Source organism: Flavitalea antarctica (genome assembly GCF_054461535.1).
The window spans coordinates 1-42796 of record NZ_JBTLQG010000042.1 but is presented as its reverse complement, the minus strand read 5'-3'; the positions used below and the strand labels follow the sequence as shown (position 1 = coordinate 42796).

41 protein-coding genes are annotated in these 42796 nt (G+C 44.7%); 23 read left to right on the top strand and 18 right to left on the bottom strand.

Annotated elements, in window-relative coordinates:
- The first annotated feature begins 438 nt into the window (after positions 1–438).
- The 5 genes from ACX0G7_RS24205 (at position 439) to ACX0G7_RS24185 (ending at position 4806) form a co-directional block, all read left to right on the top strand.
- Positions 439–927 carry a GtrA family protein gene (locus ACX0G7_RS24205; protein WP_458926112.1) on the top strand — a complete coding sequence of 163 codons (489 nt, stop codon included), beginning with the start codon at positions 439–441 and terminating at the stop codon, positions 925–927.
- A gap of 129 nt (positions 928–1056) precedes the next feature.
- Positions 1057–2973: a molecular chaperone DnaK gene (dnaK, locus tag ACX0G7_RS24200; RefSeq protein WP_458926111.1), complete on the top strand. Its 1917-nt coding sequence runs from the start codon at positions 1057–1059 to the stop codon at positions 2971–2973.
- Positions 2974–3153: 180 nt separating this feature from the next.
- Positions 3154–3801 carry a hypothetical protein gene (locus tag ACX0G7_RS24195; protein ID WP_458926110.1) on the top strand — a complete coding sequence of 216 codons (648 nt, stop codon included), beginning with the start codon at positions 3154–3156 and terminating at the stop codon, positions 3799–3801.
- Positions 3802–3891: 90 nt separating this feature from the next.
- Entirely contained in the window at positions 3892–4284 is a 393-nt protein-coding gene (locus ACX0G7_RS24190) for a hypothetical protein (protein ID WP_458926109.1), read from the top strand.
- A gap of 72 nt (positions 4285–4356) precedes the next feature.
- Entirely contained in the window at positions 4357–4806 is a 450-nt protein-coding gene (locus tag ACX0G7_RS24185) for a hypothetical protein (RefSeq protein ID WP_458926108.1), read from the top strand.
- On the opposite strand, the gene ACX0G7_RS24180 is transcribed toward ACX0G7_RS24185, so the two are convergent.
- The 4 genes from ACX0G7_RS24180 to ACX0G7_RS24165 form a co-directional block, all read right to left on the bottom strand.
- Entirely contained in the window at positions 4803–5261 is a 459-nt protein-coding gene (locus tag ACX0G7_RS24180) for a YciI family protein (RefSeq protein ID WP_458926107.1), read from the bottom strand. The two genes, ACX0G7_RS24185 and ACX0G7_RS24180, sit on opposite strands and share 4 nt — an antisense overlap.
- A 48-nt stretch (positions 5262–5309) precedes the next feature.
- Entirely contained in the window at positions 5310–7259 is a 1950-nt protein-coding gene (locus tag ACX0G7_RS24175; protein WP_458926106.1) for a TlpA family protein disulfide reductase, read from the bottom strand.
- 103 nt (positions 7260–7362) lie between these two features.
- Positions 7363–9147 (bottom strand): MutS-related protein, encoded by a 1785-nt coding sequence (locus ACX0G7_RS24170; RefSeq protein ID WP_458926105.1) that lies wholly within the window; start codon positions 9145–9147, stop codon positions 7363–7365.
- 20 nt (positions 9148–9167) lie between these two features.
- Positions 9168–10433 (bottom strand): aspartate kinase, encoded by a 1266-nt coding sequence (locus ACX0G7_RS24165; RefSeq protein WP_458926104.1) that lies wholly within the window; start codon positions 10431–10433, stop codon positions 9168–9170.
- A gap of 213 nt (positions 10434–10646) precedes the next feature.
- Between ACX0G7_RS24165 and fbp the strand changes: the two genes are divergently transcribed.
- The 4 genes from fbp to ACX0G7_RS24145 all read left to right on the top strand — a co-directional run bounded on the left by fbp (position 10647) and on the right by ACX0G7_RS24145 (position 13714).
- Positions 10647–11660, top strand: a complete 1014-nt coding sequence (fbp, locus tag ACX0G7_RS24160) for a class 1 fructose-bisphosphatase (protein WP_458926103.1) — start codon at positions 10647–10649, stop codon at positions 11658–11660.
- Between the two features lie 63 nt (positions 11661–11723).
- Positions 11724–12482, top strand: coding sequence for an ABC transporter ATP-binding protein (locus ACX0G7_RS24155; protein WP_458926102.1), 759 nt, complete (start codon positions 11724–11726; stop codon positions 12480–12482).
- 23 nt (positions 12483–12505) lie between these two features.
- On the top strand, positions 12506–13042 hold the full coding sequence (locus ACX0G7_RS24150; protein WP_458926101.1) for a YfiT family bacillithiol transferase: 537 nt from the start codon (positions 12506–12508) through the stop codon (positions 13040–13042).
- A gap of 111 nt (positions 13043–13153) precedes the next feature.
- Entirely contained in the window at positions 13154–13714 is a 561-nt protein-coding gene (locus ACX0G7_RS24145) for an NUDIX hydrolase (RefSeq protein WP_458926100.1), read from the top strand.
- Here the strand turns inward: ACX0G7_RS24145 and ACX0G7_RS24140 are convergent.
- The 8 genes from ACX0G7_RS24140 to ACX0G7_RS24105 form a co-directional block, all read right to left on the bottom strand.
- Positions 13711–15000, bottom strand: coding sequence for a bifunctional folylpolyglutamate synthase/dihydrofolate synthase (locus ACX0G7_RS24140; protein ID WP_458926099.1), 1290 nt, complete (start codon positions 14998–15000; stop codon positions 13711–13713). The genes ACX0G7_RS24145 and ACX0G7_RS24140 overlap by 4 nt on opposite strands.
- A 55-nt stretch (positions 15001–15055) precedes the next feature.
- On the bottom strand, positions 15056–15949 hold the full coding sequence (locus ACX0G7_RS24135) for a hypothetical protein (protein WP_458926098.1): 894 nt from the start codon (positions 15947–15949) through the stop codon (positions 15056–15058).
- A gap of 108 nt (positions 15950–16057) precedes the next feature.
- Complete coding sequence (locus ACX0G7_RS24130) at positions 16058–16819, bottom strand: sulfite exporter TauE/SafE family protein (RefSeq protein ID WP_458926097.1); 762 nt, start codon at positions 16817–16819, stop codon at positions 16058–16060.
- The gene (locus ACX0G7_RS24125) at positions 16809–17792 is read right to left on the bottom strand and encodes a DMT family transporter (protein ID WP_458926096.1); all 984 of its coding nucleotides are present in this window, start codon (positions 17790–17792) and stop codon (positions 16809–16811) included. The genes ACX0G7_RS24130 and ACX0G7_RS24125 overlap by 11 nt, the downstream gene beginning before the upstream one ends.
- A gap of 32 nt (positions 17793–17824) precedes the next feature.
- The gene (locus ACX0G7_RS24120) at positions 17825–19123 is read right to left on the bottom strand and encodes a radical SAM protein (RefSeq protein WP_458926095.1); all 1299 of its coding nucleotides are present in this window, start codon (positions 19121–19123) and stop codon (positions 17825–17827) included.
- 104 nt (positions 19124–19227) lie between these two features.
- A complete protein-coding gene (locus ACX0G7_RS24115) occupies positions 19228–19830 on the bottom strand; it encodes a hypothetical protein (protein ID WP_458926094.1) in 603 nt (200 codons plus the stop codon).
- A 65-nt stretch (positions 19831–19895) separates the two neighbouring features.
- Positions 19896–20441 carry a hypothetical protein gene (locus tag ACX0G7_RS24110; RefSeq protein ID WP_458926093.1) on the bottom strand — a complete coding sequence of 182 codons (546 nt, stop codon included), beginning with the start codon at positions 20439–20441 and terminating at the stop codon, positions 19896–19898.
- Between the two features lie 3 nt (positions 20442–20444).
- Positions 20445–21488, bottom strand: a complete 1044-nt coding sequence (locus tag ACX0G7_RS24105; protein WP_458926092.1) for an agmatinase family protein — start codon at positions 21486–21488, stop codon at positions 20445–20447.
- A gap of 317 nt (positions 21489–21805) precedes the next feature.
- On the opposite strand from ACX0G7_RS24105, the gene ACX0G7_RS24100 reads away from it, so the two are divergent.
- The 3 genes from ACX0G7_RS24100 (at position 21806) to ACX0G7_RS24090 (ending at position 25477) form a co-directional block, all read left to right on the top strand.
- Complete coding sequence (locus ACX0G7_RS24100) at positions 21806–22225, top strand: cytochrome c maturation protein CcmE domain-containing protein (protein WP_458926091.1); 420 nt, start codon at positions 21806–21808, stop codon at positions 22223–22225.
- A 9-nt stretch (positions 22226–22234) separates the two neighbouring features.
- A complete protein-coding gene (gene ccsA / locus ACX0G7_RS24095) occupies positions 22235–24658 on the top strand; it encodes a cytochrome c biogenesis protein CcsA (protein ID WP_458926090.1) in 2424 nt (807 codons plus the stop codon).
- Positions 24659–24814: 156 nt separating this feature from the next.
- Complete coding sequence (locus tag ACX0G7_RS24090; protein ID WP_458926089.1) at positions 24815–25477, top strand: DUF4294 domain-containing protein; 663 nt, start codon at positions 24815–24817, stop codon at positions 25475–25477.
- 103 nt (positions 25478–25580) lie between these two features.
- Here the strand turns inward: ACX0G7_RS24090 and rfaE2 are convergent, their stop codons facing one another.
- The 4 genes from rfaE2 to panC all read right to left on the bottom strand — a co-directional run bounded on the left by rfaE2 (position 25581) and on the right by panC (position 28351).
- On the bottom strand, positions 25581–26072 hold the full coding sequence (gene rfaE2 / locus ACX0G7_RS24085) for a D-glycero-beta-D-manno-heptose 1-phosphate adenylyltransferase (protein WP_458926088.1): 492 nt from the start codon (positions 26070–26072) through the stop codon (positions 25581–25583).
- Positions 26059–27075, bottom strand: a complete 1017-nt coding sequence (locus ACX0G7_RS24080) for a lysylphosphatidylglycerol synthase transmembrane domain-containing protein (RefSeq protein WP_458926087.1) — start codon at positions 27073–27075, stop codon at positions 26059–26061. The genes rfaE2 and ACX0G7_RS24080 overlap by 14 nt, the downstream gene beginning before the upstream one ends.
- Positions 27075–27419 (bottom strand): aspartate 1-decarboxylase, encoded by a 345-nt coding sequence (panD, locus tag ACX0G7_RS24075; RefSeq protein ID WP_458926086.1) that lies wholly within the window; start codon positions 27417–27419, stop codon positions 27075–27077. The genes ACX0G7_RS24080 and panD overlap by 1 nt, the downstream gene beginning before the upstream one ends.
- A gap of 62 nt (positions 27420–27481) precedes the next feature.
- Entirely contained in the window at positions 27482–28351 is an 870-nt protein-coding gene (gene panC, locus ACX0G7_RS24070) for a pantoate--beta-alanine ligase (protein ID WP_458926085.1), read from the bottom strand.
- Positions 28352–28570: 219 nt separating this feature from the next.
- On the opposite strand from panC, the gene ACX0G7_RS24065 reads away from it, so the two are divergent.
- The 7 genes from ACX0G7_RS24065 (at position 28571) to ACX0G7_RS24035 (ending at position 35425) form a co-directional block, all read left to right on the top strand.
- Positions 28571–29383: a glycogen/starch synthase gene (locus tag ACX0G7_RS24065; protein ID WP_458926084.1), complete on the top strand. Its 813-nt coding sequence runs from the start codon at positions 28571–28573 to the stop codon at positions 29381–29383.
- Between the two features lie 37 nt (positions 29384–29420).
- Positions 29421–30878, top strand: a complete 1458-nt coding sequence (locus ACX0G7_RS24060) for a DUF4270 family protein (protein ID WP_458926083.1) — start codon at positions 29421–29423, stop codon at positions 30876–30878.
- A gap of 80 nt (positions 30879–30958) precedes the next feature.
- Positions 30959–32212: a methionine adenosyltransferase gene (gene metK, locus ACX0G7_RS24055; RefSeq protein WP_458926082.1), complete on the top strand. Its 1254-nt coding sequence runs from the start codon at positions 30959–30961 to the stop codon at positions 32210–32212.
- An 82-nt stretch (positions 32213–32294) separates the two neighbouring features.
- Entirely contained in the window at positions 32295–32864 is a 570-nt protein-coding gene (locus ACX0G7_RS24050) for an NUDIX domain-containing protein (RefSeq protein WP_458926081.1), read from the top strand.
- On the top strand, positions 32848–33609 hold the full coding sequence (gene rlmB / locus ACX0G7_RS24045; RefSeq protein ID WP_458926080.1) for a 23S rRNA (guanosine(2251)-2'-O)-methyltransferase RlmB: 762 nt from the start codon (positions 32848–32850) through the stop codon (positions 33607–33609). Before ACX0G7_RS24050 ends, rlmB begins: the two co-directional genes overlap by 17 nt.
- Positions 33606–34466 (top strand): hydroxymethylglutaryl-CoA lyase, encoded by an 861-nt coding sequence (locus ACX0G7_RS24040; RefSeq protein WP_458926079.1) that lies wholly within the window; start codon positions 33606–33608, stop codon positions 34464–34466. The genes rlmB and ACX0G7_RS24040 overlap by 4 nt, the downstream gene beginning before the upstream one ends.
- Positions 34463–35425: a GSCFA domain-containing protein gene (locus tag ACX0G7_RS24035; protein WP_458926078.1), complete on the top strand. Its 963-nt coding sequence runs from the start codon at positions 34463–34465 to the stop codon at positions 35423–35425. Before ACX0G7_RS24040 ends, ACX0G7_RS24035 begins: the two co-directional genes overlap by 4 nt.
- Before the next feature lie 10 nt (positions 35426–35435).
- On the opposite strand, the gene ACX0G7_RS24030 is transcribed toward ACX0G7_RS24035, so the two are convergent.
- Positions 35436–36485, bottom strand: coding sequence for a phosphotransferase enzyme family protein (locus ACX0G7_RS24030; RefSeq protein ID WP_458926077.1), 1050 nt, complete (start codon positions 36483–36485; stop codon positions 35436–35438).
- A 30-nt stretch (positions 36486–36515) separates the two neighbouring features.
- Entirely contained in the window at positions 36516–37127 is a 612-nt protein-coding gene (locus ACX0G7_RS24025) for a MiaE family protein (protein ID WP_458926076.1), read from the bottom strand.
- Positions 37128–37207: 80 nt separating this feature from the next.
- Between ACX0G7_RS24025 and ACX0G7_RS24020 the strand changes: the two genes are divergently transcribed.
- From ACX0G7_RS24020 to ACX0G7_RS24005, 4 genes are all read left to right on the top strand, one after another.
- Positions 37208–38299, top strand: coding sequence for an aminotransferase class I/II-fold pyridoxal phosphate-dependent enzyme (locus tag ACX0G7_RS24020; protein ID WP_458926075.1), 1092 nt, complete (start codon positions 37208–37210; stop codon positions 38297–38299).
- Between the two features lie 187 nt (positions 38300–38486).
- Entirely contained in the window at positions 38487–40928 is a 2442-nt protein-coding gene (locus ACX0G7_RS24015; protein ID WP_458926074.1) for a penicillin acylase family protein, read from the top strand.
- Positions 40929–41104: 176 nt separating this feature from the next.
- Positions 41105–41476: a hypothetical protein gene (locus ACX0G7_RS24010; protein ID WP_458926073.1), complete on the top strand. Its 372-nt coding sequence runs from the start codon at positions 41105–41107 to the stop codon at positions 41474–41476.
- Between the two features lie 88 nt (positions 41477–41564).
- Positions 41565–42796, top strand: a 1232-nt coding sequence (locus ACX0G7_RS24005; RefSeq protein ID WP_458926072.1) for a DUF5686 and carboxypeptidase regulatory-like domain-containing protein, incomplete at its 3' end; no start/stop codon positions are given.

The window sequence follows — 42796 nt, the reverse complement described above, 5'->3', positions numbered from 1 at the left end:
TTCAGGGGTTTTAACAGAGAAAAAAGTACCACCGTAAACTCTCCTTCAAACTCAGGTTTAGTTTCATTGACCTGGATAGCACTGCTTTCTATTGTTGTGTTGTATAACGATTCCAATTCCCGGCTGACCGCATCCTGAATTTGCGTTGCAATTCCCATATGATTCTATTAGGCGGCAAAAATAACACAATACGGGTGATTGGGATAGAAATCAAAAAGCTGCTCATATTCTGAGCAGCCTTCTGGTAGTTTGGGGGTTAAAACCACGTCAAATATGCAGGAATTTTGTGAACCCGCGTCAAAACAGCACATTTCTTGACTGTAGTCAAACGGGTTCTAAACTTTATTTTGTGAAGGTCGACGGGTTGGTTAAAACAGGCAAATGAATTGGCTGCTTGGTCTTTAACTTCTAACTTTGCGCCCTCGAAAAGGGAAGGTTATGAAGCACGGGATTATTGCGTTAATAGATTTTTTTTATCCTCCTTTCAGGCGCTTCATGCCCCTGCAGACCTTCCGGTACATAGCTTGTGGAGGAGGGAATACACTGCTTGATATCATTATCTATTTTGTGTGCTATAATTTTATCCTGGATAAACAGATAGTTCATACGCCTGTTGGGGCCGTTAGTCCCTATATCGCCGCTTTTATTATCGCATTTATCGTGACTTTTCCTACAGGCTTTTATTTAAACCGGAATGTTGTTTTTACCGGATCTACGCTTAGGGGCAGGGTCCAGCTGGGAAGATATTTTTTGCTGGTGATCGCGTGCATCGTGCTCAATTATGTCTTCATTAAATTGTTTGTTGAGCGGTTCGGCTTTTATCCAACAGTAGCAAAATTGCTCACCACAGTCATAGTAGTAGCATTCAGTTATTTAACCCAGAAGAAATTCACCTTTAAGGTGTCAAAACCCCACGGCACACCGTAAAAATTCTGCTATTTCTGCTTCATTTTCAATGTGTCATGCCGTCCTTGTCCTGATACTGCCATTTTTGCATTCTGAAGGCGGATGGCACAATCATTGACTGATTTAACCGAACATTAAATTTATTCAGTTATGGGAAAAATAATAGGTATTGACCTGGGAACAACCAACAGTTGCGTAGCGGTCATGGAAGGCAATGAGCCGGTTGTTATTGCAAACGAAGAGGGTCGCAGAACAACCCCGTCGGTGGTAGCATTCTTGAAAAATGGCGAACGTAAGGTAGGTGATCCTGCAAAACGTCAGGCTATTACAAATCCAACAAACACGATTACATCTGTTAAACGTTTCATGGGTCGTCGGTTCGACGAGGTCACCAATGAGATCAGCCACTGGAGCTATAAGGTGGTAAAAGGTGACAACAATACCGTACGTATTGACATAGATGGCAGAATGTACACTCCACAGGAGCTTTCAGCAATGATTCTTCAAAAAATGAAGAAAACCGCGGAGGACTATCTTGGCCAGGAGGTTACTGAAGCCGTCATTACTGTTCCGGCTTATTTTAACGATGCGCAGCGCCAGGCTACAAAAGAGGCAGGTGAAATTGCAGGTCTGAATGTACGTCGTATAGTGAACGAGCCTACAGCAGCAGCGCTTGCTTACGGACTTGACAAAGGTGGAAAAGATCATAAGATCGCCGTATTTGACCTTGGTGGTGGTACTTTCGATATTTCAATACTGGAATTAGGTGATGGTGTTTTCGAAGTTAAAGCTACTAACGGTGATACCCATCTTGGTGGTGATGATTTCGATAAAGTGGTGATGGACTGGCTGGCAGACGAATTCAAAAAAGAGGAAAATGTTGATCTGCGTAAAGATCCGATGGCTCTTCAGCGTTTGAAAGAAGCATCAGAAAAAGCAAAGGTTGAGTTATCGTCTTCAAGTGAAACAGAAATCAACTTACCATATATAACAGCGATCGACGGGGTGCCTAAACACCTTGTAAAAAAGCTGACCCGTGCTAAGTTTGAACAACTTTCAGACAATCTTTTTGAAAGATGTTTAAAACCCTGCGAACAGGCTTTAAAAGATGCTGGCTTGAGTGTTTCGCAAATTGATGAGGTTATTCTTGTAGGGGGTAGCACACGTATTCCTAAGGTTCAGGAGCTTGTTGAAAGTTTCTTCAAGCGCAAACCTAATAAGAGTGTTAACCCGGATGAGGTTGTTGCCGTTGGTGCAGCTATCCAGGGTGCGGTGTTAACCGGTGAGGTAAAGGATGTTCTTTTGCTGGATGTTACTCCACTGAGTCTTGGTATTGAAACTTATGGTGGTGTGATGACCCGCCTGATCGATTCAAATACTACGATCCCTACCAAAAAATCTGAAACATTCTCAACTGCGAGTGATAACCAGCCAGGTGTGGAAATTCATGTGTTGCAGGGAGAAAGACCAATGTCTAACCAGAATAAGAGTCTTGGTAAATTTAACCTGGCCGATATTCCACCGGCTCCCCGTGGTGTACCGCAGATTGAAGTGACTTTCGATATCGATGCGAATGGTATACTGCATGTGACCGCGAAAGACAAAGGAACCGGTAAAGAACAAAAAATACGTATTGAAGCGGGTAGCGGCTTAAGCAAGGAAGAAGTCGAAAAAATGAAGGCTGAAGCCCGTGCGAACGAAACTCAGGATAGAGAAGCCCGTGAGCGTGTTGAGAAGATCAACCAGGCTGATGGTTTGATATTCCAGACTGAGAAACAGATTAAAGAATACGGCGATAAAATTCCGGCTGATAAAAAACAACCAATAGAAGCGGCTCTTGCCAAACTAAAGGAAGCACATAAATCACAGGACCTGGCCGCGATCGATGCCGCTACCGCAGAAATGAATACTGCGTGGACAGCAGCCTCTGAAGAGATTTACAAAGCTCAGTCGGCTGGTGCAGGTGGTCCACAGGGTGGTCAGCAAGGACCTGATGGCCCTGGCAACAACCAACAGGGTGCAGGCTCAGAAAATGTGACAGATGCCGAATTTGAAGAAGTGAAATAATAAACCTGGTACTAATTTTCAGAAAGCTGTTCCGAAAGGGGCAGCTTTTTGCATGTTGGGATTAACCCTTCGCAAGACATCCACTCAATATTCTCACCCTGTACATAACATAAAAGCGTACCGGCTAAGCGCAGCCGCCCGGGCCCGGTTAATAGTTTCATCTTTATAAAAAAACAAATGATGACAAAAACTATTACCGGTCCTTACAAAGAAGAATCAACCAATATCATCTACCAGTTGCTGTTCTGTGATAATACAGACTTGTATAAAACAAAGATCAGTTCACCTTACCAGTATCCTTTTGATGTGCTGTTTGCTGCATACAGTTCTGTTGCGGATTTGCAGCGGATCATTGATGATGAAAAGTCGGATCCAAGGGTAAAGATACTTGCCAGCAACCGGCTGAACCTGGCCGGTCATAAACCTGCCTCCCAGGAATTATTTGGGGTAGTAGTTGAGGTCGGTCTTGACGATGGATTAGATGTACTGGCTTCCTTTCAAAACGGAACTGCCCGGTACATTAACCACACGGGCAAAGTACTGGTATGGGAAACAACAGAAGATACAAAAGGTAACCAGATCACTGATACGCTTTTCCGTAGTGGCGAGTCAGTCATTAAAAAGATAGGACCCTGGGGTAATCCCAGACGATCACATCCGGCAAAAGGAATGGTCCGTCTGACCTTCCTGGTTTCTGATGGTTTATATTTTGGTGAAGGGCCTATTAATGTTTTGTTCAATGATCCTTTAGCTGCGCCAACATTGACTGCTGCGACACAGCTGATGGTTTATATCACCGAAAAAAGCATGGCTGCTACAGCGAAGTGATAAATGTTCAATAGGGCCGTACAGTAAGCAACAAAACAGTTCCGGGAGATTGTGATTTCAAATACCTTTGAGAGTACATGCGTTAATCAAATGGAGAGTCTATTGACCGGGTCTGTTTTATGGAGCTACGACTTCGAGATAAATCAGCAGGAACCAGTCCGTCGCCTGCTTACCCATGTCTCCGGCATGACCCCGATACATTCGCACCAGGGTGAAATAATGCTCACTGGCAAAGGATTAACCATAGTCGGAGATGTGAATCTTTACATCAACAACGATGAATTTGAACAGTTGTACCTCGGGTTTGATGAAATATTTACAAGGGCGATGGTAAAAAACTTCGGCCTGTTCTGGCAGCCCCTGCGGATTACTTTCAATAAGGGCCACCATCGCGAGACGATCTACCTGATCATCGATTACAAAATGTTTATTGCAAAAGGAAACAAGACCTGGTTCAACGCGCTTCAACATGTTTTATCATAAACCTCATGTATACCCGAAGAACCCGTTGATGTTTTGAACCGGTTTTCGTAGATTCGGTGGCTGAATCCGGCAATGACAAAAAAAGCAATTACCTATATCCTGTTTGCCACACTGGTTGCCGGCGTGCTGGACATCCTGGCAGCATTCTTAAACGTGTATCTTAGTTCAGGTGGTAAGCCGGCTATGGTATTACGCTTTATCGCCAGTGGAATCTATGGCAGGAAAGCCTTTGGAGCCGGCCAAAGCTTTGAAGTCATTGGTCTTGCCCTCCATTTCCTGATTACCTTGATTTTTGTAGTTTTTTACTTCGCGTTATTTTCGACAAACGAAAGGGTCAAAAAAAACTGGCTCCTGGCAGGGATTATATACGGTTCACTGATTTGCCTTTTTATGAACTTAATAGTATTACCGCTGTCAAACACTCCAGAAGCTCCTGTCCGGCTTTTTCCGTTGTTCAAATCGATCGTGATCCAGATCGTCGCTACGGGATTACCGATAACCTATCTGCTTCGCCGTTATTAGAACCTCTTTTTTTCAATTTTTGAATGGGCCTTCAGGTATTCCGGAAGGGCGGCGGAGCCATACCATTTGAAAAGCTCGGTATCAAAAACCTTCGCTTTTATTGCAGGATCCAGTTGTAACAAGGCATTTGCTTCCTCGATAGTTTGGGCATTGAGAATAAATATTCCACGATAGGCCTTTTCATTTTTTCCCAGCGGGCCCGCAACTACCAGCTTGCCGTTCTTCGCAAGGTTATTGATATTGTCCATATGCCCGCGAAATAAACTGTCCGTGATCTTTTTATCAGTGATCACATTTTCCCCGGTCTTAAGAATCACTAATATGTAAGACTTCATTCCATAATCGTCTCCACCCAGGGAATCAGCCAGCTTTTTATCATAATCAGGATTATCGGTTTGTGCACTAACACAAACCATAGCTATGGACAGGATGATACCTGTGATTGTCTTTTTCATATCTGTTGTTTATCGTTATCAGGCTGAGCAGGTGTTAGAGACTCCCAATTAAAACCCTTTTTTATCGCTTCCGCCGGAACCATTGGCTTTGGCCATTTCAATCATCATTCCCAGCTCACTGACAAGTCCATCCACAGAACCCCCGAATCCAACCGATTTGAACCTGATCCGGCTGTTTGTGTCAATCACGAATTTTGTGGGGATGCCTTCCACTTCAAAAGCGTCCACTGTTTTATTATCCGAGTCCATCAATACCTGGAAAGGATAGGCGTTTTTCTCAATAAACTCAGTTACATTTTTTCTGATCTCTTCTTTTTCTCCATTCTCCCAGGTATCGACGAATACAAATTTAACATCCTTATCCTCCCGGTATTTTTCGACAGCTAACTTCATTCCCGGGAAAGATGCTTTACAAGGTCCGCACCAGGTCGCCCAGAAATCAACCACCACCACTTTGCCTTTCAGCGATGCAAGGGTAACTTCATTTCCCTGGATATCTTTAAGGGTAAAGGGAGGTGCCGGTTCATTGATCATTTTTTTAGCTATCCCGGCCCTTGCTTTTTCCTGGCTCACCGCTTCTAACGCTGCTATATAACCGTTCCAGGAGTCAGGAGCATTATCTTCGGCCAGGTAGATTCGTTTCAGCTGCTCTTTCATTTTTGGCGATGATCTGCCATCCCGGATGAATGCTTCAAGCGTTTTCCGTGCTTCTTTTGAGCCCTTTATTTTTTCTGTGTAAGCTGCAAAGGCTTCGTTCATGGAAACATCTTTGCCTTTTGTTGATTCCACTACTTTTTTCTGAATGTCATAGGCTTTCTGATATTCCTTTGACTGGTAAAGTAAAAGCGCATAAGTGTCGGCGTACATATTGTAGGTGCCCTCCATATTTTTCTTAAACTGTGCATCCGTTAAATAAGGAGGCTTGTTTTTCGTTTCGGTCATCATGTTTTTGACGATTTCAAGCGACCTGGAAGAAAGTTCTTTACCAACTTCAAGGTTACCGGGTTTACCGTCGATACTTTCCCCGGATTCTTTCCAGGCAATACTATTATATAACGCTGCCTGGCTTCCCTTGTCTGTAACAAAAGCCGCATAATCACGGGCTTTCTCCGGGTTGCCGGCAGCTGAATATTTGGAAGCGATGGAATAGGCAAACTGGCTTAGCAATTTTTTATCCTGGTCTGTAGAACCAAACCCTTCTTTCTTCAGTTGGTCATAAAGTTCTGCCTGTCGGGCCGGATCCTTTTCAGCATAAAATTTATCAACTTTTTCGTTTTTCACCCAGTTGCCACCGGGGAACCGCGTTTTTACCAGGCTGTCAATTACTACAAATTTTTCCTTATCCTTGAATCTTGCATAATACATTTTGGCTGCGGTCAGGTCTGCTTCAGTGGCCGTCGCACTGCTTACGAGATTTCCGAGTGACTCTTTTATAGCAGCGATGTCTGCCTCGTCTTTTGAGGAAGCCAGGAGCTCGGCAACCTGCAGCGGTTTATTTTGCTTAATGGAAGGGTCCGCGCCGAGTTCTTCTTTATTCCATTTCAATGCCGCATCAACATCCCGTTTCATTCCCCAGATCCCGCCATAGGAATTGTAACCCTGGCCAATACTTTTCCTTGCCCCTGGTACGGGTGTCCCATCTGATTTATACAACATGGTAAAATACCCTTTGTCACTATTATTATCTCTCTTTTCATCTTGGGCAAAAGTGAAGAAAACTGCTTTTGTCGTGTCATTCGTGGTGACATCACCGGTATAGATGTTTCCTTTTTTCTGCAGTGTGATTTGCTTCACGAGCGGTAACGCGCCTTCCAACAGGTAAGCAAAAGCTTCCGGCTGTTGAACCCCGAAAAGTTCGGTACCTGCCGGATCATAAGTGATCGTTATTTTTTCGCCCGGCCGCGGGTTTTTGGGTTCCAGATTAAATGGCTGCTGGGCGGTAAGCGTGTTTAAGCAAACTACCGCAAGGATGATTGCAAGTATGGATAAGCGTTTCATGATAAGATTTATCAGGTGAAGGTAGAATGATACTAAATATAAGCATTCCCGACTTAAAATGAGGCAGCATAAACACCCGGATCCACACCCGGAATAAAGATTTTTATTCCCGTATTATTCCCATCTTTTTCATCAGAAACGATGCGTTTTTATTCCTTGCAACGCCCTGGCGAAGGGTATAATCAAATAGAAGCTCTCCATCATTAATGATACTTTCAAAACAATAATTGTCTACCAGGCCCGGGAGTTCCTGCTCCAAAACTGAAAGGGAAAGGTCGTGGGTGGCAAACAGGGTCAGGCACCGGAAATTTATCAATTTCTTTATGAATTGTTCCGAACCGTGGGTTTTATCATCTGAGTTGGTGCCCCGCAGTATTTCATCAATAAGCACAAGAGCCGGGACGCCGGTTTCCAGCTTGTCGATAATGGCGCGCAGTTTTTTCAGCTCTGCCATAAAGTATGATGTGTTTTCCTGCAGTGAATCGCCAACCCGTATTGATGAAAGAATGATCATCGGCCGGAAAACAAACTCCTTCGCGTTTACCGGTGCACCGCATTGTGCCAGCACGAGGTTAACACCGAGGGTCCGGAGAAAAGTCGTTTTGCCTGACATATTTGAGCCGGTGAGAATGATCAGTTTTTCCTTCCTGCCAAAGTCAAGTGGATTCGGTACGTTCACTGAAGGCGGAATGAGGGGATGAGCCATTTCCTTTGCCAGGACAGACATTTCCTCATGAACTAACGGAAAGGCATATCCGGGATTATTAAAACAAAAACTTCCCAGGGAATTGAGTAACTCAATTCTTCCGACAATGTCGATCCAGGTGTCGAAGCTGTTTTTGTAGGTCGACTTCCAGCCCTCCAGTTTCAGCATCACCTGGATATCATATAAGAAGAAGCCATTCAAAACCACGAATACAATTAGGTTCAGTCTCTGATCAAATAAAGATGATAAACGCGCCAGTTTGTAGATGCCGGTGCTTGCGTCCGTAGCCTGTTGCCTTGCATCTGTGAGTAGCTCCGCAGTTCCGGGGTCAATATGTGAAAACTGCTTTAGTATCCCGGCATACTGGTCCAGGATAGCCTGCTTTTTTGTAATGAGTGCATGCTGCGCGAATATATACTTTGAAAAGATGCCTATGATGAGCCAGGCCAGCGCGAGCCCTATCAGCAGTGGGCCCACGTTGTCGGTGTCAAGAAAATGATAAAAGGCCCAGATATTAAATGCCGGGACAAGATATCGGACAACCTGCAACCATTTTTGGCTGAGCATCCTGTTTGTTTCTTTCAGCCAGATGCGGATGTCATACAGCGTGCCTTCTCTTTCATCATGAAGCAAACCGTGGGCGGTTATCAGTTGTCTTTGCTGAGGCTGCGCTGCAATCACTTTTACCGCCTGCTGGTAAGATTCGATGGTTTCTTTTTCCAGTATCGGTTGCTGAAGCGCCCTGCTCAGGAATTCACTGCCAAGTTTTGTAGTCGTCCTGTTAAGCAGGCCGTATAAAGAGCCGGGTCCGAATATATCAAGATCTACGGAATAGTTCCCGGGATTAATGTTGGAGGCGCCGTTGTCAAATTTATTGGGCCCACCTTCCAGGATACTGAGCTCATTGTTGTTGACGTATAAAATTTTTTCGATCAGGTTTTTTTGATCGCGCAGATTCAACGCCAGCCGGAGGCTGATGATGAATAAGACAATACTTATTCCTGCGCCCGCCACTGCAGCGTTACCTGAAGGTTCTTTGATCCCCCGGTAGATAAGCCAGCACGCCGCAAGAAAGAACAGACCCCTGAATGTTGCGGTGAGCAGCAGCCGGCTGTTCACTTTTTTTAGGGCGGCCTCATATTTCTGTAAATTCTCTTTATAAAAAGCTTCGGGAGATAACATCAATTTGAAATTGATTTTTATTATGAACGCATAAGCACCTGCACTGTTTCCGGTGATTGTTGTTTAAGTACCACTGTCATCCCCGATGTGAGTTGATCCAGCACATCTTCGCGGTAATGCCGGATGGTTAACAAGCGAAGATTTTTTTCAACCTGTACTTCGAAATATTCAGAAGCTGCTACTGCGAGTTTCTGGATTTTGTCTTCCCTGTCGTCCATACATATATGCACAGAAACGGCTCCCGTTTGTATGAGCCTTGGTTCTATCTTATATTCCTCGAATAAGTCATAAAGGCGGCCAATGAGTTTCTCTCCGACAAATGAAAAATCATTTGAATGCAGATGCATCAGCACCTGCGATTGTTTCATCACGATGATAGGAGGGAGGGATGGCCGGGTCCGGTTTTGTATCCTGGTGCCAGGCAGATTTTTATCAAGGAAGGACTTGACCAGCAGCGGTATATTTTTGTTCTGAAGGGGCTTGATTGTTTTCGGATGGATCACCTGTGCTCCGTAGTAAGCCATTTCAATTACTTCGTCATAACTCAGCTCGTTTAATACCTGCGCTTCCGGAAAGGTTTTTGGATCGGCATTCATTACACCTTCCACATCTTTCCAGATGGTGAGGTCCACAGCATTGATCATGTTGGCAAAAACAGCCGCTGTATAGTCGCTTCCTTCTCTTCCAAGTGTAGTACTTTCATTTTCACTGGTGGCACCAATAAAGCCTTGGGTCACAACAATACCTACCGGATCAAGTACCGGGAGAACATTTTCAGTCACCCTTGTGTTCGTAAACTCCCAATCGATTACGGCATCACGAAAGCTGTTATCTGTGCGGATGATATCCCTTACGTCTAACCAGGTGTTTGGGAGCTTTGTTTCATTGAGCCAGGCACTGAACAGGCAGGAAGATAGTAATTCCCCCACGCAGACCACCTGGTCATAGTAATAATCGAAATCACGTACCGGTTTATCATGCAGGAGCCATTCAACTTCTGTAAAAAATTCGGATAGCCGGGTCAGCGTCTCATTATAATGGGTAACAAGCAGGAATTTTGCAATGTTTAGATGATTTTGTTTTACGGCACGGAACAGTTCAAGGGCCTGCTCCTGGTTACCCGCATAAAATGCTTCCGCTACTTTTTCCAGAGCATTTGTCGTTTTGCCGATTGCCGAAACGACAATGATCAGTTTTTCAGGTTGATAAGAACGAACAATTTCTGCTGCCTGCCTTATTTTTTCCACTCCATTGACACTTGCTCCACCGAATTTGAAAACTTTCATTTCTCCCTGGTTGATTATAAATTTTGTTATGAAACTCCCTGCAAACCTTACACACGTTGTGCCCGGGTTCTGTGGCCATATCTTAGCTGCCTGATTGATCGTTACACGGAATGATAGTTATCCCGTTTAAAATTGATAAGTCGGTAAATGTCGTAAAATTCTTCAAATCGCTGCCAAAGATTACATTTGTTTAATACCAGAAATCACCTCTGTATGAACTACATCAACCGGAAGATCTACACATTAGACGAATTTACCATCCAGCAAACAAAAGGATTCCCCAATGCTACGGGTGAATTGAGTGGATTACTTCGTGACATTGGCCTGGCAGCTAAAAGGGTTAATGTAGAAGTGAACAAGGCAGGGCTTGTGGACATTCTTGGTAACGCCGGTTCCATCAACGTACAGGGAGAAGACGTAAAAAAGCTCGATCTTTTTGCAAACAGCCAGTTCATGGGTGTGCTTCAACACGGCGTAAGCTGCGCCGGGGTGGTGAGCGAAGAACTGGATGATTATATCGCATTTGATGATGTGGTGAACCGGGATTCCAAATATGTTTGTCTTTTCGATCCTCTCGACGGCAGTGCCAATATCGATGTCAATGTAGCCATTGGTACTATCTTCAGCGTGTACCGGAGAGTGACGAAAAAAGGTGAGCTGGCCAATGAATCCGATTTTCTTCAGCAGGGTGTAAAACAAATAGCAGCGGGTTATATCGTCTATGGATCATCTACAATGCTTGTTTATGCAACCCGCCGCAGCGTAAATGGTTTCACACTTGATCCTTCTATAGGGGAGTTTTGTCTTAGTCATCCCGACATTAAATGCCCGGAAACGGGAAACATTTATTCCGTAAACCATGGTAGTTTCTTTGAATTTGAAACGAGGGTTCAAAACTATATCAATGCCTGCCAGCGCAAGACAGCAGCCAATGGCGGGCCTTATACGCAACGTTATACGGGCAGTATGGTTTCTGACCTTCACAGGAACCTGATCAAGGGCGGGATATTCATGTATCCGCTGCACCGGCAACATCCCTCGGGAAAACTACGCCTGATGTATGAATGCAACCCATTCGCATTTATCATGGAAGTGGCAGGGGGAAAATCTACCGATGGAAATCAAAGGACGCTTGACATTCAGCCTACGGCCATCCATCAGCGTAGCCCGTTATTTATAGGCAGTAAATCAATGATGGAAGAGCTGGAAACATTTTTAATGAACTAACTGGCAAAAAATGTTTTCACTAAATTGCAAAACGGTGTTTCGGGTGCTTACTTAAATAAAGTCATGGTTATAATAGGGGTCAGGAATCTTACAAAAAAATACGGTCAGTTCGAGGCAGTAAAGGGGATCAGTTTTGAAGTTCATGAAGGAGAGATTTTCGGCCTGTTAGGCCCTAATGGTGCCGGTAAATCCACTACGCTTGAGATCATTGAAACACTCAGGGAGAAGACTTCCGGAGAAGTGATTGTAAATGGTTTCAATCTTGACGAGGATCCGAATGAAATAAAAAAGATCATTGGGGTTCAGCTACAGGCATCCGGATTTTATCCTGGCCTGACGCTGATCGAATTGATACAGCTTTTTTCAGGACTTTATAATCGCGATGTTGACCCGATGGTCTTGCTTAAGACGGTAAACCTGGAAGACAAAGCGAAAAATAAATACAAGGAACTCAGTGGAGGGCAAAAACAACGGTTCTCAATCGCCACCACACTTATCAATAAACCCAGGATAATATTCCTGGATGAGCCGACTACCGGCCTTGATCCACAGGCCAGGCGCAATCTTTGGGACCTCATCACCGATATCAGGAAGCAGGGAACAACCATCATTATTACCACGCACTATATGGATGAAGCAGAAGTTTTATGTGACAGGGTGGCCATCATAGATGCAGGTAGGATCATTGCCCTTGATACACCTGATAAACTGGTTGACAACCTGGTTGCCACAGGTTTTGAGAGACCTAAAGAAGTAAAGAAAGCCAACCTGGAAGATGTGTTCATTCATCTGACAGGGCACGATCTGCGGGCAGAAAGTTAATCAGCAAACAACAACAGATAGCAATGACTACACAAACCGGCGACCCACGTTATCCCATCGGCAAGTATATGGAAAAACCATTCTCCGAAGTTCAGCGAAAACAATGGCTGAGCGATATCAGGTATTTGCCCGGCCAGATTGAACATAGTATACAGAACCTTGACGAGGCTCAGCTGGATACCCCTTACCGCGAGGGTGGTTGGACCATCAGGCAGGTAGTACACCATGTTGCCGACAGCCATATGAACGCATATATCCGGTTCAAGCTTGGCCTTACGGAAAACAATCCAACTATAAAACCATATGAAGAAGCTTTGTGGGCCGAGCTGGCGGATACAAAAACAGTTCCCATCAATGTTTCGCTGACTTTGCTTCATGCATTGCATTTACGCTGGGTAGCAGTACTGGAAGCCATGTCGGACACAGATTTTACAAAGACAGTATTTCATCCTGAAAAGAAACAGGACCTCACATTATGGAACCTTTTCGGTTCTTATGCATGGCATGGAAAACATCATGTGGCCCATATTACAACGTTAAGAAAACAAAAGAACTGGTGAGTATATACTGGGTTGAAAATAACTGTTGATCACCTGATGAAGTGAATTGATAGCGTTCAGAGGCTGATGCCTGTATTAAAACCGAATGAAAGCGATAAAATAAAGACCTGAATGAAAGATCTGAAATGGAAAACGTTGAAATCCGAATATCTGTTCAAAGATTTGTGGTTCACCGTACGTAATGACACCTGTGAAAGGCCGGATGGGAAAATTGTGGCGCCTTATTATGTCTATGAATTTCCTACCTGGGTAAATGCCGTTGCACTCACTGAAGAAGGCAAAGTGATATTGGAACGCCAGTATCGTCACGGCTCGGGCGAAGTAGCTTTTGAGATACCGGGAGGATGTGTAGATGATACCGATGCCACTTTTAAGGATGCGATTGCGCGGGAACTGCTGGAGGAAACCGGTTATGTTTTTGATAATTATGAATACCTGGGCAAAACGTCATCCAATCCGTCTACCAATAATAATTGGATGCACATGTACCTCGCTACCGGCGGTAAGTTGGTGCAGAAGCAGGAACTGGACGACAATGAGGATATTGAAATACATCTTTTTTCGATCGAAGAGGTTAAGGATTTACTTCGGACCAACCAGCTTACTCAAAGTATGCATGTCACGACCCTTCTCTACGCATTGAGAAAACTCGGGGAATTGAAGGACCTTTAGATCTCCACTTCACCAACTATAAACACGCTTCCACAAACCAGTACCAGGTCCGACTTATTTGCGTGAAGGATTGCTTTGTTCAGGGCAGTGTTCACATCAGGATAACAGTCACCGGTCAGGCCGGCGGATATGGCTTTTTGCTGAAGCAGTGTTGCATCCAGTGCACGCGGGATCTGTGCCCTTGTAAAGTAATACTTTGCGGATTTTGGAAGCAATGACAGGACCTTTTCAATTTCTTTATCTTTCACCATTCCCAGGATGATATGGAGGTGATGATGGTCCGTTAATTCAATCTGGGCCACCAGTTGTTTGATGCCATCTTCATTATGCGCTACGTCCAGCACAACCAAAGGGTGCTCCCGTTTCACGTCCCAGCGGCCATGAAGACCGGTGAGGGTTTTAACCTGCGAAAGCCCGGTCTGTGCGGAGGTCTCGTTAATGTCATAACCTATCATTCTAAGCTGGTGCACTGTTTCCAGTACAGTTATCAGGTTTTTCGTCTGGTAGTAACCGGGAAGATCAAGCAGGTAATTGGATCTGTCTGTATGGTGCTGGCTGTCTACGCCCGTCATTAACTTATGGTGTTCGTATTTCCATTCAGCAACGTACTGGCGCTGGTCCGCAAAAAAAACAGGAGCCTGTTTTGCGGCACCAATCAGTTCAAATATGGACGCGGTTGTTTTATCTGTTTCGCCTATTACAACGGGAATCCCTTTTTTTATGATGCCGCCCTTTTCAATGGCAATCTTTTCAATTGTATCTCCCAGGATATTCATGTGATCCATCCCGATATTTGTTATCACGGAAACAAGTGGCGTGATGATATTTGTTGAGTCAAGCCGACCGCCAAGTCCGGTTTCAATCACTGCAATATCTATCTGTTCTTCCACAAAATATTCAAAGGCCATGGCAACCGTGATCTCAAAAAAGGAAGGCTCGAGTTTATCGATCATCGGCCTGATCTTTTCAACAAACCTCACAACAAAGTCCTGTGCGATCATTGCGCCGTCGATGCGTATCCTTTCCCTGAAATCCTTGAGATGCGGAGACGTATAAAGGCCCGTCCGGTAACCGGCAGACTGCAGGATCGCAGCAAGCATATGGCTCGTACTACCTTTACCGTTAGTACCTGCAATATGCACGCATTTTATCTTCTCGTGTGGGTTTCCAAGATATTCACAAAGTGCTATTGTATTGGTCAGATCAGTTTTGTAGGCACTGGCACCAATACGACTGTACATGGGAAGCCGCGTGAAGAGGTAATCGATCGTTTCATCGTAGTTCATACAATAACAAAACTAAGGAACGCCGATGAAGGATTTAAAAGAATACTTAAAAGGATCAATTCTTCAGGCGGAAGTTGAAGACGATTGTTCCGACTGACTCTGCCTCACCACTATTGAAACGGACCTGCATGGCTTTACGTCTTGCAATCGCTTTCATAGATGCATCGGAAGTAGTGGAACCTCGTGGCTGGTATTCGGCGGATACAACATTGCCGCTTTCATTCACCCTGATATCCATCGCTACCTTTGCATTTTCATTGAACTCATCTTCAAAGGCAGGTACACCGGTTACACGACGTCCCTGGAGACCCCTGGAAATCGAAACACCTCCGGTTCCGCGACCACCACCTTCATAATTTTTGGAGTCAGGATTGCCACCAGGTTTACCCTGGTCGCCCGAACCCCCCGCGATGCCCTGGTTACCACCTTTTTTATAGGAGTCTGATTCATTACCGCCTTTACCATCTCCGGCTACTCCCTTGAACACCGCTTTTGGTTTTGGTGCAGGAGGAGTTGGATTGGTAACGGGCGCCGGTCTGCTGACAGGTTTTTCGACAACCTCTTTTTCGGGAGCTTTTTTTGCCTCAGGTTTGGTGACCTTTGGTTTTACAATCTCGGGTGCGTCTTCATCCTTGTCATCCGTTTCGATATCTTTTACCGGCTCTGAAACTTCCGGTGAAGCCTTTGGAGGTGTGTATGCAGGTCTTGCCTGGGAAGGGGCTGGCCGCTCAGGAGACATTGGCTGATCTTCCCCCAGGCCCAAATCACTGTTGCCAAGATTCACTTCGATCCCTTCCTCCGGTGGCTCAGGCGGCTGGGTCGGAAGTGTCCATTTCACAAATAAGAAAATGATCAGCAAACAAGCACAGATCACTGCGGTGTAACCTCCTGCTTTTGCATTTTTCTTAGATTCGAAATTGTCGGTGATATAACTATTGCTTACTGCCATTTTGTTCCCGCGTTTGCCCGGTAAATTTAAGATTGTTTCTGTATAACGGTGCAAAGAATATGCTAATTGCTAAAGCGTTATAACGTGAACTGTTAAATCTTTAACGCACTACCTGAAAATATCGTAAGCGAAACGCAGTATCGTGAGGCAAACGACCACCAGGAAAAAGATCCTGATAAACCTGTTACCCTTCAGTATGGCCAGTCTCGCACCCAGGATGCCACCCGCTGCATTGCAAACAGCCATCGGTATGGCAATCGCGTACAATACCTTGCCGGCTGATACAAAAAATACAATTGAACCAAGATTGGTGGCGAGGTTTACAAACTTCGCATGTGCGCTGGCTTGCAGAAAGTCTTGTCCGAGTATCGAGATAAAACAAATGATGAGAAAACTGCCAGCGCCGGGGCCAATAAATCCATCATAAAAACCAATGAAGAGACTAATGATAGCGGCATAAAGAAAGCACTTGTTGGTGGACAGATTTTTTTCAACATGGCTGCCAAAATTTTTTCGGCTATACGTGTATACCGCCACTGCAATTAATACGCATAGCAGAAATGGTTTCATAAACTGGTTGCTTACCAGCGTCAGTAATTTAGAGCCGGCAAGCGCTGCCAGGAAGGCGATCACTGCCATCATCATCAGCAGCTTAAGATGAACCTTTACTCTGCGCGCATATTGTATGGAAGCAAATGCTGTACCCGTAAAAGCCGGGATCTTCAGCGTTCCGATAACGGTAGATACCGGGAAGTTTGGTAAAAGGACAAGCGCCGCCGGTGTTTGAATCAGGCCCCCGCCACCCACTACTGCATCCACGAATCCAGCGAGAAAAGCCGCGATACATAAGAGTACCAGTTCAGTTGTCATCGGCTTTGTCTGATGTTCGTAAAGATGTGACAAGATTGCCAGGCTCACGTTTAGAAACCAGCAATGCTAAAGGAGCTTTGGGTGAAGCAATATTTGCGAGCACCAGGCCAGTAATTACAAGTGCGCCGCTGATAAGATGGATAGGAAGAATTTTTTCATCCAGGATCAGTACAGCTTCCAGCGTACTGAAGATAGGGATGAGATTTCCAAACAAGGCGGTTCTACCCGAGCCAAGCCTCGCAATTGCAGCGTTCCAGCATAAATAAGAAATGACACAGGCGCCGAGTCCCAGGTAAAGAATGATGCCGAATAGATTGATATCGAAATTTACAGGGGCAGTATGATTCATTTCCCACAAATATGCCGGGAAAAGCATAATTGTGCCCGCCAAGAATATGGCAACAAGAAAGCTGGTGGCAGAGATCGTGTTAGGTTTCTGTTTTACCAGGGTATTATAAATGGCAAAACACAAGGCACCTGCCAGCAACCACCAGTCGCCAACCGAGAAGTGAAAACCCAGAAGACGGTCCATGCTGCCCCCCGAGAGCAACAACAGGATTCCCACGATACAAATCAATAAACCTGCAAGTCGAAGCAAACTGATCTTCTCCTTAAGAAATATAGCCGCAAGCGCAATGGCCATGATCGGGGAGGTGGTGGTAGCAATCAATGCAAGGTTAATAGCCGGGGTATGGTGCCCTGCAACGTACAAAAACGTATTATATAATGCGACACCGGTAAATGCTACGGCGAGAAGATACTTCCAGTACCTCCGGATAACAGGAAGTTCCTGTCTGAACTTTTTGTACCCGATAGGAAGTATGATTATGGAGCCCATTAACCAGCGATAGAATGCGAGGCTGACCGGTGGTATTTGTTTTATGACACCGCGTGCAACGATAAAATTACCTGACCACACGATGGTTGCAGTTACGGCCAGTATTATACCTATGTAGATGTTTTTTTTTGCCAATTCAATTAATTAGGGCCGGTGTCTAGCGGTAATCAATGAGCGAAGTCAATCTCAAAACTACCCGTAATGCGTTCCATCGGGGGATTGAAATATCCGAATTTCAGATCAGGAAACTCTTCGTGAATCAGCTCCATCAGTTGTTTGATCCCAAGTATTTCACCAGTTTCAGCGACATTGATTTTCCCAAGATACCAGTCGGGATCTATATTGAAATTGCGCCATTGGATCATCGAGAGCTTTGTTTCAATGATGAGCTTGCGCAATGCTTCATATTCTTCCTCGCTGTCAGTCATGCCCGGAAACACAAAATAGTTAATGCTTGACCAGCCGCCATGGTGACGCATCACCTTCAGGCTTTCGATGATGTCCTCAAACTGGTAGTTGTTTGGCCGGTAATACGCTTCATAGATATGTTTCCTGGCAGAATTAGTACTTACCCTGATCGAATTAAGGCCGGCTTCACAAAGGGCCTTCACCGCATCCGGTTTGGAACCATTTGTATTTATGTTTATACTGCCACGGTCGGTATGCTTTCGGATTTCTCTAATCGATTCCCTGATTGTTTCCCACATCAGCAGAGGTTCACCTTCACATCCCTGGCCAAAGCTGACAATCGGGTAGGGGGCTGTGGTTAAATGCGGAACAGTGAATTCAACGATTTCTTCCGCCGTTGGTTTAAACCTTAACCTGTCCTGGGTGGAAACGATGGTCTCATCTTCCGGCTGGAAAGAAATACAACCTATGCAGTTTGCGTTACAGGCGGGCGAGGTCGGCACGGGGCATTCCCATCTGCCTATAAAATAGTTCCTTGCTGCGGGGCAATGATAAGTGAGGCAGCAATTTTCGGCGAGGTGTTTGACCAGCCTGTTCTGCGGATAAGCTTTCAACAAGGTTTCAACTCCGTGTTCTATTGTATCTGCCAGGTAGCCTCTCGATTCCTGGCGGATATCCTGCTCGATGCGGACAGCAGGAACATAGAACTTCGAATCGAGCCAGCCGGCAGCCGTATAACAAAAAAGTGGAAGAGTAGGTGCATCCGGCCCGGTTTCATAAGCGGCGATCCAAAGCCCGGTATGCGCGGGTGGTATGAACGCAGCAACCGCCCAGCCTTTTTCACAAAGCCTCATCTCGCCGGTGTTTACATCGATCCCGATTCCTTTACGGCCCGGAAGTTCATACAGCGATCCGCCTTCCGGCAATTCTATCCATTCTTCTTCAGGAATAGGATATGCGTCCCAGCCGCTGCGGCCGGCGGTATACAAACTCGTATCTTCAAAAATATTTCCCTGGCCATCGGAATACAATATATATGGCGACTGCTGTATTGACATCTCTTCTTCAATTGATTTAAACCGGCAACACCGATGAAGATGCCAAAGTAAATGATTAACAGGCGTTTAGTATCGACCCACGATATCACTCAGACAGCTGTGTTTCAGCGTTGTTGCAGATAATGCCTGCAAAATTCGTGAATTTGGTCGAGTTCTTCGAATTGAAGATTTTTCCTGAGACGGAAATGATAACTTTTCTGAACAGAAGTAGCGATTATGATATGATCGTAGTGCGCTTCGATATGAGAGATGTTTGACCAGATAAAAAATTTACTGTCGGGTAAAGCGGGAACGGTCACCCCGGTGTGATGAATGGCCACAAACTCCGTTTTGCCGAGTTTTTTCTCGCAATAAAAAAGATAGATGTATGCAACACTTAGTAAAACATGAATGCCGCCATTTATCCAGGTACCTCGCATGAGGAGATCTGTACCTATACCGAGGAAAAATATGAACTCAACAAATCTGAAAAACAGGTTTATCAACGGCAGATCTTCCAGCGCATTCCTCGCGGCAAAAAGGAGCAAAAATATATCAAGGGCGATCAGGAGCAGACAACCGGAGTAGATGAGGCTGCCGCCGGGCTGGATGATATGGGTAATTCCGTGAATCAATATCAGCACAGCTGCGGTCAGGTGCAGGAGATTCCCCGATCGTTTGAGATTTTGAAATGCGGGATGAACAATTGGTAAAGCGAGTGAGTTCATGCGCAGATAGTTTGAGCGAAGATGCAGGATCCTTAGAATTCCATAATCAAAATGGGGATTAATGTTTACCGGAGGCACTGCGCACAAAAACTATTGAATTCGTCCTCATCTGCCTCGCCATCTTCATCAATCGTTTCCTTTTGGAACAGCTTGTTGCTTTTGAAATCAAGTGTAAGTACATTGTCTTTCAAAACAACGTTGTTAAAGTCCTGCCAGGTATATCTTTTTTTGATCAGTGAATTAAAAACGATTTGCTTCTCAGTAAATCCGATCTCTAAAGGAAATTTTGCATGGAACTCAAACAGCCCCAGGAAACCAAATACAAAAACAAGCCATTGAAAATAGGGCATTACGGTCCATACGATCGCTGCGAAAAACAAGGCCCTGTTGTAGGCAATTTTTTCATGGTTATTTGTGCGGAGCAGGTATAGATTACGTGCTATCAGCACTGCAATAAACAGGAAGCCTACCAGGTAAACAATTGTTTTCTGTGGTGTGATGAATTGTTCGCGCAAAAAGATCAGGGCAGAAGCACTGCAGAGCAACAGGCTTATGAGATCAACATATTTCCGGCTCTCATTTTTTAGTGTAACAAGATATGTGTAGACCATCGGCTAGTTGTTACTTGCAACGAGCAAATTACATAACTTCCATAATACGTGAGCGCCCACATTGGCATCCCAGTCGTTGTCTCCAACCCCTATCTCCATCAGGTCAAAACCAATTAACTTACGTCCACTCTGGAGCACTCTTTTCAGGATGTAATAAACCTGCTCAGCCTCAAAACCGCCCTGTACGGGGGTTCCGGTGTTCGGGCAGAGTTTCGGATCAAGGCCGTCAATATCGAAACTGAGAAACACTTTTTGAGGCAGCTGGCTGATGATCTCATCGGTTATCTGTTTCCAGTTCTCGCCTTCAAATTGTCTTTCCTTGATGTCTTTATCAAAATAGGTTACAACGCGGTTATTAGAATTGCATACAAAGGTCCATTCCTCATCTGAAAAGTCACGAACACCAACCTGTACGAGTTTTGTTATTTCCTTAATCTCGGTGAGCGCATTATACATGATGCTTGCATGGCTGTATTTGAAACCTTCATACATGGTACGAAGATCACAGTGCGCATCGATCTGGAGTATACCAAACTCGCCGTGTTTTTCTGCCAGTGCTTTATAATAACCGAGAGGGGCCGAGTGGTCGCCACCGAGTAGTGCCACCAGTTTATTCGCCTTCAGGAGATCCCGGGTTTGCTCATAAACCCATTGGTTCAGGTAAACGGCGCCTTCATTTATGTCTTTGAGTGACTTGCACATGAAGGTATTCTTGTCAACTATTTCTCCATGGGAGATATAATCGATCAGCAATTCAGCTTCTTTGCGGAGATAATCACTTTTCAGAAGAATCTTTTTATCGGTCTGCCGCATGAATATACCCTGCTTCCAGGCATCTTTGGTATCTGCGTCAAACAGGTCAACCTGCATGCTTGCCTTAAATACATGGTCTGCGGCCCTGGCCGTACCGGCGCTGTAACTTACTGTTACTTCCCAGGGTACAGGGAGGATAATGAGACGTGAATCTTCTTCTGTGAAGGGGAGCCCGAATATGTTGTTATCGGGATTGCTTGCCCCGTTTTTATCGAAATGGGATAAATCTGTCATGATTAATTTCTGCTACTCAAAACGATTTGCAAGGTAGTAACAGTATGTATAAGTTGCAAAATAAATAACGGGGGTTGCAACGGGTGCGCTGGCAGGCTGGTTTTTAACTATTTATAAGTAATTGGTATCAGATATCGGTGGATCTTTGCGGTTTTACAACCGGTCATGAAAACACCTGACGGGAGGTTGTTTATTCTGTAACTATTCTCAGGCGGGGTGATTAATTTCAAGGCCATGTTATTTAATCCGGTTCGTTGTTTTTTCGAACAGTTTGCCTGCATTTTTTGTCATAGCTTTGCCATGAATTCTAGATCATTATGAAGAAAATACATATTGCCATCCTTGTTTGTATAGGTATAGTGATTGCGGTGCTTATCAGCACAATGGGGGATCTGTCGAGTTACGAAACACTTGCTTCCGCAAAACAGAAGGCCGGTAAAAATGTAACCATCATCGCCAGGCTTGATAAGTCGGCCGATAAACCTATCATCTACGATCCGGCACGCAATCCCAATTATACTTCATTCCACGTCATTGATTCCCTCGGAAATAAAGCTAAAGTGGCTTATTATTTCGAAAAGCCCTATGATATGGAAAAAAGTGAACGTATAGTTATCAAAGGAAAAATGAATGGTGATGTATTTGAGATCACCCGGAAGGATGGTATCCTGATAAAATGTCCTTCCAAGTATAAAGATGATCCCAAAGCCGCGCAGAACAACCTGAGTCAAAATTAATTTCAACTGATGGATTATATTGGTGAACACCTGTTTCCGGGGCAGCTAGGACATTTCCTGGTTGTACTTTCCCTGGTTGCATCCCTTGTAGCGACTATTGCTTACTTCAAATCGACAACCGCCACTACGGAGGAGATCGCTGCCTCGTGGAAGCGAATGGCGAGGATTGCATTTATTATCGATGCCGTCTCCGTGACAGTAACATTTGGTATCATATATCACCTGATCTCCAATCATTATTTTGAATATTACTATGCCTGGAACCATTCGGATAAATCACTGAAGACAGGATACCTGTTTGCAAGTATCTGGGAAGGGCAGGAGGGTAGTTTTCTCCTTTGGGCCTTCTGGCATGGCGTGCTGGGTATCGTGCTGATGCGCACTTCCAAAAAATGGGAGGCACCGGTTATGACCGTGATCAGTTTTGCGCAGGTCTACATGGCCACCATGGTACTTGGTATTCACTTCTTCGATATCAAATTGGGTAGTTCGCCGTTTTTGCTGACACGTTATATGCAGCCGGCTTTTATGGATATGGCCAACTACCTGACGCTGCCGGTTTTCCGCGATGGAAATGGACTGAATCAACTGCTGCAGAATTACTGGATGCAGATCCATCCCCCGATCATATTCCTCGGTTACGCCTCCACCGTGGTCCCGTTTTCCTATGCCATTGCCGGTCTCTGGAAAAAGGAACACAGTACCTGGACGAAGCCTGTTATGCCATGGGCGCTCTTTTCTGCGGCTATCCTTGGCCTGGGCATTATGATGGGCGCAAGATGGGCGTATGAATCGCTGAACTTTGGTGGCTACTGGGCCTGGGATCCGGTCGAGAATGCTTCCATGGTACCATGGCTGGTGCTGGTTGCCGGAATACACACCGTGTTGATCTACAATTCTACCGGCCACTCCTTACGTGCTTCTTACCTGTTCCTGTTACTCGGATTTCCGCTCATCTTATATTCCAACTACCTTACAAAAAGTGGGGATCTTGCCGACACTTCTGTGCATGCGTTCACCAGCCAGGGACTCAACTGGCAGCTGCGGATAGGAGTGCTGTTGTTTGTAATACCAGCAATGGCATTTTTTGCGAAACGATACAAACAAATACCTGCGATTGCCAAAGAAGAGAATACCTATTCGCGGGAATTCTGGATGTTTATCGGTTCGCTGATATTGTTTTTGTGTTCGCTGTTTATTGTGATTTTTACTTCACTGCCTGTCATCAACAAAATATTCAACACCAGTTTCAACGTCGGGACCGATGTCGAATTCTTTTATAACCGCATAGTCATCTTTGTTGCCATCGTACTTGGTGTGCTGACAGCTGTCACGCAGTTCTTAAAATACAAGAACACCAATAAAACGGAGTTTGGCAAAAAGATCCTTGTGCCAACCGTGTTATCGCTGATGATTGGCGGCGCCATCAGTTACTGGGGCAATATTAATTACGACACTTATGGGATCGGCTTTCTTGCCGCGATACATCTTGCCATTTTCGCTGGCGTGTATACAGCGGTCAGCAATGCTGCGTATATCTGGACCGGGCTCAGGGGCAAGCTAAAAGTTGCAGGTGCATCAGTGGGGCATATTGGCTTCGGTGTTTTCCTGGTCGGAATACTTATTTCATCTTCCAAAAAAGAGATCTTATCTATTAACCGTACCAATCCCCTGAACTTCGGCGAGGGCAATAAGATCACCGGAACAGGCATGGAGAACCTGACCCTTTATCATGGCGTGAAGAATGATATGGGTGAGTACTACGCGACTTATGTAGCAGACAGCAGCATCAATAATGGAAGGCAGATCTATTTTCATATCGAAATGGAGAAAAAAGACGGGTCAGATAAATTTACGCTGTATCCCGATCTGATGCGAAATACAAAAGGCGACCAGGGCATCTCAAATAACCCGGACGCGAAGCATTACTGGAACCGTGACATTTTTACTTATATCAATCATAGCTCCAAATTGCAGGAAGGCGAGGATACTGCAAGTTTTGTAAGCTCCACCGTAAAGCCAGGTGATACTATCTTTTACTCAAATGGCTTTATGACCCTTGACAGGGTAACGCTTAACCCGAATAATGCCAAATATAAGTTTACAGATAAAGACACCGCCATCATGGCCGAGATCACGGTTCATGCATCCAATGGCAGGAAGCTACAGGCAAATCCTGTTTATCAGCTCACCAATAACCAGGTAAAATACACCATCGATACCGTTTTTGCTGAAGGGCTTGCGGTCGGTCTGTCACGCGTTGCGGACGCACAGCGAATTGAAATCAGTGTTAAAGACTCGACAAAACTGGTGCCTTTTGTTGCGCTGAAGGTGTTACGCTTTCCCTTTATTAACCTCGTATGGCTGGGAACAATTCTCATGATTGTCGGGTTTGTAATGAGTATTTCCCGCAGGGTCAGGCTGTTGCGATAATAATAAAGAATTTGTCCCGTTATTGGTCCGGATTTCGTTTATTAACGTATATGCAGTAATCACGAGTTGATAGCCGTCATTTTATTCACGGATGGGTTACTTTAAGCCTGAACCGGGTATAATAATAAAAGAATTATTATTATTTTAGCTACAGTCATGAAGAGATGCCGGGAAATAGCGGGAAAATGTGTTGCGTTGTTGGCATTTTGGTTGGCAACTGCTCAATTTTCTGTTGCCCAGAACATTCCTGATTCCATCCTCAAAAATTACCCGTTGCCCGAACTTGGCCCAAACGACACGATCCCTGTGCCGGTTACCTTGTTTGACAATCAGATTGTTCCAGCACAAACCCTGGAATGGATCTGGGTCCAGGCGAAATATCCACCTCATCTGCTGAAAAAACGAGAAGCTTACAATAGGCTGCGAAACGCGGTTTATGTATGTTATCCCTATGCCCGCAGGGCAGGTATCATTTTGAATGATATAAATTACAAACTTGCTGGCATGAACAGTAAGAGTGAGCGGAAGAAATATATCAAGTCCCGTGAAAAGGAACTTAAAAAAGAATTCTCCGATCCTTTGACTAATCTTTCCATTTACCAGGGCAAGGTATTGATGAAGCTCATTAACCGGGAAACGGGTAATAACTGTTATGATATTATCAAAGAGTACAAAGGAGGCGTAACGGCAAGATTATATCAGACAGTCGCCTTTTTTTACAACAGCAGCCTGAAGCAACCTTATGAAGTGGAAGGCAAGGACAGTGAGATCGAGAAAATCGTGCTTGAAGTGGAAAAGATGTACGTGAAGAAGTTATGAGTTATGAGTTATGAGTCAGTTATGAGTTAGTTATGAGTGTAATGGGCAGGTAAGTATTTTGTAAAGGCAGGTGGTTTTCCCACGGATAAAGAAAATTTTCGCCTTAGAGTCTTGAGATCTTTTCGATGAGGCCGGTTGATGAAAATCCCTGTACGATAGGATTGATAACTACACGCCCGCCATTTGCAATCACCTCTTTGGCGCCGACAATCTGGTCGATCGTGTAATCTCCGCCCTTTACAATCACATGAGGTTTAATTGCCCGGATCAGTTCCAGCGGAGTGTCTTCATTAAATATTACCACTGCATCAACGATCACAATTGAGGCAAGAAGAATTGCCCTGGCATTTTCGTCATTCACCGGCCGGCCTTCACCTTTGAGTTTTTTTGTCGAGAGATCTGAATTAAGTCCTACAATCAGGAAGTCTGCTTGTTTTGCTGCTTCTGATAAGGAAGCAATATGTCCGCGATGGAGGATGTCGAAGCATCCGTTGGTAAAGGAGATCGTTTTACTTTGCAACCTCAGTATCTGCACTATATGCAGTAGTGTAGGCAAGTCGAATATCTTGCTATTAATGAAGTCAACTTTTTTCATGTCCTGGTTTTTTGTTAAGATATGGTAACACCAAAAGAGCAATAAATCCACTGAGCAGCATCTGGAAAAACTGGACTCCCCACATCAGGCTGCCGAAAGCAAAGCCAATGTTTTCTTTTAGTCCGTATAACAACATTGTCTGTTGAACAAAAATGGGATAGACTCCGATTCCTCCTGGTGTCGGGATGATCATGGCCAGGCTGCCGGTGGTCAGCACAGACAAGGCGACTTCAACGCCATAGCCGGATGTTTCATTCAACGCCCACAGACCGATCTGAACACTCAGCAGGAACATCACCCAGATAAAGATCGAATGAAAGATAAACCACTTTTTATTTTTCAGGTACCGGACACTTATCACACCGGCCCAGATGCCTTTCAGCACCAGTCTGATTTTTTTTATGAAGTCGATATGAGCGAGTTTCTTAAATACCAGCCATATTGCAAAGATCACAACCAGCAGGATGCCCACAATTATTAACACTTTTGTCAGCGAAAATGATGAGGTCCTGGCATTAAAGATGGAACCAAGCAACGTACTGATATAATTCCCGATAAGATCAAACTGTACAATGACTGTTATAGCTATCACGATGATCAGGCAAACCACATCAAACGCGCGTTCTGCCACAATTGTACCTATTAGCTTATCTGCCGGAACCTTTTCGTAGCGGGCCAGGATCGTACATTTCAGCACTTCACCCAGCCGGGGCAATGCAAGGTTAGCCATATAGCCGATAAGCACCGCCATATACGTATTCGATAACCTCGGTTTATATCCCAGCGGTTCCATCAGGATCTTCCACCGCATGGCACGGCTGAGATGGCTCAGCAACAAAGTAATAATGACCGGAACAATGAGCCAGTAATTGGCGCTCTCAAAAGATTTTTTGATTTCGGCCCAGTCATTACTGTCAATTTTCCGAAGCGACCACCATACGAGGAACACTCCAAACCCGAGAAAAAATACATATTGTAAAAGGCTTTGGAGCTTCTTTTTCATTACAGCTGATTTCCGGCTTTTGGAAAGACTATCCACGGTTTGAATGTCCGTGCTTTTTCAAAATCCATCCGGGCATAGGAAATAACGATGACTATGTCACCCACGGCCCCCTGGCGCGCAGCCGGGCCATTGAGGCAGCAAACGCCCGATCCACGCTTACCGGTAATAATATAAGTTTCAATACGTGATCCGTTATTCACATTAACAACCTGGACCTTTTCATTTTCTATCATGTTGGCCGCATCCATAAGATCTTCATCGAGGGTAAGGCTCCCTACATAGTTGAGATTAGCTTCCGTTATTACCGCGCGATGAACCTTGGATTTCAGAACTTCTATGTCCATAGTATTAGAACGAAATTAAATTGATGGCAAAATTAAGGTGCACAATATTACAATCAGTTGATTTATTTGTTGTGTTGACCGGGGTTGGGGGTGATAATCATATTGTCAATCAGCCGGACCTCTTCAAGGAAAGCTGCAATAAGGCACACTAAGGGTATTTGCCCATCCCAGGAGCTGACCAGGTTCAGGTTGGTTGCGTCTGCAATCTCTACATAATCAACTTTAAATCCTTTATTACTCAGTTGTTTCCCCGCCTGGTCCTTTAGGCTGTTCAGGTCACCCGGTGTTAAAGCTGTTTTAACAAATGTGAGCGTATCATAGATCGCCACCGCCTTTTTTCTCCCTTCAGTGGAAAGCCTTGCATTCCGGCTGCTCATTGCGAGGCCATCTGGTTGCCTGACCGTAGGAGCAGTGATCAATTTTGTACGCGAATGCATAAAAGAAAGGAGCCGGGCGACTACCATACACTGCTGATAATCTTTCTGACCCATGAAAAGCAGGTGAGGGTTAACGATAGTGAGCAATCGCTTCATTACCTGGCAAACACCCTGGAAATGGCCGGGCCTGGAGCTGCCTTCGAGCACAGTTTCAAGATAGCCCAGGTTAAAACTTTCTAAATTTTTCAGCCCGTCGGGATAGATATCGCTTACATCAGGTACAAACACGATATCTGTTTTTGCTTCTTCGAGTTTCGTTAAATCAGCTTCCAGCGTTTTGGGGTATTTGTCGAAATCGGTAACATTATTGAACTGCGTCGGGTTTACGAATATACTGCAGACCGTTAGGTTTCCCGTACCAAGGGATTGCCTTATAAGTTCCAGATGACCGTCATGAAGCGCTCCCATTGTGGGAATAAAGCCAATCGTTGCCCCATCCGATGATAGTTTTTGCAGGTATTCGTGAATTAAGTCTGCTCTTTTAAAGAGGATCATTATTTGATTTTATATATAGGACCGGCGAAATTTCACACAGCCATAACGCTGCTCTTCCTTTGTTGAAACCGTTAGGTGGGAACCAGAGAGGTTTCATACAAGGGTGCAAATATCACTCTAAACCCTGTAAAGACTTAGTCTGAGGCAAATTTTCCGTAAAAAAACCTTACCTTTGCCAGCTGATTTTCAAATCGGGAGTCAAACCAATTTATTATCCTAATGCTGACAAAGAAAAGAATTTTATTTATTGCCAACGAGATGTCGCCTTATCTGGAACTAACTGATTTTTCAGAAACAGTGAATAAGCTGGCGATAAAAGCGAATGAGGGTGGATATGAAGTGCGTTGCATTATGCCCAGGTTTGGAATGATCAATGAAAGAAGACATCGTTTACACGAGGTTGTTCGGTTGTCCGGCATCAATGTATCGGTAGACAATGATGACTTCCCACTTCAGATCAAGGTTGCTTCCCTTCCCAATGCCCGTCTCCAGGTTTATTTTCTCGACAACGAAGATCTCTACAAAAGAAAGTACATCTTCCACGATGAAGCAGAAAAATGGTTTGATGATAATGGGCTGAGAACCGTGTTTTTTTGCAAAGGCGCTCTTGAGACCGTCAAGAAATTTGGCTGGCCGCCCGACATCATTCATTGCAGTGGCTGGATGACCGGATTGATTCCATTATACCTTAAAACCGCATATAAAAAGGAACCTGTGTTTGCTCACAGTAAGGTGATTTATACACTCGGAAATAACAGCTTCAAAGAAAAGTTAAGCGCAGACTTTTTAAAGATTGCAAACATAAGTCCTAATATAAAAGATAAGGATCTTGAGCCTTTCAAAGATCTGAACAATGTTGCGTTACAGCGGGGGGGTGCAACCTACGCGGATGCTATCACTTTTGGCGCGGAAAAAATTGACAAAAAACTGGTCGAAGAATTCGGGAAGGTGAGGGGTAAAAAAATCCTTACACATAGCACGGATGCTGATTTAACAGACTATTTACAATTGTATTCCGATCTTGCCAAGTAAGTGATATATCTGAAATCAATAATACAACAAACTTCTTGTGAATAGGAAAACTTTAACCCCCTTATCTCTTTTAGCTCTTCTCATTACCGTTTATTCTTCTTGTACGCGGGTTGATGCAACAGACTTAGGCAATGGTCTTATTCCTGCGGTAGACAATATACAGACATTCGATACTATTTTGCCGGTAGTAACAAACAATCTTCTTCTTAGCGATGATTCAAGAATAGTATACGATGAAGATCATGCGATTGGTGTGATCCAGAATGATCCCGCTTTCGGCAGGCTATCAGGAAGTATATATTTTAGTCTTTCCCCTGCAACCTTTGCTTACCCATTCATTACACGTGACAGCATCAGGCAGGTTGATTCGGTTGTACTGTCAATGGCTTTCACCGGCACATACGGAGATAGTACTTCAACCCAGACTTTTGGTGTATATGAGTTACAGGATGATCCGCGTTTCAAAGATTCTATCAATGGATATCTTATAAGCAACGATGGCATCAATCTCGGTCCCTTGCTTAAGACGCACACGCAGAATTTCGACAGGCTGAGTGATCAGTTTGTTATCCAGAAAGGAAAGGATACCCAGGTTGTGAGAAATCAGATGCGTATCCGGCTGGACAATTCATTTGGTCAGCGCTTCATTAATTACGAGGCCAATGTATACCTGAACGATACAACGTTCAAAACTGCGTTCCCGGGCTTTGGGCTCATACCACAAGGCGGTAATCAGAACGCGCTGGCTTATTTTAATCTTGCAAATGCCGAAAACACAAAGCTGACCATTTATTATAAAGCGAAATCGTGGGGCGGAGTTGTAGATTCTGCACTCGTTACAAACTTCACTTTCCGCAACCTGCGTAATCTTAATAAAGTCCAGAGAACGATTACAGGATCAGAAGCAGCAGCGATAATAAATAATGGATCGGATTCTGATGACAGGCTCTATATAGCAACTTCACCCGGTACCTATGCGACAGTGAAAATTCCCCTTTTACCGGGTCTCTCGAACCGGGTAATTCACAGGGCAGAACTGGTGGTAAAAAACATTACTCCCCCAGGCTCCGTGTACCAGGTTCCATATTATTTGTTTCTTGATGCCTGGGACAGCGCAAAAAATGTTGCTAAGACCATTCAGAATGATTTCACTTATAATGCGACAAACGGTTCTTATAATCTCACACTGTTCGGGGGATTTCTTACCAATAAGAATGAGTATAATTTCGACATCTCGAGATATGTTCAGGGCATAGTTACCCGTAAAGAACAAAGTTATACGCTCAGGCTTTATGCGCCTTACAAGACCTCCAGTATTTATATCCCCGGGGGCACAGCGAGCGCGAACAACCTGGATACCTTAATCGACAGGCAAAGAAAAAGCGGTGGTCAGCTATTTCTGAATCCACAGATTGCTAATGGCAGGGTAATACTGGGCGGGGGAACACATCCATCTTCTGAAATGTACCTTAGAATTATTTATTCTAAAATTTAAGATGGACGCTTATCTTTGCGCCTGATTTTTAAGTTTTCCCTAACTTTTGACACTTACTATTTTTATCAAATAAAACAATCATGCCTTATTTATTTACTTCTGAAAGTGTTTCCGAAGGTCACCCGGATAAAGTGGCCGACCAGATTTCCGATGCCCTGATAGATAATTTCCTTGCGTTTGACCCTCAATCCAAGGTTGCCTGTGAAACCCTGGTAACTACCGGACAGGTTGTTCTTGCCGGTGAGGTTAAATCGAAAGCTTACCTGGATGTACAGGAGATAGCAAGAGGTGTTATCCGCAAGATCGGGTACACAAAAAGTGAATACATGTTTGAAGCAAATTCATGTGGTGTGTTTTCTGCTATTCATGAACAATCCGCTGATATCAACCAGGGAGTGGATAGAAAGAAAAAGGAAGAACAAGGTGCAGGTGACCAGGGTATGATGTTCGGTTATGCCAGCAATGAAACGGATGATTACATGCCATTGGCACTGGATATAGCGCATAAAATCTTAATTGAACTCGCGGCACTCAGAAGGGAAAATAAAGCGATCAAATATCTTCGCCCGGACGCTAAGAGCCAGGTTACCCTTGAATACGATGACAATAACAAGCCGGTAAGAATTGACGCTATTGTCGTTTCTACCCAGCATGATGATTTTGATTCAGAGAGCAAGATGCTTGCTAAGATCAAAGCTGATATCGTAAACATCCTGATTCCAAGAGTAAAATCAAAGTACAGGAAATACGGTAAGTTGTTTAATGACAATATTAAATATCATATCAACCCAACCGGTAAGTTTGTAATCGGTGGTCCACATGGTGATACAGGTCTTACCGGCCGCAAGATCATCGTTGATACTTACGGTGGCAAAGGTGCACACGGTGGTGGAGCATTCAGTGGTAAGGATCCTTCAAAGGTTGATCGTTCCGCTGCTTATGCAACAAGACATATCGCCAAGAACCTGGTAGCTGCCGGTGTTTGTGATGAGGTACTGGTGCAGGTTTCCTATGCAATCGGAGTTGCCAAACCAATGGGGATCTATGTAAATACTTATGGTACCGCAAAAGTGGATATGTCTGATGGCGAGATATCGAGCCTTGTTGAAAGCACATTTGACATGCGTCCATATTTTATTGAACAACGTTTAAAATTGCGTAACCCGATATACAGTGAAACTGCTGCTTATGGCCACATGGGCCGCAAGCCGGTTATGGTTGAAAAAACCTTCACCGCTCCTGATGGCAAATCCGTCAAGAAGACCGTGGAACTTTTCACCTGGGAGAAGCTGGATTACGTTGCCAAAGTAAAAAAAGCTTTTGGTCTGAGATAATCAGTCTTAAATAAATGAAGCCCCCCGTACATGATGTTGGGGGGCTTTTTTCGTATTTTGTAACTGGCCAAACAAAAGCATTATGGTTCCTGCAGGTGAAACAATCAGTCCCTGGAAAATTATCGATTCAAAACCCGTCTATGAAAATCCATGGATCCAGGTAACAGAATACAATGTAATAAATCCTTCAGGGGGTAAGGGCATTTATGGGAAGGTTCATTTTAAAAACCGGGCTATTGGTGTTCTGCCACTTGATTCGGAACTCAATACTTATCTCGTAGGGCAATATCGGTTCACGCTGGATGAATACTCGTGGGAGATACCGGAAGGAGGTGGGGTGATGGGCGTTGATCCCCTGGAGTCAGCAAAAAGAGAATTGATGGAAGAAACGGGCCTGGTTGCTTCAGATTGGAGCATCCTGCAAAAAATTCATCTTTCAAACTCAGTATCAGATGAGTTTGGTCTCGTGTATCTTGCACGTGATTTAAAGATGGGACCATCAAGTCCCGAAGAAACAGAACAACTGCAGGTTATAAAAATACCCTTTGCCGAAGCTTATCAACTGGTAGAGGAAAACAAAATTACAGATTCACTTTCAGTAGCTGCGATATTGAAGGTACAATTGATGATAAAAGATGGAAGAATCAAATAAGCCCGGCGCATCAAAAAAGTCAGCTATTATTATAGGAAGACAACCTGTGATAGAGGCAATCGAAAATGGTCGTGCCATCGATAAGATCCTTTTTCAACAAAATGTAAGTGGCGACTCGATCGGAAAGATCCGCAAATTGGCGCAGGAGAAAAACATTCCCATCCAGCAGGTTCCGGTTGAAAAGCTGAATAGCTTTTCAAGAGCTAATCACCAGGGCGTTATCGCCCAGGCTGCCATCGTTGAATATATGAACCTTCAGCAGGTGATAGACCAGGTTGTAAGTAACGGGGAAACGCCGTTGTTCCTTATGCTTGATGGCATAACCGACGTGAGGAATATAGGAGGAATAGCGCGTACCGCGATTTGTTGTGGTGCCCAGGCTATTATTGTTCCCGATAAAGGGATAGCAGCACTTAATGAAGATGCGATGAAGGCTTCAGCAGGCGCACTGGAAAAGATCAATATCTGCCGTGTGAGTAGCTTGCTTAAGGCGGTTGATGAATTGCATATGAACGGCATCCTTGTGTACACATCGGAGATGAAAGCGCCGGCGAAACTTTTCGACATCGACTTCAAACAGCCATTCTGTGTAATTATGGGTAACGAGGAAAAAGGAGTGCAGCCATTTTTGAATAAAGCGGCCGATGCACAGTTCAGCATCCCGATGAAAGGGGATTTTGATTCTTTCAATGTATCAGTCGCCACTGGTATTATTCTTTTCGAAGCGATGAAGCAAAGATTATGACCCAACGCGTCAAAATAGTCGAATGCCCCAGGGACGCCATGCAGGGTTGGGATCATTTTATTCCAACAGGTGACAAGATCCGATACATCAATGCGTTGCTGAAAGTCGGTTTTGATACGATCGATTTTGGAAGTTTTGTTTCTCCTAAAGTGATCCCCCAGATGAGAGACACCCGGGAAGTGCTTGCTGGTCTTGACACAGGACAATCTACCACGAGGTTGCTTGCCATCGTGGCCAACTTGCGAGGCGCGGAAGATGCATCTCAGTTTGAACACATCAATTACCTGGGTTACCCTTTTTCGGTTTCTGAAACTTTCCAGCTTCGCAACGCAAATGCGACCATGGAGCAGTCGCTCGAAACCGTAGCAAAAATTGCAGCTATCTGTAAGAATAGTAAGAAGAAACTTGTCGTTTACATGTCCATGGCTTTTGGCAATCCTTACGGGGATGCCTATTCGCCGAAGGTTGTCTACGAGTGGGTTGAGAAAATAACGGACCTGGGTGTTGATGTTATTTCTCTCGCTGATACTGTTGGACTGGCAACGGCCGAAGATGTCTTTACCGTCACCGACTATCTCATCAGTTCGATGCCCGCCCAGGAATTTGGGGTGCATCTGCATTCCGGCCCGGACAACTGGCAGCAAAAGTTACAGTCCGCGATTGATGCGGGTTGCCTTCGCTTTGATGGCGCGCTGAAAGGTATCGGTGGTTGCCCGATGGCAGATGACGTGCTTGTTGGAAATATGAACACAGAATTAATGATCCCGTATTTTGAGCGTAAGGGTTTTGATACTGGTATCAACAAGTTGGCGCTGGAAACCGCCGGCGAACTCGCAGGAAAGCTTTTTATAAAATGAACTTTCAATTAAGTTTCACCCCGGACAAATTTCAGGAACCGATCCGGCACCACCACCGGATGTTTATGATAGGTTCCTGTTTCACTGAAAACATCGGTAAAAGACTGGCTGCACTGAAGTTTGATACGCTGCAAAATCCCAACGGAATCATTTATGATCCTGTCAGCATCACCAATAGCCTGGTTTCATACATTGAACAGAAAACTTATCAATCCGCCGATCTTGTGTACCTGGACGATCTCTGGCACAGCTGGCAGCACCACGGTAGTTTTTCGGATGTTGACGATCACGCGGTGCTCAACACGATCAATGCATCCCAGCAGAAGGCACACGAGTTTTTGAAACAGGCTGACTGGGTATTCATCACACTTGGTTCGGCATTTTCCTATTCGCTCGTAGAATCAGGGGAAAGCGTAGCCAACTGCCATAAAGCCCCGGCCAGATCATTCAATAAACGCCTGCTCACTATTGAAGAGATCAAATCTTCGCTTGATACCTGTATTCACCGGCTGTTTCACTTCAACCCATCAGTTCGCATAATCTTTACTGTTAGCCCGGTGCGTTATGTCCGGGATGGACTTGTCGAAAACAACCTCAGTAAGTCAAGGCTGATCGAAGTAGTTCAGCATATAGTTCAGAAGTTCCGAAAGCTTTATTATTTTCCGGCCTTTGAACTGGTGATTGATGTGCTACGGGATTACCGGTTCTTTAAGGAAGATATGGTGCATCCAAACGAACAGGCGATAGATTTTGTTTTCGAAGCATTTAGCCTGGCCGCCTTTGAGGAATCAACCCTTGAGCTAGTTAAAGAAATAGACAAGATTAATGCGGCACTAAATCACAGGCCATTGCATGCTAACACACCTGCGGACCAGAAATTCAGACAAAACCTTCTTGGGAAAATTACTGCATTGCAGTCAAAATATCCACACCTCGATTTTACATCAGCGCTTTCCTGAATGAAAGCCGTTAATTCTCATTTATTTTCAGGAACTCTTCGAGTTTTTCGAGAAGGATAAGCTGATTGAGGGCGCGGTTAAGGTTCTGCTCCGGGTAAGTCGTTTTATAATAGATATCATTATTTAAAAAATCGGTGACAAAACGCAGGCACTGCATATAAATAAGCATCCGGCCGGCATAGTGTATATGATTCATTTCCGTTCTCGTTAGATTACCCTGGCTGCCATCAACATATCCATCAATTATGGCATGGTAGTATTCCGGCACGATATCTATGTTCTCCCATTCAGTGCTGTTTTCTTCTCTTGAACAAGCCATGGTTCTCACCATATCACCGATGTCTGAGTAAAACCTGCCCGGCATAACCGTATCAAGATCCACCGGGCAGATAACCTGGTGGCTTACCTTGTCGAAGAGTATGTTACTGATCTTGCAATCGTGGTGCATGATCCTTACCGGGTATTCGGCTGTATTTTCTGCCGCTTCCCGGTAAAAGCTGACCAGGTCAAACCTTTCGCGGAGTGATGAGATTACATGCGTTGCCTTAAGTAAACGGTTAATACCTGCAGAAGCGATAGCCTGTTCAAACTGTTCATACCTATAGTTAAGATCATGGAAACCCGGAATAATGATTTCCAGTTTCTCAGGATCCAGCCTGTTGAGCGCAGCCGAAAATTCTGCGAAACATTTTGCCGCCAGGTAAACCTTGCTCGCCGATGCCGCTACATTGTCAGCATACGAGTTTTCTATAAAACGGGTAGCACGCCAGAAATTACCATTTTCATCGACCCAGAAATACTTACCCTTCCTGGTAGTAACCAGTGGCGGAACGCCTTTGTGGCCGCGGGCTTGTAGTTCTTCGCTTATAGCCCTGTAATTATGAATGATGTTTTCAGGCTGACTGAATGTTGCCTGGTTAATACATTGCAGCATCAACATAGTTCCGTCCGTAAATGTAATCCGGTAACTGTGATTTATCAGACCTGTACCAAAAGGTTCTATTGAAGGTTCGCCCTGTCCAAACTGGGAAGCAGCTTTTTTTAGAATACTATCATTCATGAATAACCGGTTTATTTCAATTTGTGCTGTTCAATGTATCCTGTCTCCGCGCACCTCGAGTTGTTGCATCAGTTCTGCCTCAAATTTCAACCATTCCTGCCAACGTTTTCTAACCTTTTCCGGCCTGACATAGGTTTCCGCCAGTTCAATGAAGAGGTGATAGTGCCCGGCTTCACTTTCCATGAAACGGCGATAGAAATTTTTCAGGTATTCATCATCAAGTCCTTCACTTAGCCTTTTAAATCGTTCACAGCTGCGTGCTTCGATCAGCGCCATGGTCAATAGTTTGTCGAGAAAACTATCTTCCTGGCTGCCCCCTTTTACCTGGAAAGCGAGTAAGGCATTTACATATTCATCTTTGCGCTGTTTGCCCAGTTTAAGGTTGCGTTTATGCAGTTCAGCCAGCACAAGCCTGAAATGGCCCCATTCCTCCGTTACAATAGGCGCAAGTTCCTTTACCAGTTTTTCTTTATCACTGAACCGGGTGATCAGGGAAATGCAGGTGTTGGCAGCCTTCTGTTCGCAGTAAGCGTGATCGGTAAGAATATGCTCCAGTGACATACCGGCAAGATCAACCCACCGGGGATCTGTGGGTAGTTGAAGACCAAGTATATTTTTCGTTTGTGATATGGGATCGGTCATAGCATTCATTGGTCCGGCGATGAGTGATTCACAAAGCCGGATCAGGCAAATATCCTTAAAGTTGCCGTAGTTTTGAAATTATGCTTAACGATGATTTTCTCGAACAAAAGCTGGCTCAACGTCGCAGTGAAGGAAGTTTCCGGGAACTTGTAGTCCGGGAGCATTTAACTGACTTCAGTTCGAACGATTACCTGGGCGTTGCAAAAAAAACTCCGCCCGGAGACCGGGAATCGCATTATGCAAACGGGTCAACGGGATCAAGATTGCTGACCGGCAACTCAGACCTCGCGATGAAGATTGAAGACCAGGTCGCAGCTTTTCATAATGCGGAGGCAGCGGTCCTTTATAATTCAGGATATGATGCGAATATTGGATTGCTTAGTTGCGTTCCCCAGAAAGGAGACACTATCATTTATGATTTTCTGAGTCACGCATCCATCCGGGATGGCATACGTCTTAGTGCTGCTCAATCCTTTTCTTTCAGGCATAATGATCCTGACGACCTGGAATCAAGATTGAAAAACGCTACCGGAACGGTGTTTGTGGTTACAGAATCCGTTTTTTCAATGGACGGTGACCAGGCACCGCTGATTGAAATCAGCCGGCTTTGTGATAAGTATAATGCTAAACTAATCGTAGATGAGGCCCATGCTACCGGGGTGATTGGTCGGGGGGGTGCTGGTTTGGTACAGGAGCTGCAACTGGAGCATTGGTGTTTTGCGCGGATCCATACATTTGGTAAGGCGCTCGGGTGCCATGGCGCGGTGGTCATCGGGTCGGCTCGTTTGAAAAATTTCCTGGTAAATTTTTCACGCGCATTCATTTATACTACCGCGTTACCACCGGCTGCCCTGATAGCCATTCAACAAAGCTATGCGTTGTTCCCGGGGATGAACGAAGAGCGATTGAAGCTCGGCCACCTGATTGAGATGTTCCGGTCTGCCAGTCCTGGTTTTCAGAAGCTGGATAGTGTTACGCCGGTTCAGGGTGTTTTAGTTCCCGGCAATGAAAATGCAAAGCAGCTGTCAGCGGAACTTCTGGCAGCGGGACTGGACGTGAGGCCAATACTTTATCCTACAGTTCCAAGAGGCGCCGAACGCCTGAGAATAGTATTGCATAGTTTTAATACCATTGCTGAAGTCAATCTGCTGATCAGGAAGCTTGCCAGGTAAAAGGTGCCAGCTGTTCATTTTTTAATCATGTGGCTGCGCGCAAGACAAGAAGATTTACTATTTCCTTTCTGATAACATTCTCGCCCCACCTGGTCTGAAGCACAATTTCCTGGTATACCTGCTTAATGGTAGTTTTTTTTGCCTGCGGGTTAACTCAGAAACTTAAAATGATTCATAACTTAGGTACATGCGGAATCTCCCTCTCATACTAACGGCCTTGATCACCTGCGCACTTGTAGTGGTCCTGGATTCGAATTTGGGCAGCGTACCTGCACTTGGCAGATTCCTGAGTCCCCAACATGGTTTCTGGAAAAATGCGGAAGCAACCGACATAGACTACTCAGGCGAATTTGATCTCCAGGAACTAAGTGGATCATCGACAGTTTATTTCGATGACAGGCTGGTACCACATGTTTTTGCGGGATCAGAAGGCGATGCATATTTTATCCAGGGTTACCTGCACGCAAAGTTCAGGCTATGGCAAATGGAAATGCAGACCTATGCTGCTGCCGGCCGGATATCCGAAGTGGCGGGAAAACGGGCATTGCAGTTTGACAGGCAGCAAAGACGAATGGGTATGGTGTTCGCCGCCCAGAACATGTTGCGGGAAACCGAAGCCGACAGCACCACAAAAAATGCCTTTGACCAGTATACTGCCGGCGTCAATCATTATATTGAAGGACTCAGGGATCGTGACCTTCCGCTTGAATATAAACTGCTGGGATACCGCCCGGAAAAATGGACCGTTCTCAAAGTGGCACTTTTTGCAAAACAAATGGCCAAAACACTGGCGTCTAACGAAAATGACCTGGCGCTTAGTTATGCAAAAAACTTTTTTAATGATGAGCAGCTGAAGATATTGTTTCCCCAGCTTTCAGATTCGCTCGACCCGGTAATTCCGGCGGGTACAGTGTTCCCCGCTGCGACTATAAACCCCGTAAAACCAGCCGACGCAGATTCCGCCTACATAAACAACTACAATATCATCCCGCTCACTGAAGTTCAAAAACCGAATCCTGCAAATGGCAGTAACAACTGGGCAGTAAGCGGCAGCCGTACTAAAAGTGGTAAACCAATACTTGCCAACGACCCTCATCTTGAGCTTACTTTACCATCCGTCTGGTTCGAAATGCAGATCTCCACTCCGGGGATGAATGCGTATGGCGTTTCTTTTCCGGGTTGCCCCGGAGTAATCATCGGCTTCAATGACTACATCGCCTGGGGTGTTACAAACGCCGGCCGCGATGTGCGCGATTATTTCGAGGTGCAATTCAAAGACAGGTCGAAAACAAGTTATTGGTTTAATAACAGCTGGAAAAAAGTGGATAGTCTGAAAGTTGAAATCTTTCATATCAAAGGTAGCAACACGGTGTACGATACTGTTGCGTATATCGACCAGGGGCCGGTTATGTTTGACCATGACTTCGAGAGTAGGATCAGTCCCGGCAAAGCCTATGCTGTAAAATGGATAGCCCATGAACCAAGCAATGAGATGCGCGCTATCCGGCTCTTGAATCATGCAAAAAATTATGCTGAATATCTTGAGGCGATCAAATTCTTCATTTGCCCGGGACAGAATTTCGTATTTGCTTCAGTGTCCGGTGATATCGCCTTATGGCAGCAGGGAAAATTTCCTGCGAGATGGCAGCAACAGGGCCTGTATATCCTGCCGTATGTTGATAACCGTTATACCTGGCAGGGCTATATTCCTCAGTCGGAGAATCCACACATGTTAAATCCGGCCCGGGGTTATGTAAGCAGTGCCAACCAGCGTTCCGTTGCGGGTGATTATCCCTATTTTATCCCGGGTGATTATGATCTCTACAGGGGCATCAGGATCAACAGGCAACTGGAAGGCATGCATACGGTAACCCCAGAGGATATGATGAACCTGCAGAACGATAACTATAATACTCTTGCCGCAACAGCTATGCCTTTATTCCTGAAACACCTGCAATATTCATCCTTATCATCTGCTGAAGCCGTTTACGCCGATTCGTTAAAAAAATGGAACTACTACAGTGATGCAGGAACAATAGCACCGACCGTCTTTAAGATCTGGTACGACAGTCTGGAGAATTTTGTATGGCACGATGAATTAAAACCGCTCAGGGCAGTAGGTCTCAATCCCCATGAAAAAACACTGATCGAGGCATTGTTAAAAGACAGTTCGTTTAGTTATATTGACGATATGAATACCAGGGAGAAGGAAACGTTGACTGAAGCCGTGACAGTTTCCTTTAAATCGGCTGTATCTGTTGTACAGCAGTTGGCCGTTAAAAATCATGCATCCTGGGGCGCCTATAAAAACACCACGCTTTATCATTTATTAGGTCAGGAACTGCTTCCTTTTTCCAGGGGCGATCTGAACATCGGGGGCGGAGTTCATGTGGTTAATGCAACACAGCATAACCATGGTCCCAGCTGGAAAATGGTAGTAGAACTCACTTCGCCAAATCAGGCATGGGTAATTTATCCGGGTGGTCAGTCAGGAAATCCAGGCAGCAAATATTACGACAACTTTGTGAACGAATATGCAAAAGGAAATTATTACAAAGCCTGGATAATGACCGCCGGAGATAAAAATGATAAAAGGATTAAGTCAACGCTTGTGTTTAATAAGAAGTAATGAGACATTTTAATAGTTTGCATTTGATAAGAAGCAATAAGACATTTTAGTTGCAACATTTAATAAGAAGTACTGAAGGGTTAATCGCTGGCCTTTAGCAAGAAATAATGCAACTTAATGGCTTGCGTTTAACAAGAAGCAAGGAAAAATCAATGCCTTGCGTTTAACAAGGAGTAATGAAAAATTCTGCCCGGTTTGCATCAGCTGTTATACTTACCATGGCACTTTGTTATCTCGGTGGCCTGGTATTGCCGTGGTGGATCATTGCGCCGGTCGGACTGTTCACCGGTTATTTGATTCAATTACGACCCGCAACGGCTTTCCTGGCAGGTTTTATCGCTTGTTTTCTGCTCTGGTTTTGTCTTGCTTTTGTTATCGACTATAAAAATGAACACATATTAGCTACCCGTATAGGGGCATTATTTACTTTAAAACAACCTTTACTCATGATCTTAATTACCGGCCTTATTGGTGGCCTTGTTACCGGAATGGCATCACTCACCGGTGCACTTCTCCGGACCCGGCTCAAAAGACCAATGGCGGCATGATTTTTTGGGATATGTTAAAAAATCACAAATCTCATCTAAAAAACTGCTTTGTGCTGTCTGGCCGTTATTTTCGTGAGCATCATTACATATGAAACAATTACCATTATTCTGCCTGCTATTCCTGGTTTATTCAATCGACGCAATGGCAGGGCGGGTAACCGGACTTGTTAAAGACGAAAAAGGTCAGATACTTCCGTTCGCTTCCTTAATGATCAAGGGTACTTCCCGTGGCACAACCGCCAATAATGAAGGACGTTACTTTTTAAATCTCGATTCGGGCCAATATACAATCATCTGCCAGTACGTAGGTTATATCCGTGAAGAAAAAACCATTATCAGCCGCTCTGAACCCATGGAAATGGATTTTGTTCTCCGGCTACAGGCCTTTTCATTGGATTCCGTAGTCGTGAAGCCTGGCGGACCTGATCCCGCTTATGCAATTATTCGTGAGGCTATGCGGATGCGGCCATATTATCTGAACCAGCTCGACGCATTTCAAAGCGATGTTTATATAAAGGGCCAGCTGAGATTAAGGGATTATCCCAATAAATTATTTGGAAAGAAGATTGATTTCGAAGATGGCGATACCAGCCGAAAGAAAATACTTTACCTGTCTGAAACGTATGCAAGACTGTCGGTCATGAAACCGAACCGGGCGAAAATTGAAGTGCTGTCCACCCGGGTCAGTGGGAACAGTGACAGTTATGGGTTCAGTTCACCCCAGATTATCTCTTTTTATGAAAACAATGTAAAGGTTGGTACTAATCTTAACCCCAGGGGTTTCGTTTCCCCGATAGCTTCAAATGCGCTCAATTTTTACCGGTATAAACTTGAAGGCGTCTTTTATGAAGAAGGCAAAGAGATCAACAAAATAAAAGTTATACCCCGTCGGAAATATGAACCGATGTTCAGCGGGTACATCAATATCACTGAAGGCGACTGGAGGATCCACAGCGTGCAGTTGTTACTTAGCAAAGAATCCCAGCTGGAGATTATGGACACGGTTAAAATTGAACAACTCTATGTTCCGTTTGACAAAGATCTGTGGGTCATCAAAACCCAGGTGATTTATCCTTCTATAAAGATGATGGGCTTTGACGCATATGGCAACTTCGTGAACGTTTATTCACAATACAATATAGCACCGGAATTCGCTCCAAAGTTTTGGGATAACACGGTGATGAAATTTAATGAAGGTTCCAACAAGAAGCCGGCAGGTCACTGGGACTCCATACGTCCGATACCTTTGCAGACAGACGAGATTCTTGATTACCGCAAAAAGGATAGCCTGGAAGTGGTCCGGAAGGACCCGGCCTATCT

Excerpts from the sequence above, each read along its gene's own strand:
- ACX0G7_RS24205 (WP_458926112.1), top strand. The coding sequence starts at position 439 with ATGAAGCACGGGATTATTGCGTTAATAGATTTTTTTTATCCTCCTTTC.
- dnaK (WP_458926111.1), top strand. The coding sequence starts at position 1,057 with ATGGGAAAAATAATAGGTATTGACCTGGGAACAACCAACAGTTGCGTA.
- ACX0G7_RS24195 (WP_458926110.1), top strand. The coding sequence starts at position 3,154 with ATGACAAAAACTATTACCGGTCCTTACAAAGAAGAATCAACCAATATC.
- ACX0G7_RS24190 (WP_458926109.1), top strand. The coding sequence starts at position 3,892 with ATGGAGAGTCTATTGACCGGGTCTGTTTTATGGAGCTACGACTTCGAG.
- ACX0G7_RS24185 (WP_458926108.1), top strand. The coding sequence starts at position 4,357 with ATGACAAAAAAAGCAATTACCTATATCCTGTTTGCCACACTGGTTGCC.
- ACX0G7_RS24180 (WP_458926107.1), bottom strand. The coding sequence starts at position 5,261 with ATGAAAAAGACAATCACAGGTATCATCCTGTCCATAGCTATGGTTTGT.
- ACX0G7_RS24175 (WP_458926106.1), bottom strand. The coding sequence starts at position 7,259 with ATGAAACGCTTATCCATACTTGCAATCATCCTTGCGGTAGTTTGCTTA.
- ACX0G7_RS24170 (WP_458926105.1), bottom strand. The coding sequence starts at position 9,147 with ATGTTATCTCCCGAAGCTTTTTATAAAGAGAATTTACAGAAATATGAG.
- ACX0G7_RS24165 (WP_458926104.1), bottom strand. The coding sequence starts at position 10,433 with ATGAAAGTTTTCAAATTCGGTGGAGCAAGTGTCAATGGAGTGGAAAAA.
- fbp (WP_458926103.1), top strand. The coding sequence starts at position 10,647 with ATGAACTACATCAACCGGAAGATCTACACATTAGACGAATTTACCATC.
- ACX0G7_RS24155 (WP_458926102.1), top strand. The coding sequence starts at position 11,724 with ATGGTTATAATAGGGGTCAGGAATCTTACAAAAAAATACGGTCAGTTC.
- ACX0G7_RS24150 (WP_458926101.1), top strand. The coding sequence starts at position 12,506 with ATGACTACACAAACCGGCGACCCACGTTATCCCATCGGCAAGTATATG.
- ACX0G7_RS24145 (WP_458926100.1), top strand. The coding sequence starts at position 13,154 with ATGAAAGATCTGAAATGGAAAACGTTGAAATCCGAATATCTGTTCAAA.
- ACX0G7_RS24140 (WP_458926099.1), bottom strand. The coding sequence starts at position 15,000 with ATGAACTACGATGAAACGATCGATTACCTCTTCACGCGGCTTCCCATG.
- ACX0G7_RS24135 (WP_458926098.1), bottom strand. The coding sequence starts at position 15,949 with ATGGCAGTAAGCAATAGTTATATCACCGACAATTTCGAATCTAAGAAA.
- ACX0G7_RS24130 (WP_458926097.1), bottom strand. The coding sequence starts at position 16,819 with ATGACAACTGAACTGGTACTCTTATGTATCGCGGCTTTTCTCGCTGGA.
- ACX0G7_RS24120 (WP_458926095.1), bottom strand. The coding sequence starts at position 19,123 with ATGTCAATACAGCAGTCGCCATATATATTGTATTCCGATGGCCAGGGA.
- ACX0G7_RS24115 (WP_458926094.1), bottom strand. The coding sequence starts at position 19,830 with ATGAACTCACTCGCTTTACCAATTGTTCATCCCGCATTTCAAAATCTC.
- ACX0G7_RS24110 (WP_458926093.1), bottom strand. The coding sequence starts at position 20,441 with ATGGTCTACACATATCTTGTTACACTAAAAAATGAGAGCCGGAAATAT.
- ACX0G7_RS24105 (WP_458926092.1), bottom strand. The coding sequence starts at position 21,488 with ATGACAGATTTATCCCATTTCGATAAAAACGGGGCAAGCAATCCCGAT.
- ACX0G7_RS24100 (WP_458926091.1), top strand. The coding sequence starts at position 21,806 with ATGAAGAAAATACATATTGCCATCCTTGTTTGTATAGGTATAGTGATT.
- ccsA (WP_458926090.1), top strand. The coding sequence starts at position 22,235 with ATGGATTATATTGGTGAACACCTGTTTCCGGGGCAGCTAGGACATTTC.
- ACX0G7_RS24090 (WP_458926089.1), top strand. The coding sequence starts at position 24,815 with ATGAAGAGATGCCGGGAAATAGCGGGAAAATGTGTTGCGTTGTTGGCA.
- rfaE2 (WP_458926088.1), bottom strand. The coding sequence starts at position 26,072 with ATGAAAAAAGTTGACTTCATTAATAGCAAGATATTCGACTTGCCTACA.
- ACX0G7_RS24080 (WP_458926087.1), bottom strand. The coding sequence starts at position 27,075 with ATGAAAAAGAAGCTCCAAAGCCTTTTACAATATGTATTTTTTCTCGGG.
- panD (WP_458926086.1), bottom strand. The coding sequence starts at position 27,419 with ATGGACATAGAAGTTCTGAAATCCAAGGTTCATCGCGCGGTAATAACG.
- panC (WP_458926085.1), bottom strand. The coding sequence starts at position 28,351 with ATGATCCTCTTTAAAAGAGCAGACTTAATTCACGAATACCTGCAAAAA.
- ACX0G7_RS24065 (WP_458926084.1), top strand. The coding sequence starts at position 28,571 with ATGCTGACAAAGAAAAGAATTTTATTTATTGCCAACGAGATGTCGCCT.
- metK (WP_458926082.1), top strand. The coding sequence starts at position 30,959 with ATGCCTTATTTATTTACTTCTGAAAGTGTTTCCGAAGGTCACCCGGAT.
- ACX0G7_RS24050 (WP_458926081.1), top strand. The coding sequence starts at position 32,295 with ATGGTTCCTGCAGGTGAAACAATCAGTCCCTGGAAAATTATCGATTCA.
- rlmB (WP_458926080.1), top strand. The coding sequence starts at position 32,848 with ATGGAAGAATCAAATAAGCCCGGCGCATCAAAAAAGTCAGCTATTATT.
- ACX0G7_RS24040 (WP_458926079.1), top strand. The coding sequence starts at position 33,606 with ATGACCCAACGCGTCAAAATAGTCGAATGCCCCAGGGACGCCATGCAG.
- ACX0G7_RS24035 (WP_458926078.1), top strand. The coding sequence starts at position 34,463 with ATGAACTTTCAATTAAGTTTCACCCCGGACAAATTTCAGGAACCGATC.
- ACX0G7_RS24030 (WP_458926077.1), bottom strand. The coding sequence starts at position 36,485 with ATGAATGATAGTATTCTAAAAAAAGCTGCTTCCCAGTTTGGACAGGGC.
- ACX0G7_RS24025 (WP_458926076.1), bottom strand. The coding sequence starts at position 37,127 with ATGACCGATCCCATATCACAAACGAAAAATATACTTGGTCTTCAACTA.
- ACX0G7_RS24020 (WP_458926075.1), top strand. The coding sequence starts at position 37,208 with ATGCTTAACGATGATTTTCTCGAACAAAAGCTGGCTCAACGTCGCAGT.
- ACX0G7_RS24015 (WP_458926074.1), top strand. The coding sequence starts at position 38,487 with ATGCGGAATCTCCCTCTCATACTAACGGCCTTGATCACCTGCGCACTT.
- ACX0G7_RS24010 (WP_458926073.1), top strand. The coding sequence starts at position 41,105 with ATGAAAAATTCTGCCCGGTTTGCATCAGCTGTTATACTTACCATGGCA.